Origin of the sequence: Pseudomonas sp. GM18, assembly GCF_000282195.1 — a bacterium.
GTDB lineage: Bacteria > Pseudomonadota > Gammaproteobacteria > Pseudomonadales > Pseudomonadaceae > Aquipseudomonas.
Map to the genome: position 1 here is coordinate 115,344 of NZ_AKJT01000022.1, position 57,671 is coordinate 173,014.

At 59.9% G+C, this 57,671-nt stretch carries 52 protein-coding genes (2 of these 52 cut by a window edge); 39 read left to right on the plus strand and 13 right to left on the minus strand.

The genetic code is table 11. From position 1 onward, the window contains the following. Positions 1–1,422, minus strand: the 5' portion of a protein-coding gene (locus PMI21_RS24115) for an alanine/glycine:cation symporter family protein (protein WP_007934487.1). Its footprint begins 30 nt before the window's first position; the window shows 1,422 of its 1,452 coding nt (coding positions 1–1,422); its start codon is at positions 1,420–1,422; the stop codon falls past the left edge of the window. Between the two features lie 489 nt (positions 1,423–1,911). Then, the gene (aspA, locus tag PMI21_RS24110; protein WP_007934488.1) at positions 1,912–3,336 is read right to left on the minus strand and encodes an aspartate ammonia-lyase; all 1,425 of its coding nucleotides are present in this window, start codon (positions 3,334–3,336) and stop codon (positions 1,912–1,914) included. A gap of 180 nt (positions 3,337–3,516) precedes the next feature. Here aspA and PMI21_RS24105 point away from each other — a divergent pair, with 180 nt between their 5' ends. The 5 genes from PMI21_RS24105 (at position 3,517) to PMI21_RS24085 (ending at position 7,218) form a co-directional block, all read left to right on the plus strand. Next, positions 3,517–4,431: a LysR substrate-binding domain-containing protein gene (locus PMI21_RS24105; RefSeq protein WP_007934490.1), complete on the plus strand. Its 915-nt coding sequence runs from the start codon at positions 3,517–3,519 to the stop codon at positions 4,429–4,431. A gap of 224 nt (positions 4,432–4,655) precedes the next feature. Beyond that, on the plus strand, positions 4,656–5,147 hold the full coding sequence (gene purE, locus PMI21_RS24100) for a 5-(carboxyamino)imidazole ribonucleotide mutase (protein ID WP_003196369.1): 492 nt from the start codon (positions 4,656–4,658) through the stop codon (positions 5,145–5,147). Between the two features lie 11 nt (positions 5,148–5,158). Then, entirely contained in the window at positions 5,159–6,241 is a 1,083-nt protein-coding gene (locus PMI21_RS24095) for a 5-(carboxyamino)imidazole ribonucleotide synthase (protein WP_007934491.1), read from the plus strand. Positions 6,242–6,347: 106 nt separating this feature from the next. After that, the gene (locus PMI21_RS24090; protein ID WP_007934492.1) at positions 6,348–6,593 is read left to right on the plus strand and encodes a GlsB/YeaQ/YmgE family stress response membrane protein; all 246 of its coding nucleotides are present in this window, start codon (positions 6,348–6,350) and stop codon (positions 6,591–6,593) included. An 88-nt stretch (positions 6,594–6,681) separates the two neighbouring features. Then, positions 6,682–7,218 carry a DUF3299 domain-containing protein gene (locus PMI21_RS24085; RefSeq protein ID WP_032835091.1) on the plus strand — a complete coding sequence of 179 codons (537 nt, stop codon included), beginning with the start codon at positions 6,682–6,684 and terminating at the stop codon, positions 7,216–7,218. An 87-nt stretch (positions 7,219–7,305) separates the two neighbouring features. Here PMI21_RS24085 and PMI21_RS24080 read toward each other — a convergent pair whose 3' ends face one another. After that, positions 7,306–8,205 (minus strand): D-hexose-6-phosphate mutarotase, encoded by a 900-nt coding sequence (locus PMI21_RS24080; protein WP_007934494.1) that lies wholly within the window; start codon positions 8,203–8,205, stop codon positions 7,306–7,308. Between the two features lie 73 nt (positions 8,206–8,278). Further along, positions 8,279–8,683: an acyl-CoA thioesterase gene (locus PMI21_RS24075; RefSeq protein WP_007896491.1), complete on the minus strand. Its 405-nt coding sequence runs from the start codon at positions 8,681–8,683 to the stop codon at positions 8,279–8,281. Between the two features lie 507 nt (positions 8,684–9,190). Between PMI21_RS24075 and PMI21_RS24070 the strand changes: the two genes are divergently transcribed. From PMI21_RS24070 to PMI21_RS24035, 8 genes are all read left to right on the plus strand, one after another. Continuing rightward, positions 9,191–10,489: an MFS transporter gene (locus PMI21_RS24070; protein WP_007934497.1), complete on the plus strand. Its 1,299-nt coding sequence runs from the start codon at positions 9,191–9,193 to the stop codon at positions 10,487–10,489. A gap of 234 nt (positions 10,490–10,723) precedes the next feature. Next, complete coding sequence (locus PMI21_RS24065) at positions 10,724–11,725, plus strand: phosphate ABC transporter substrate-binding protein PstS (protein WP_007934498.1); 1,002 nt, start codon at positions 10,724–10,726, stop codon at positions 11,723–11,725. Positions 11,726–12,203: 478 nt separating this feature from the next. Next, positions 12,204–14,237: an ABC transporter permease subunit gene (locus tag PMI21_RS24060; RefSeq protein ID WP_177318272.1), complete on the plus strand. Its 2,034-nt coding sequence runs from the start codon at positions 12,204–12,206 to the stop codon at positions 14,235–14,237. 15 nt (positions 14,238–14,252) lie between these two features. After that, positions 14,253–15,923: a phosphate ABC transporter permease PstA gene (pstA, locus tag PMI21_RS24055; protein WP_007934502.1), complete on the plus strand. Its 1,671-nt coding sequence runs from the start codon at positions 14,253–14,255 to the stop codon at positions 15,921–15,923. 158 nt (positions 15,924–16,081) lie between these two features. Further along, positions 16,082–16,915: a phosphate ABC transporter ATP-binding protein PstB gene (gene pstB, locus PMI21_RS24050; RefSeq protein WP_007934504.1), complete on the plus strand. Its 834-nt coding sequence runs from the start codon at positions 16,082–16,084 to the stop codon at positions 16,913–16,915. A 71-nt stretch (positions 16,916–16,986) separates the two neighbouring features. After that, positions 16,987–17,748, plus strand: coding sequence for a phosphate signaling complex protein PhoU (phoU, locus tag PMI21_RS24045; RefSeq protein WP_007934507.1), 762 nt, complete (start codon positions 16,987–16,989; stop codon positions 17,746–17,748). Between the two features lie 180 nt (positions 17,749–17,928). Then, positions 17,929–18,879, plus strand: coding sequence for a response regulator (locus PMI21_RS24040; protein WP_007934509.1), 951 nt, complete (start codon positions 17,929–17,931; stop codon positions 18,877–18,879). Positions 18,880–19,083: 204 nt separating this feature from the next. Then, positions 19,084–19,980, plus strand: coding sequence for a peptidoglycan DD-metalloendopeptidase family protein (locus PMI21_RS24035; protein ID WP_007934510.1), 897 nt, complete (start codon positions 19,084–19,086; stop codon positions 19,978–19,980). A 34-nt stretch (positions 19,981–20,014) separates the two neighbouring features. Here the strand turns inward: PMI21_RS24035 and PMI21_RS24030 are convergent, their stop codons facing one another. From PMI21_RS24030 to phoB, 3 genes are all read right to left on the minus strand, one after another. Continuing rightward, entirely contained in the window at positions 20,015–21,355 is a 1,341-nt protein-coding gene (locus tag PMI21_RS24030; protein ID WP_007934513.1) for a hemolysin family protein, read from the minus strand. 123 nt (positions 21,356–21,478) lie between these two features. Continuing rightward, positions 21,479–22,765 (minus strand): phosphate regulon sensor histidine kinase PhoR, encoded by a 1,287-nt coding sequence (phoR, locus tag PMI21_RS24025; protein WP_238541198.1) that lies wholly within the window; start codon positions 22,763–22,765, stop codon positions 21,479–21,481. Between the two features lie 75 nt (positions 22,766–22,840). Next, entirely contained in the window at positions 22,841–23,530 is a 690-nt protein-coding gene (gene phoB / locus PMI21_RS24020; protein ID WP_003229608.1) for a phosphate regulon transcriptional regulator PhoB, read from the minus strand. 152 nt (positions 23,531–23,682) lie between these two features. On the opposite strand from phoB, the gene PMI21_RS24015 reads away from it, so the two are divergent. Beyond that, a complete protein-coding gene (locus PMI21_RS24015) occupies positions 23,683–24,066 on the plus strand; it encodes a COG4315 family predicted lipoprotein (RefSeq protein ID WP_007934516.1) in 384 nt (127 codons plus the stop codon). Between the two features lie 96 nt (positions 24,067–24,162). Here the strand turns inward: PMI21_RS24015 and ubiA are convergent, their stop codons facing one another. Both ubiA and PMI21_RS24005 read right to left on the minus strand, forming a co-directional pair. Continuing rightward, positions 24,163–25,053, minus strand: a complete 891-nt coding sequence (gene ubiA / locus PMI21_RS24010) for a 4-hydroxybenzoate octaprenyltransferase (RefSeq protein WP_007934517.1) — start codon at positions 25,051–25,053, stop codon at positions 24,163–24,165. Then, positions 25,053–25,616 carry a chorismate--pyruvate lyase family protein gene (locus tag PMI21_RS24005; protein ID WP_007934518.1) on the minus strand — a complete coding sequence of 188 codons (564 nt, stop codon included), beginning with the start codon at positions 25,614–25,616 and terminating at the stop codon, positions 25,053–25,055. The genes ubiA and PMI21_RS24005 overlap by 1 nt, the downstream gene beginning before the upstream one ends. A 200-nt stretch (positions 25,617–25,816) precedes the next feature. Between PMI21_RS24005 and PMI21_RS24000 the strand changes: the two genes are divergently transcribed. From PMI21_RS24000 to PMI21_RS23990, 3 genes are all read left to right on the plus strand, one after another. Continuing rightward, entirely contained in the window at positions 25,817–25,984 is a 168-nt protein-coding gene (locus tag PMI21_RS24000) for a rubredoxin (RefSeq protein ID WP_007896465.1), read from the plus strand. 19 nt (positions 25,985–26,003) lie between these two features. Beyond that, a complete protein-coding gene (locus PMI21_RS23995; RefSeq protein ID WP_007934519.1) occupies positions 26,004–27,152 on the plus strand; it encodes an NAD(P)/FAD-dependent oxidoreductase in 1,149 nt (382 codons plus the stop codon). A gap of 192 nt (positions 27,153–27,344) precedes the next feature. Next, positions 27,345–27,620 (plus strand): HU family DNA-binding protein, encoded by a 276-nt coding sequence (locus PMI21_RS23990; RefSeq protein WP_003213368.1) that lies wholly within the window; start codon positions 27,345–27,347, stop codon positions 27,618–27,620. Positions 27,621–27,708: 88 nt separating this feature from the next. Here the strand turns inward: PMI21_RS23990 and PMI21_RS23985 are convergent, their stop codons facing one another. From PMI21_RS23985 to tssI, 4 genes are all read right to left on the minus strand, one after another. After that, positions 27,709–28,104 carry a DUF6124 family protein gene (locus PMI21_RS23985; RefSeq protein ID WP_007934520.1) on the minus strand — a complete coding sequence of 132 codons (396 nt, stop codon included), beginning with the start codon at positions 28,102–28,104 and terminating at the stop codon, positions 27,709–27,711. Positions 28,105–28,490: 386 nt separating this feature from the next. Further along, positions 28,491–29,195 (minus strand): DUF2931 family protein, encoded by a 705-nt coding sequence (locus PMI21_RS23980; RefSeq protein WP_007934521.1) that lies wholly within the window; start codon positions 29,193–29,195, stop codon positions 28,491–28,493. After that, on the minus strand, positions 29,182–29,832 hold the full coding sequence (locus PMI21_RS23975; RefSeq protein WP_007934522.1) for a DUF2931 family protein: 651 nt from the start codon (positions 29,830–29,832) through the stop codon (positions 29,182–29,184). Before PMI21_RS23975 ends, PMI21_RS23980 begins: the two co-directional genes overlap by 14 nt. Further along, positions 29,825–33,256, minus strand: a complete 3,432-nt coding sequence (tssI, locus tag PMI21_RS23970; RefSeq protein WP_007934523.1) for a type VI secretion system tip protein TssI/VgrG — start codon at positions 33,254–33,256, stop codon at positions 29,825–29,827. The genes PMI21_RS23975 and tssI overlap by 8 nt, the downstream gene beginning before the upstream one ends. A gap of 845 nt (positions 33,257–34,101) precedes the next feature. Between tssI and tssA the strand changes: the two genes are divergently transcribed. The 22 genes from tssA to PMI21_RS23860 form a co-directional block, all read left to right on the plus strand. Next, positions 34,102–35,658, plus strand: coding sequence for a type VI secretion system protein TssA (gene tssA, locus PMI21_RS23965; protein WP_007934524.1), 1,557 nt, complete (start codon positions 34,102–34,104; stop codon positions 35,656–35,658). Positions 35,659–35,690: 32 nt separating this feature from the next. Next, positions 35,691–36,194: a type VI secretion system contractile sheath small subunit gene (gene tssB / locus PMI21_RS23960; protein ID WP_007934526.1), complete on the plus strand. Its 504-nt coding sequence runs from the start codon at positions 35,691–35,693 to the stop codon at positions 36,192–36,194. Between the two features lie 28 nt (positions 36,195–36,222). After that, positions 36,223–37,698 carry a type VI secretion system contractile sheath large subunit gene (gene tssC / locus PMI21_RS23955; protein ID WP_007934527.1) on the plus strand — a complete coding sequence of 492 codons (1,476 nt, stop codon included), beginning with the start codon at positions 36,223–36,225 and terminating at the stop codon, positions 37,696–37,698. A gap of 12 nt (positions 37,699–37,710) precedes the next feature. Then, positions 37,711–38,118 carry a type VI secretion system baseplate subunit TssE gene (tssE, locus tag PMI21_RS23950; RefSeq protein ID WP_007934529.1) on the plus strand — a complete coding sequence of 136 codons (408 nt, stop codon included), beginning with the start codon at positions 37,711–37,713 and terminating at the stop codon, positions 38,116–38,118. Between the two features lie 34 nt (positions 38,119–38,152). Next, a complete protein-coding gene (locus PMI21_RS23945; RefSeq protein ID WP_238541194.1) occupies positions 38,153–38,530 on the plus strand; it encodes a hypothetical protein in 378 nt (125 codons plus the stop codon). 43 nt (positions 38,531–38,573) lie between these two features. Continuing rightward, entirely contained in the window at positions 38,574–39,077 is a 504-nt protein-coding gene (locus PMI21_RS23940; RefSeq protein ID WP_007934534.1) for a PAAR domain-containing protein, read from the plus strand. 4 nt (positions 39,078–39,081) lie between these two features. Continuing rightward, positions 39,082–39,933, plus strand: coding sequence for a hypothetical protein (locus PMI21_RS23935; RefSeq protein WP_007934536.1), 852 nt, complete (start codon positions 39,082–39,084; stop codon positions 39,931–39,933). A 2-nt stretch (positions 39,934–39,935) separates the two neighbouring features. Further along, positions 39,936–40,301, plus strand: coding sequence for a hypothetical protein (locus tag PMI21_RS23930; protein WP_238541195.1), 366 nt, complete (start codon positions 39,936–39,938; stop codon positions 40,299–40,301). 94 nt (positions 40,302–40,395) lie between these two features. Beyond that, the gene (locus PMI21_RS23925; RefSeq protein WP_033063809.1) at positions 40,396–40,851 is read left to right on the plus strand and encodes a hypothetical protein; all 456 of its coding nucleotides are present in this window, start codon (positions 40,396–40,398) and stop codon (positions 40,849–40,851) included. 24 nt (positions 40,852–40,875) lie between these two features. Continuing rightward, complete coding sequence (gene tssF, locus PMI21_RS23920) at positions 40,876–42,663, plus strand: type VI secretion system baseplate subunit TssF (protein ID WP_007934543.1); 1,788 nt, start codon at positions 40,876–40,878, stop codon at positions 42,661–42,663. Next, complete coding sequence (gene tssG, locus PMI21_RS23915) at positions 42,627–43,634, plus strand: type VI secretion system baseplate subunit TssG (protein ID WP_007934545.1); 1,008 nt, start codon at positions 42,627–42,629, stop codon at positions 43,632–43,634. Before tssF ends, tssG begins: the two co-directional genes overlap by 37 nt. Positions 43,635–43,647: 13 nt before the next feature. Continuing rightward, the gene (gene tssH / locus PMI21_RS23910) at positions 43,648–46,296 is read left to right on the plus strand and encodes a type VI secretion system ATPase TssH (protein WP_007934547.1); all 2,649 of its coding nucleotides are present in this window, start codon (positions 43,648–43,650) and stop codon (positions 46,294–46,296) included. Between the two features lie 10 nt (positions 46,297–46,306). Next, positions 46,307–47,824: a sigma-54 interaction domain-containing protein gene (locus PMI21_RS23905; RefSeq protein ID WP_007934548.1), complete on the plus strand. Its 1,518-nt coding sequence runs from the start codon at positions 46,307–46,309 to the stop codon at positions 47,822–47,824. A gap of 93 nt (positions 47,825–47,917) precedes the next feature. Then, the gene (locus PMI21_RS23900; RefSeq protein ID WP_007894589.1) at positions 47,918–48,058 is read left to right on the plus strand and encodes a hypothetical protein; all 141 of its coding nucleotides are present in this window, start codon (positions 47,918–47,920) and stop codon (positions 48,056–48,058) included. Between the two features lie 17 nt (positions 48,059–48,075). Then, on the plus strand, positions 48,076–49,272 hold the full coding sequence (tagH, locus tag PMI21_RS23895; protein WP_007934549.1) for a type VI secretion system-associated FHA domain protein TagH: 1,197 nt from the start codon (positions 48,076–48,078) through the stop codon (positions 49,270–49,272). Positions 49,273–49,277: 5 nt separating this feature from the next. Next, positions 49,278–49,778, plus strand: coding sequence for a type VI secretion system lipoprotein TssJ (gene tssJ, locus PMI21_RS23890; protein WP_007934550.1), 501 nt, complete (start codon positions 49,278–49,280; stop codon positions 49,776–49,778). Positions 49,779–49,780: 2 nt separating this feature from the next. Continuing rightward, positions 49,781–51,112, plus strand: coding sequence for a type VI secretion system baseplate subunit TssK (gene tssK, locus PMI21_RS23885; protein ID WP_007934551.1), 1,332 nt, complete (start codon positions 49,781–49,783; stop codon positions 51,110–51,112). Between the two features lie 5 nt (positions 51,113–51,117). Next, positions 51,118–51,993, plus strand: a complete 876-nt coding sequence (icmH, locus tag PMI21_RS23880) for a type IVB secretion system protein IcmH/DotU (protein WP_007934552.1) — start codon at positions 51,118–51,120, stop codon at positions 51,991–51,993. A 13-nt stretch (positions 51,994–52,006) separates the two neighbouring features. Beyond that, positions 52,007–55,546: a type VI secretion system membrane subunit TssM gene (gene tssM / locus PMI21_RS23875; RefSeq protein WP_007934554.1), complete on the plus strand. Its 3,540-nt coding sequence runs from the start codon at positions 52,007–52,009 to the stop codon at positions 55,544–55,546. Beyond that, complete coding sequence (locus tag PMI21_RS23870) at positions 55,546–56,274, plus strand: PP2C family protein-serine/threonine phosphatase (protein WP_007934555.1); 729 nt, start codon at positions 55,546–55,548, stop codon at positions 56,272–56,274. Before tssM ends, PMI21_RS23870 begins: the two co-directional genes overlap by 1 nt. Then, entirely contained in the window at positions 56,271–57,302 is a 1,032-nt protein-coding gene (locus tag PMI21_RS23865) for a serine/threonine-protein kinase (RefSeq protein ID WP_007934556.1), read from the plus strand. Before PMI21_RS23870 ends, PMI21_RS23865 begins: the two co-directional genes overlap by 4 nt. 28 nt (positions 57,303–57,330) lie before the next feature. Beyond that, positions 57,331–57,671: the 5' end (the start) of a type VI secretion system Vgr family protein gene (locus tag PMI21_RS23860; RefSeq protein ID WP_007934557.1), read on the plus strand. It continues 1,696 nt past the right edge of the window; 341 of the gene's 2,037 nt are visible here — the first part of the coding sequence; its start codon is at positions 57,331–57,333; its stop codon lies beyond the right edge, outside the window.

Below are 57,671 nucleotides of genomic sequence, written 5' to 3' on the forward strand. Positions count from 1 at the left end.
CTGGGCCTGTGGCTGAGGGGTGACGGCTGGCGGATTGGCCGGCCAGGCTTTCAGGTCCAGGTCCAGATCCGCGAATTTGCTCGAATCGAACACCGGGGTCTTGATGCCGGCGGCACGTTGGTCATCGTAGTCACGCAGAATGCGCATGCCGACCTTGAACAGCAGGAACAGCGCGATCAGGTTGACGAACGCCAGCAGGGTCATGGTGATGTCGGCGAACGCGAACACCGTGCCCAGGTTCTCGATGGCACCCCAGAAGATCAACGCCAATACCAGTGCGCGGTAGCCGATCAGCGCCTTGCGGTTTTCACCGACCAGGAAGCGCAGATTGTTCTCGCCCAGGTAGTAGTTGTAGAGGATCGAGGTGAACACGAACAACGCCAGGGCCACGGAGATGAACATCCGGCCCCAGTCACCGACCACGGCAGCCAGGGAGTTCTGGGTCAGGGCAATGCCGTCGCCTTCGAAGCCCGGGGTGTAGAAGCCCGACAGCAGGATCAGCAATGCAGTGCAGGTGCAGATCACGAAGGTATCGAGGAACACGCTGAACGCCTGAACCACGCCTTGCGCAACCGGGTGCTCGACCGCGGCCACGGCGGCTACGTTCGGCGCACTGCCCAGGCCTGCTTCGTTGGCGAACACGCCACGCTTCACGCCCATGACGATGGCGCTGCCGATCAGGCCGCCGAACGCCTGGTCCAGACCGAAGGCGCTTTTTACGATGGTCATCAACATGCCCGGAACGTGGTCGAACTGCAGCACGATCACGTAGATGGTCACGCCGATGTACACCAGGGTTTTCACCGGTACCAGCAGGTCAGCGACCTTGGCGATCCGCTTGATACCGCCGATGAACACCAGACCGAGCAATACCGCCAGGGCCAGCCCGGTGTAAGTGGTGTCGAGGCCGAAGGCGTTGTTCAGCGAGTGGGTCACGGCGTGGGATTGCAGACCGTTGAAGGCGAAGCCGAAAGTGATCAGCAGCAGGAACGCCATGATCATGCCCAGCCAGCGTTTCTGCAGACCGTGCTGGATGTAGTAGGACGGGCCTCCACGGAACTGGCCTTCGGAGTCGCAGCGCTTGTAGAGCTGGCCGAGGGAGCATTCGAAGAAGCTGCTGGACATGCCGACCAGCGCAGTCACCCACATCCAGAACACCGCACCGGGGCCACCGAGGGTTACGGCGATACCGACACCGGCGATGTTGCCCGCACCGACGCGGCCGGCAAGGCTGAGCATCAGGGCCTGGAACGAGCTGAGTTGACCGGCGCTGCTGCGCAGGCTGTCGCGGAACACCGCGAACATGTGGAAGAAGTGGCGCAGTTGGACGAAACGCGAGCGGATCGTGAAGTAGCTACCGAGCCCGACAATGAGCGCGATCAGTACTTTCCCTGAGAGGAAGTCGTTGATGACTTCGAGCATGGATTATTCCTCGCTATTTTTTGTGTGTGCGAATACTGGGTGGTCGACACATTGCGTTACACCGGATTGTGCGTGGCACAACAGGTGGGTCGAAGGTTCGTCCCTGTTCCATTTCGCGGGTTGTTATTAGTTCGGGGTTCGCATGGGTTTGGGCCTCGTTATCGACGACCGCTCATGCGAAGAGGGCCGGCACTATACATAGGAGAGTGCCGTCCGTCTGCACAGTTGTGGTGCAAGCGACGAAACGAAAGCGCTGCAAAATCAAAAAATCGCAGCCTTCGGCAGCCTCTACGGGTCTCTGTCAAACCCGGTAGGAGCTGCCGAAGGCTGCGATCTTTGCGGCACTGAAAACATTCAACATGTTCGTAAAATCCGCAAAAGTGTTGAAAAAAAAGGGCTTGAGGGAGTAAATCCCCAAGCCCTCAAAAGGTGAGAGGTGTCTAGTCCCTCGACCTGGTGAGCGTGCTCTTCAAAAGAGCCTGCGTTTGGTTAAGCCTTCAAAGGCACCAGACGCGGAGCAATCATGTTTTCCGGGCGCAGGATGTCGGCGAGCATTTCTTCGTCGAGCAAGCGTTCTTCGCGCACCAGTTCCAGCACGCCGCGGCCGCTTTCGAGGGCAACACGGGCAATGCGGGTGGCGTTTTCATAGCCGATGTACGGGTTCAGCGCGGTAACCAGACCGATCGAGTGTTCGACCAGTTCACGGCAGCGCTCTTCGTTGGCGGTGATGCCGACGATGCAGTGCTCGCGCAGCATGTCCATGGCACGTTGCAGTAGGCGGATCGAGTCGAAGATCTTGAAGGCGATCAGCGGCTCCATCACGTTCAGCTGCAGCTGGCCGCCTTCGGCCGCGATGGTCAGGGCCAGGTCGTTGCCGATGATCTGGAACGCCACCTGGTTCACGGCTTCAGGGATAACCGGGTTGACCTTGCCTGGCATGATCGAGCTGCCTGGCTGACGCGCCGGCAGGTTGATTTCGTTGATGCCGGTGCGTGGGCCGCTGGACAGCAGGCGCAGGTCGTTGCAGATCTTCGACAGCTTGACCGCGGTGCGCTTGAGCATGCCGGAGAACAGCACGAAGGCGCCCATGTCGGAGGTGGCTTCGATCAGGTCGGCGGCTGGCACCAGCGGTTGACCGCTGATCAGGGCCAGACGCTGAACGGCCAGGGCCTGGTAACGCGGGTCGGCGTTGATGCCGGTACCAATCGCGGTGCCGCCCAGGTTCACTTCGGTCAGCAGCTCGGGTGCCAGGGATTTCAGACGCGCCAGGTCTTCGCTCAGGGTGGTGGCGAAGGCGCGGAATTCTTGCCCCAGGGTCATCGGCACGGCGTCTTGCAACTGGGTACGACCCATCTTCAGAACGTGGCTGAATTCTTCACCTTTGGCGGCGAACGACTGGATCAGGCTGTCGAGGCTGGCCAGCAGCGCGTCGTGACCCAACAGCAGACCCAGACGGATCGCGGTTGGGTAGGCGTCGTTGGTCGACTGCGCCATGTTCACGTCGTTGTTCGGGTGCAGGTACTGGTATTCGCCCTTGCTGTGGCCCATGGCCTCCAGCGCGATGTTGGCGATGACTTCGTTGGCATTCATGTTGGTTGAAGTGCCAGCGCCGCCTTGAATCATGTCCACCACGAACTCTTCGTGGAAATCGCCGCGGATCAATCGGGCACAGGCTTCGCTGATGGCAGCGTGCTTGGCTTCGCTCAGGTGACCCAGCTCGCGGTTGGCGTCAGCGGCGGCCTGTTTGACCATCGCCAGACCGACAACCAGTTTCGGGTAATGCGAAATCGGAACACCGGAGAGACGGAAGTTATTCACCGCTCGCAGGGTCTGGATGCCGTAATACGCTTGAGCAGGTACTTCGAGTACGCCAAGCAGGTCTTTTTCTGTGCGGAAAGATGCAGCGGAGGACATGATAGAAATCATCTCGATATGGACCCGGTCTGTGCCGGAACACTGCAAATCCTAGGCTTGTGAAGAATTTTGGGCCAATGCTGTTAAACACTGGCCTATGCATATTCGGCATAATGCCCGTGTGACGCCGCGTGCGCGGCGAACGTGTGACCTAAATTGGTGCATGTCCGGGAGGGCGTGATGAATCTGGAAAGCAAATGGCTTGAGGACTTCAGTGCCTTGGCCGCCACCCGTAGCTTCTCCCAGGCGGCTGAACGCCGCTTCGTGACCCAGCCTGCTTTCAGCCGGCGGATCCGCAGCCTCGAAGCCGCGCTGGGACTGACCCTGGTCAATCGCTCTCGCACCCCGGTCGAGCTGACGGCAGCGGGGCAACTGTTTCTCGTCACCGCACGAACCGTGGTCGAACAGCTGGGTGAAGTGTTGCGTCATCTTCATCACCTGGAAGGCGGGCAGGGCGAGGTGATCCAGGTCGCCGCCGCCCACTCCCTGGCGCTGGGTTTCTTTCCGCGCTGGATCGCACAATTGCGCAATGAAGGGCTGAACATTGCCACGCGGCTGGTGGCCACCAACGTTGGCGATGCGGTGCATGCGCTGCGTGAAGGCGGGTGTGATCTGATGCTGGCGTTCTATGATCCGGACTCCGCGATGCAAATGGACCCGGAAATTTTCCCGTCACTGCATCTGGGGGACACTGAAATGCTCCCGGTGTGTGCGGCCGATGCCGATGGAAAACCATTGTTCGACCTGGAAGGCGAGACCAGCGTGCCTTTGCTGGCCTACAGCGCCGGGGCATTTCTCGGGCGCTCGGTGAACATGCTGTTGCGCCAGCGTGCCCTGAGGTTCACCACTATTTATGAGACCGCCATGGCCGACAGCCTGAAAAGCATGGCGCTGGAAGGCCTGGGCATCGCCTGGGTGCCGCGCTTGAGCGTGCGCGCCGAATTGGCTCGCGGCGAGTTGGTCATCTGCGGTGGCCCGCAATGGCATGTGCCGCTGGAGATTCGGCTGTATCGCTGCGCGCTGGTGCGCAAGGCGAATGTGCGGTTGCTCTGGCGCAAGCTGGAAGGCGGCGCAGCGCAAAACCCGGCAGGTTAATGATTTTTTGTAGGAGCCAGGCTGACCCTGAAGTCAATAAAACCGGCACTTTGCGCCGTATGACAGATGGTCGTATAGGGGGCTGTTTATCTGCTTCATTGAGGTATACTGCGCGGCCTTCGGCCGGTTTGACTGGCCATAATTCGTACAATCAAGCCACGCATTTTGCGTGGCTTGTTGTTTTTTGACGCGCCTGCGGGCGCCCAGAGAGAAGAGGCACGACGATGAGCGCACTGGTTGGCGTGATCATGGGCTCCAAGTCCGATTGGTCCACCCTTAGCCACACCGCCGATATGCTGGAAAAGCTCGGCATCCCTTACGAGGTGAAAGTGGTCTCTGCCCACCGCACCCCGGACCTGCTGTTCCAGTATGCCGAAGAGGCTGAAGCCCGTGGTATCGAGGTGATCATCGCCGGTGCCGGTGGCGCGGCCCACCTGCCAGGCATGTGTGCGGCCAAGACCCACCTGCCGGTGCTGGGCGTGCCAGTGCAGTCGTCGATGCTCTCGGGCGTCGATTCGCTGCTTTCTATCGTGCAGATGCCCGCGGGCATTCCGGTCGCCACCCTGGCCATCGGCAAGGCTGGCGCGATCAACGCAGCCCTGCTCTCGGCGAGTATCCTGGGCGCCAAGCATCCGCAGTTTCATACCGTGTTGAAAAAATTCCGCGCTGAGCAGACAGACAGCGTCCTGGACAATCCAGACCCACGCATCGCCTGAGGTTGTTGACGATGAAGATCGGTGTAATCGGTGGCGGCCAGTTGGGCCGCATGTTGGCGCTGGCGGGCACTCCGCTGGGCATGAACTTCGCTTTCCTGGACCCGGCGCCGGATGCTTGCGCAGCCGCGTTGGGCGAACACCTGCGGGCCGATTACGGCGATCAGGATCACCTGCGTCAGCTGGCCGATGAAGTCGATCTGGTGACCTTCGAGTTCGAAAGCGTCCCGGCCGAAACCGTGGCCTTCCTCTCGCAATTCGTGCCGGTGTACCCGAGCGCCGAAGCGCTGCGCATCGCCCGCGATCGCTGGTTCGAAAAGAGCATGTTCAAGGACCTGGGGATTCCGACTCCTGCGTTCGCCGACATCCAGTCCCAAGCCGACCTGGACGCCGCCGTGGCGTCCATCGGTTTGCCGGCCGTGCTGAAAACCCGCACCCTGGGTTACGACGGCAAGGGCCAGAAAGTCCTGCGCAAGCCTGAAGACGTGGTCGGCACCTTCGCCGAACTGGGCAGCGTCGCCTGCCTGCTGGAAGGTTTTGTGCCGTTCACCGGCGAAGTCTCGCTGATCGCCGTGCGTGCTCGCGATGGCGAAACGAAGTTCTATCCACTGGTGCACAACACCCACGACAGCGGCATCCTCAAGCTGTCCGTGGCCAGCACCGATCACCCGTTGCAAGCCTTGGCTGAAGACTACTCCAGCCGGGTACTCAAGCAACTGGATTACGTCGGCGTGATGGCGTTCGAGTTCTTCGAAGTCGACGGTGGCCTCAAGGCCAACGAGATCGCCCCGCGTGTGCACAACTCCGGGCACTGGACCACCGAAGGTGCCGAGTGCAGCCAGTTCGAAAACCACCTGCGAGCCGTTGCCGGTCTGCCGCTGGGTTCGACGGCCAAGGTCGGCGAGAGCGCGATGCTCAACTTCATCGGTAAAGTACCGGACACCGAGAAAGTCCTGGCCATTGCCGATTGCCATCTGCATCACTACGGCAAGGCCTTCAAGGTTGGCCGCAAGGTTGGTCACGCCAACCTGCGTTGTGCCGACCGGGCGACGCTTGCCGCGCAGATCCTCAAGGTCGAAGCGCTGATTGCCGAATAGTTTCATGTGGCGGCGGCGGAACCTTCAGCGTCCGCCGCTCTCTGATGGCAAGATGCCAAAGCCTGACTAGGCTTTGGCATAGCCAACTTAATCAGAGGGAAATGCCATGGGAATTATCGGAACCATCTTTATCGGCTTGATCGTCGGCCTGCTGGCTCGGTTTCTGAAACCGGGCGATGACAGCATGGGCTGGATCATGACCATCCTGCTCGGTATCGGCGGTTCGCTGGCGGCCACTTACGGCGGCCAGGCCCTGGGCATCTACCATGCGGGTCAGGGCGCAGGTTTCATTGGTGCGCTGGTGGGCGCGGTGATATTGCTGGTGATCTACGGCCTGATCAAAAAGAACTGATTCAAGCGACAAAGCCCTCTCTGCGCCAACACCGGAGAGGGCTAGAATGCTTGGCGTTCCACCGTCCTTTCCTTTGCCGAGCACCTTCATGCGCCGTCTTCTGTTGACTCTTCTCTTCCTGGGCAGTGGTTTGGCCCATGCCGGCGAACTGCCGGAAACCGACTGGCTCGAACTGATGCCCAAGTCGGACCAGAAGGCCCTCGAGGCCATGCCCGAAATCGATCACAACTCACCGGAAGCCAATGGCACCTTTACCCAAAAGGGTGGCATGAAGCAGAGCAAGGGCTTGCCGGCGGTGATGTATTCGACCAAGACCGTGCCGTCGATGAACGACAAGCACATCCGCATCGGCGGTTATCCGGTACCACTGGAATCCGATGCCAAGGGCCGCAGCACGCTGTTCTTCCTCGTGCCGTACCCGGGCGCGTGCATCCACGTGCCACCACCGCCGCCTAACCAACTGGTGCTGGTGCGTTATCCCAAAGGCTTGAAACTGAATGATATCTACACGCCGCTGTGGGTGACCGGCACGCTGAAGATCGAGAAGGTCAACAACGACCTGGCGGATGCGGCGTATGCGCTGGATGCGGCGCAGGTACGAGTGGTCAAGGAGTCGGATTTGTAAGCACGGTTAGCGCAAAAAAGATCGCAGCCTGCGGCAGCTCCTATGCTGATTTATATAGGAGTTGCCGCAGGCTGCGATCTTTTGATCTTAAAGCGGTTTGCTGGCGATGCTCACGCCCAAGGTATGGCTGGCACCCGGCGCCAGCGTCACCACATCATCCATCACATTCGCCGTTTCAATGCACAACATGCGCTGCCAGCCATCGTCAGCCATGTCGCTGAACGCCGCGGAGCGGTCGATCCACGGGTTCCAGATCACCGCTGAACGCGAACCGCTGCTGGTCAGTTCGATGCGTCGTTCCCAATGCGGGTCAACGATGCTCAGCGTCGGCGGGGTATTCAGATAAATGCGGTCGGTCTCACCGGTAAAACGCAGATCACCGGTCTGAGTGACGGTTTTCCAGTCGTCCAGCGTCTCGATGTAACTCAAGCCATCCAGCCCTTCAACGTGCACGTTGCGCACATCGCTGACTGCGAAATAGCTGTGCAGCGCCTGGCTGATCGTGACGGGTTCAGCGCCGTTGTTTTCGCTCGTCAAACTGATGTGCAACTGCTCATCCAGACGAATGCTCAGCTTCAAGCCCACCTGATGCGGCCAGCCTGGAAGGCCGCCTTCGGGGTAGGGCAGGACGAACTCCACCTTCAGGCTTTCGCCCTCGGTTTCGATGCTGCCCAGTTCCCAGTCCATCGTTCGCACCAGCCCGTGAGCGGTCGGCGGCTCCTGGCTGACGCGCATGGCCTGGACACTCTGCGGGTTGCGCGACAGATTGCCGAACCACGGCCAGCACACCGGCACGCCGGCACGAATAGCTTTGCCAGTCTTGAACACTGCCTCGTCGTTGAGCCAGATCAGCGGCGGTTGGCCGGCCAGTTGATAACTGAGGATGTGCGCGCCTTGCTGGGCCACCAGCAATTCGGCCTGACCGTGGCGGATACGCCAGCAGTTCAGTTCATCCAGTTTCACGGCTTCGACGGTGGGCGTGCTCATGGGGCGACTCTCAATCAGGAACAATGACTGCTATGGACCGCAAAACGGTCACCGCGTTTAACGAACGCCTTGTTTAACGAGCTCTGGGCGGAACCGAACGAGTGCGGCCGCTGCCGTCGATGGCGACGAACACAAATACGGCTTCGGTGACTTTACGCCATTCGCTGGACAGCGGATCGTCGCTCCAGACTTCAACCATCATCTGAATCGAGCTGCGACCGATTTCCAGGGCCTGGGTATAGAAGGAGAGCTGAGCGCCCACCGCCACCGGCACCAGAAACGCCATGCGATCGATCGCAACGGTGGCCACGCGACCACCGGCAACCTTGCTGGCCATTGCGGTGCCGGCCAAATCCATCTGCGCCACCAGCCAGCCGCCGAAAATATCGCCAAAGCCGTTGGTTTCACGCGGAAGCGCGGTAATTTGCAGGGCCAGGTCGCCTTGCGGGATTGGATCTTCTTGTTCGAGCTCTATCATGCCGGGGGTGCCTCTGACCCGTGACTCTCATTGGTACTTCAGGTGAATAGCCGTCTTACGGCTCCGCACGCAAAGTGCCTGCGCTCGGTCATGCTGCGTTAAAAACAGGCTCGGACGCTCATTTACTGCAGTAAACTCCGCGTCCTCGCCTGTTTTTGCCTTGCCTGACCTTCGCTCGGCGACTTTGCGCACTGGAGCCTTGGAAAAACGATTCAGCCTCGAACATACTACGTTCGTCACGTTTTTCGTAAGGCGCCTAAAGGGAAACTCTGCGAAATCGGCTGACAGATGCCAACGACGGTTTCGCACAGCCACCCCTTACAAACCGTTGCAACGTTGTGAGTATATCGGTCGATAGACTCCGAGACGACCGTCCGGTTCTCATTTCGACCGTCAAATACGCGCCTCTATGTGCTTTTTCGAACAATTTGCTATCGTGCCGAACCTGCCCAAGCCTCCGCCAGCGTTGTTGAGGTTGCAGATCCGACTATAAGAGAAGCCCTTGCCATGACCACAGCGCCCTCGAGCATCGCGCAACCAGCCCAACCCGCACGTCCGCTGACCCGCAACGACTACAAGACTTTGTCGCTGTCTGCCTTGGGCGGTGCGCTGGAGTTTTACGACTTCATCATCTTTGTGTTCTTCGCCACAGTGGTCGGCAAACTGTTCTTCCCCGCCGACATGCCCGAGTGGCTGCGCCTGATGCAGACATTCGGCATTTTCGCCGCCGGTTACCTGGCCCGGCCGCTGGGCGGCATCGTCATGGCGCATTTCGGTGACCTGCTGGGACGCAAGAAGATGTTCACCCTGAGCATTTTCATGATGGCGGTGCCGACCCTGATCATGGGCTTGCTGCCGACTTATGCGCAGATAGGCATGTGGGCGCCGATCCTGTTGCTGCTGATGCGGGTGATCCAGGGCGCAGCGATTGGCGGCGAAGTGCCGGGAGCGTGGGTATTCGTTTCCGAACACGTACCGCAACGGCACATCGGTTATGCCTGCGGCACGCTGACCAGCGGTCTGACTGCCGGTATTCTGTTGGGCTCGTTGGTCGCCACCGCGATCAACAGCATCTATACGCCGGTGGAAGTGTCAGATTACGCCTGGCGGATCCCGTTCCTGCTGGGGGGCGTGTTTGGCCTGTTCTCGGTCTACCTGCGCCGCTGGCTGCACGAAACCCCGGTGTTTGCCGAACTGCAATTGCGTAAAGCCCTGGCCGAAGAAGTGCCGCTGCGCGCCGTGCTGCGTGACCATCGCGGTGCGATTCTGACTTCCATGCTGCTGACCTGGTTGCTGTCTGCCGGGATCATCGTGGTCATCCTCATGACCCCGACTGTACTGCAGACCGTTTACCACTTCGCGCCGACTACCGCGTTGCAGGCCAACAGCCTGGCCATCGTGTTCCTGAGCCTGGGCTGTGTGGCCTCCGGTGCATTGGCCGATCGCTTCGGCGCCGGTCGGGTGTTCGTATTCGGTAGCGCGTTGCTGCTGCTGACCTCGTGGACCTTCTATCACAGCCTGTTCAATCACCCCGACTGGCTGTTCCCGATGTACGCCCTGACCGGTTTGCTGGTCGGCACCATTGGTGCGGTGCCGTACGTGATGGTCAAAGCCTTCCCTGCGGTGGTGCGCTTCAGCGGCCTGTCGTTTTCCTACAACCTGGCCTACGCCATCTTCGGCGGCCTGACCCCTATGGTCGTCACCCTGCTGCTCAAGGAAAGCCCGATGGGGCCGGCCTATTACGTAGCGATTATTTGTGGGGTCGGGATTCTGGTGGGGGCGTATCTCTGGAGGAAAGGTCGCTAACCTTGTAACCGATCATTCCCACGCTTTGCGTGGGAATGCCGCCATGGACGCTCTGCGTCCGCTTTTGAATGGGACGCAGAGCGTCCCGAGATGCATTCCCACGCAGAGCGTGGGAACGATCTAAAAACCAAATACTGGCCTTTCATCCAATTGTCATATTTCAGCCATAGAGTGTTCACACGGCCTGCTGATACTTGGCCCCGACTTAACACACCTATCTGCTAGGAGTAAGGCATGAAACTGAAGCGTTTGATGGCGGCAATGACTTTTGTCGCTGCTGGCGTTGCGACTGCCAACGCGGTTGCCGCTGTTGACCCTGCTATCCCGAGCTACACCAAGACCACTGGTGTGTCGGGCAACCTGTCCAGCGTCGGCTCCGATACCCTGGCCAACCTCATGACCCTGTGGGCTGAGAACTACAAAAAAGAATACCCGAACGTAAACATCCAGATTCAGGCCGCTGGCTCCGCCACCGCGCCACCTGCGCTGACTGAAGGCACCTCCAACCTGGGCCCGATGAGCCGCAAGATGAAGGACACCGAACTGGCAGCCTTCGAGCAGAAGTACGGCTACAAGCCAACCGCTATCCCGGTGGCCGTGGACGCCCTGGCTGTATTCGTACACAAGGACAACCCGATCCAGCACCTGACCATGGAACAGGTTGACGCGATCTTCTCGTCCACCCGTCTGTGCGGCGCCAAAACTGACGTGAAAACCTGGGGCGACCTGGGTGTGACCGGTGACCTGGCCAACAAGCCAGTACAACTGTTCGGTCGTAACTCGGTATCCGGCACTTATGGCTACTTCAAAGAAGAAGCCCTGTGCAAAGGCGACTACAAGCCAAACGTCAACGAACAACCAGGCTCGGCTTCGGTCGTGCAGTCGATCAGTTCCTCGCTGAACGGCATCGGTTACTCGGGCATCGGCTACAAGACCGCCAGCGTGAAGACCGTGGCCCTGTCCAAGAAAGGCAGCACTGAATTCATCGAAGACACCGAAGAAAACGCCCTGAACGGTAAATACCCGCTGTCGCGTTTCCTCTACGTATACGTCAACAAGGCCCCGAACAAGCCTCTGGCCCCGCTGGAAGCCGAGTTCGTGAAACTGGTTCTGTCCAAACAGGGCCAGGAGGTTGTAGTGAAAGACGGCTACATCCCACTGCCAGCCAAGGTTGCTGCAAAAGCACTGGCTGACCTGGGTCTGGCGGAAGGCGGCGCTGAAGTCGCAAAAAAGTAAAACCCTAGGTCCGGGGTGAACCCGGACCTGTAGGAGCTGTCGAGTGAAACGAGGCTGCGATCTTTTGATCTGGCTTCCAACTGCAAGATCAAAAGATCGCAGCCTCGGTTTCCTCGACAGCTCCTACGCCCTCCAAATTTCCGATCCACTGCCAGTTTCCACCGGCGGCGGATTTGTTGCGTCACTGCATTGTCATCTTTCTGTCATACAGGATCGCTAGGGTGTGCGCATGAATGATCTGGCCAACTCCACCATGACTACAAATCCCCCCAAGCGAATTGACTTCAATACGCCTGAGCTGCACCGCAAGCGCCGTATTCGTGCGCTGAAAGATCGCCTGACACGCTGGTACGTCCTCGTCGGCGGCCTCGCCGTGCTGGGCGCGATCACCTTGATCTTCTTCTTCCTCGGTTATGTTGTCGCGCCGCTGTTCCAGGGGGCCGACCTGACCGCCAAAGACGCCATCACGCCCGCCTGGATGCAAGACGCCGGCAAGCCGCTGATGATCTCCCTTGAAGAACAGAATCAGGTCGCCATGCGGGTTTCCGACAAGGGCCAGGCGTTGTTCTTTGATATCGACAGCGGCGCCGAGCTGCGCCGGGTCGACCTGCCGATTCCGGCCGGCACCAGCGTGACCTCCATCGGTGAAGATCAGCCCGGCCATCCATTGGTCGCAGTGGGGTTGTCCAACGGTCAGGTCCTGGTGTTCCGCCACACCTATAAAGTCAGCTACCCGGACGGCAAGAAAACCATCTCGCCGGCCATCGAATACCCGTACGGTGAAACGCCAATCGTGCTGAACGAAGCGGGCGGCGCGCTGGAGCACGTCAGCCTCAACGCCACCGATTCGACCCTGCTGCTGGCCGGCTCCACCGGTGCGCAACTGCATGTCATCTCGCTGAGCAGCGAAGAAAACATGATGACCGGCGAAGTCACCAACGAGCAGAAGCGCATTGACCTGCCACAAATGACCGAGCCGGTGAAGAACATCTTCGTCGACCCGCGTCAGCAGTGGCTGTACGTGGTCAACGGTCGCGCTCAAGCCGATGTGTTCAGCCTGCGCGACAAGAGTCTCAACGGTCGCTACAAATTGCTCGAAAACGCCGATGCCGAGATTACCGCCAGCACCCAGTTGGTGGGCGGTATCTCATTGATCCTCGGCGACTCCAAGGGCGGTCTCGCCCAGTGGTTCATGGCTCGTGATCACGATGGCGAACTGCGCCTGAAGCAAATCCGCACGTTCCAGATGGGCGCTGCGCCGATTGTTGAAATCACCGCCGAAGAACGTCGCAAAGGCTTCGTTGCCCTTGATGCATCCGGCAAGCTCGGCGTGTTCCACAGCACCGCGCACCGCACGTTGCTGGTGGATCAGGTGGTCGAGGGCCAAGGCCTGTTCGGCCTGTCGCCACGGGCCAACCGCGTGATCGTGGAGCAGGGTGGCAAGCTGCAACCGTTGCTGCTCGACAACCCGCACCCGGAAGTTTCCTGGAGCGCATTGTGGAGCAAGGTCTGGTACGAGAACTACGACGAGCCTAAATACGTCTGGCAATCGACTGCCGCCAACACCGACTTCGAACCCAAGCTGAGTCTCTCGCCGCTGACCTTCGGTACCCTGAAAGCTGCGTTCTACGCCATGCTGCTGGCCGCGCCGCTGGCTGTCGCTGCTGCGATCTACACCGCGTATTTCATGGCCCCGGGCATGCGTCGCAAGGTCAAGCCGGTGATCGAACTGATGGAAGCGATGCCGACGGTGATCCTCGGCTTCTTCGCCGGCCTGTTCCTCGCACCGTATGTAGAAGGGCATTTGCCGGGCATCTTCAGCCTGCTGATGCTCCTGCCGATCGGCATTCTGGTGGCGGGTTTCGTCTTCAGCCGCCTGCCTGAGTCCATCCGCCTGAAAGTGCCGGACGGCTGGGAAAGCGCGATCCTGATTCCAGTGATCCTGTTCGTGGGCTGGCTGTCGCTGTACATGAGCCCGTACATGGAAACCTGGTTCTTCGGCGGCGACATGCGCATGTGGATCTCCCACGACCTGGGCATCACCTACGACCAGCGCAACGCTCTGGTGGTCGGCCTGGCCATGGGTTTCGCGGTCATCCCGAACATCTACTCCATTGCCGAAGACGCCGTGTTCAGCGTGCCGCGCGGCCTGACCCTCGGTTCCCTGGCCCTCGGCGCCACGCCGTGGCAGACCATGACTCGCGTGGTGATCCTTACCGCCAGCCCGGGCATCTTCTCGGCGCTGATGATCGGCATGGGCCGCGCAGTCGGTGAAACCATGATCGTGCTGATGGCCACCGGTAACACCCCGGTCATGGAAATGAACCTGTTCGAAGGCCTGCGCACATTGGCAGCCAACGTCGCAGTGGAAATGCCCGAATCGGAAGTCGGCGGCAGCCACTACCGCGTGCTGTTCCTCTCGGCGCTGGTGCTGCTGCTGTTCACCTTCATCATGAACACCCTCGCGGAACTGATTCGTCAGCGTCTGCGCAAGAAATACTCGTCGCTTTAAGAAAGGTAGAAGTCTGTGAAACAGAACTCCCTGAATGGATGGTTCAAGAGCGGCGCCCCCGGCGTCTGGATCAGCGGTGGCGCGGTGTCCATTGCGGTCATCATGACCATTGGCCTGCTGGCGGTGATTGCCGTGCGCGGTCTGGGTCACTTCTGGCCGGCGGACCTGGTCCACGCCAGTTATGACGTGCCGGGCCAGGCCAATCACCTGGTCATCGGCGAAGTGGTGCAGAAGGAAGAAGTGCCACGCGAGCGCCTGAAAACCGCTGGCCTGCCGGTGCCCGATCAGGGCCCGGAGTTCATGACCCGCGAGCTGATCAAGGTCGGCAACCGCGATCTGAACGGTACTGACTTCACCTGGATTGTCGGCGAGTGGCTGACTAACCAGAAAACCCCGCCAGAGCTGATGACCATCGAGCGTCGCGAGTGGGGCAACTTCTACGGCTACCTGGTCAACGTCAAACAGGATGGCAAGGTCATCGCTGAAGGCGAGGCCGCATGGCCTGAGTTGCAGGCCCGTGTCGATCGCGTCAACCAGCTGGCCGGGCAGCTCAAGAGCCTGGAAAAAACCGACATCGGCGCGATCAACGCAGGCCTTGAACGTGTGCGCCTGCACGGTCGCAAACTGGAACTGGCCGGCCGTCTCGACGCTGCGGCGCAAGCGGACCTGGAGTCCGAGCGCGCTGAGTTGAATGCCCGTTATCAGGAAATCGAAGCGCGCCTGAACGACCTGCACGCGCAGTTCAACCGCGACAGCCTGACGGCTCGTGACGCGAACGGTAAAGAGGTCGAGATCGGCATCGGTAAAGTGGTTCACGCCTATCAACCGAACGCCATGAGCACCTTCACCAAGATCGGTTTCTACTTCAGCAAGGTCTGGGAATTCCTCAGCGACGACCCGCGTGAAGCCAACACCGAAGGCGGGATTTTCCCGGCGATTTTCGGCACCGTGATGATGACCCTGATCATGGCAATGATCGTGACGCCATTCGGCGTGCTGGCGGCGGTGTACCTGCGTGAATACGCCAAGCAGAACACCCTGACCCGAGTGATCCGCATTGCGGTGAACAACCTGGCGGGTGTTCCGGCGATCGTTTACGGCGTGTTCGGCCTGGGCTTCTTCGTCTATGTACTGGGCGGCTCGGTCGACCGGTTGTTCTTCCCTGAAGCACTGCCGGCGCCGACCTTCGGTACGCCGGGCCTGCTCTGGGCCTCGCTGACCCTGGCGTTGCTGGCGGTGCCGGTGGTGATCGTGGCCACCGAAGAAGGCCTGGCGCGGATTCCTCGTACCGTGCGCGAAGGCTCGTTGGCCCTCGGCGCGACCAAGGCCGAAACCTTGTGGAAAATCGTGCTGCCGATGGCCAGCCCGGCCATGATGACCGGCATGATCCTCGCCGTGGCCCGCGCCGCCGGTGAAGTGGCGCCGCTGATGCTGGTGGGTGTGGTGAAACTGGCACCGTCGCTGCCGCTGGATGGCAACTACCCGTACCTGCACCTGGACCAGAAAATCATGCACCTGGGCTTCCACATTTATGACGTCGGCTTCCAGAGCCCGAACGTCGAAGCCGCTCGGCCGCTGGTGTACGCCACGGCGCTGCTGCTGGTGCTGGTGATCGCGACATTGAACCTGTCGGCCGTTTATATCCGTAACCACCTGCGCGAGAAGTACAAGGCGCTGGATAGCTGATTACTGCCGCTCTCTGTAGGAGCCAGGCTTGCCGGCGAACGTGATTTCAAGGACGCCTTCGCCGGCAAGCCTGGCTCCTACAGAACGGCGATACCGCTGGCCCATCTTGTGAGGCCAGCGGCTCACTGAACCGAATTTGTTAGCACAGGGAGCCTCCCATGCAGCACGAAGCACACACTCACGGCATCAACATGTCGGCCTTGGGCCGCGACAAACAGAGCCTGAGTCTCGAACAGGAAACCGTGGCCATCGAAGTGCCGGGGTTGAGCCTGTTCTACGGCGAAAAACAAGCGCTGTACGACGTCAGCATGAACATCCCGAAACAGCGCGTGACTGCCTTCATCGGCCCGTCCGGCTGCGGCAAGTCCACGCTGCTGCGCACTTTCAACCGCATGAACGACTTGGTGGACGGCTGCCGCGTCGAAGGCGCGATCAACCTCTACGGCAACAACATCTACCGCAAGGGCGAGGACGTGGCTGAGCTGCGTCGCCGGGTCGGCATGGTGTTCCAGAAGCCCAACCCATTCCCGAAAACCATCTATGAAAACGTGGTTTACGGCCTGCGCATCCAAGGCATCAACAAGAAGCGCATCCTCGACGAAGCCGTCGAGTGGGCGTTGAAAGGCGCGGCGCTGTGGGATGAAGTCAAGGATCGTCTGCACGAATCAGCACTCGGTCTGTCCGGCGGTCAGCAGCAACGTCTGGTGATTGCCCGCACCATCGCCGTGGAGCCGGAAGTGCTGCTGCTCGACGAACCGTGCTCGGCACTCGACCCGATCTCCACACTGAAAGTCGAAGAGCTGATCTACGAACTGAAATCCAAGTTCACCATTGTTATCGTGACCCACAACATGCAACAGGCCGCGCGGGTTTCCGACTACACGGCGTTCATGTATATGGGCAAACTGGTGGAGTTCGGCGACACCGACACCCTGTTCACCAATCCGGCGAAGAAGCAGACCGAAGACTACATCACCGGTCGTTACGGCTAGTAAGCGGTTGTTGCTTAATGAACTGACGCTGCGGTCCACCGCACCTTACCGGACGCTCCAAGGACGCCAACATGATTAGTAAAGAAGGCCTTACCCATCACATCTCCCAGCAGTTCAACGCTGAGCTCGAGGAAGTGCGCAGCCACCTCCTGGCCATGGGCGGGCTGGTCGAGAAGCAGGTCAACGACGCGGTCACCGCGCTGATCGAGGCCGACTCCGGCCTGGCCCAGCAAGTGCGCGAGGTCGACGACCAGATCAACCAGATGGAACGCAACATCGACGAAGAATGCCTGCGCATTCTGGCCCGTCGTCAGCCGGCGGCGTCGGACTTGCGTCTGATCATCAGCATCTCCAAATCGGTGATCGATCTCGAGCGTATCGGCGACGAAGCCACCAAGATCGCCCGTCGCGCCATTCAGTTGTGCGAAGAGGGCGAAGCGCCGCGCGGTTACGTCGAGGTTCGCCACATCGGCGACCAGGTGCGCAACATGGTCCGCGATGCACTGGACGCGTTTGCTCGCTTTGACGCCGACCTGGCGCTGTCGGTGGCGCAGTACGACAAGATCATCGATCGCGAATACAAGACTGCGCTACGCGAACTGGCCACTTACATGATGGAAGATCCGCGCTCTATCTCGCGGGTCTTGAGTATTATCTGGGTGCTGCGTTCCCTTGAACGAATCGGCGACCACGCGCGCAATATCTCGGAACTGGTGATTTACCTGGTGCGCGGCACCGACGTGCGTCACCTGGGCCTCAAGCGCATGAAGGAAGAAGTGGAAGGCACAAGTGCCGAAACCGCTAATGTTCCAGACAAAGCTGACGATAAGTAGGGTTGCCCCTAGGAAAGCGCCCGGCCCTTTGGCCGGGCTTTTTTTTTGTGTGGCTTTCGAATTGAAAAACCGAATAGAAAAGCAGCACCCGCGAACGAAAAGTCCCGGCGTGACTGAAGAGTTTTGGCAAAGTGCCATCAGCCAGCGTTATGCTTGCCGGGATTTTTAAAGGGGTGTTGGATGAGCAAGATCAGTGTGTTGGTCGTGGACGATGCGTCGTTCATTCGTGACCTGGTGAAAAAGTGCCTGCGCAACTACTTCCCCGGGATCCGGACCGAAGATGCAGTCAACGGTAAAAAGGCCCAGGCCATGCTGGCCAAGGAAGCGTTCGACCTGGTCCTGTGTGACTGGGAAATGCCGGAAATGTCTGGCCTTGAGCTGCTGACCTGGTGCCGCGAGCAGGACAACCTCAAAACCATGCCGTTCATCATGGTGACCAGCCGTGGCGACAAAGAGAACGTGGTCCAGGCGATCCAGGCCGGCGTTTCCGGCTACGTCAGCAAGCCATTCACCAACGAGCAGCTGCTGACCAAGGTCAAGCAGGCGCTGAACAAGATCGGCAAGCTCGATACTTTGATGAACAGCGCGCCGACCAAAATGAACTCGGCGTTCGGCAACGATTCCCTGAGCGCATTGACTGGCGGCAAAGCGGCGGTGGTCGCACCCTCGGCTGCAGTGGTCAACCCGTTCGCCAAACCTGCCGCCGCCGCGCCAGCCCCGGCTGCCGCGCCGTCTCGCGGCCTGCTCAACAACCCACCGGTCAAGGCGCCTGCCGCTGCCTCCGCATCAGCTGGCGGTCGTGGCCAAGGCCAACTGCGCCTGTCGAGCGGCACTCAGCAATGCGTGATCAAGGCCTTGAGCATCAAGGAAGCGCTGCTGGTGGTGAAACGCACCGACACCTTGCCGCAAGTCCTCGACAACGCCGTGCTCGACCTGGAGCAGGGCGATAACGCCGAAATTGCCCGTCTTAACGGCTACCTGCACGCCATCGTCGCCCACGAGCCGAAGCCGGACAGTGAGTGGCTGCAACTGACCTTCCGCTTTGTCGACCAGGATGCACAGAAGCTCGACTACATCTCCCGCCTGATCGCCCGTGGCACTGCGCAGAAGCACTTCGTACCGGGCGCTTGATATCGCGTCGCCTGTGATCGTTCCCACGCTCTGCGTGGGAATGCCTCCCCGGACGCTCCGCGTCCGCTTCGGATGGGACGCAGAGCGTCCCTTGCTGCATTCCCACGCAGAGCGTGAGAACGATCATTTGAAACATCTGTCGACTACGCAGGTCAATTTCTGCTGCTAGGCTCCTTCCCAGGCCTACTCAACAGAATTTTGCCCATGCTCGCGCGCCTACTGTTTTTCTGTGGTCTTTTCATGGCCTCCACCTCGGCTGTGGCCATGACGATCTACAGGTCCACTGATGCCAGTGGCGTGGTCTCTTACAGTGACCGCCCCACCAAAGGCGCGAAGGTGTTCGTTTTTCGCGACCGAATGGTCGAACACCTTGAGCGGCAGGTGTACCTCGACGTCAAGAGGATGAATGGCATCGACAGCGTGTTCGTGCGCAACGACCTGTATGCGCCGGTCGAGATCGAGTTGAGTTTCGACGGGCTGCAGAACGTCAGCGGTGCGCCGAGCCGACCGATCCGTCGGGTGATGCCGGCGCGCAGTAACCTTCGCCTGGCCCTGCTCACGCCGACGAAGGCCGGAAGGCCGATTGTGTATACCCCAAGGTTCGAATATTCCCTGGGCGACCCCTCAGGGGCTGCCATGGCCTATCGATATCCGTTGCCCTGGCGTGGTGGGCCGTTTCGGTTGACCCAGGGCGCCAATGGTCAATACAGCCATTACGGGCCGAAGAACCGTTATGCGATGGACATCGCCATGCCCGAAGGCACGCCGATCATCGCGGCGCGCGGCGGGGTGGTGGTGAAGACCGAGAATGGCCAGACCGGGCGCGGCAACGATCCGTCGGGCAATTTCGTGCGGGTATTGCACGATGACGGGACCATGGGCGTGTACCTGCACCTCAAGAAAGGTTCGGTCTGCGTACGGGAAGGTCAGCGGGTGGTGGTGGGCAGTGCGCTGGCGCTGTCGGGCAACACCGGCAACAGCAGCGGCCCGCACCTGCACTTCGTGGTGCAGCGCAATACCGGGTTGGGGCTGGTGTCGATTCCGTACCAGTTCAATCAACCGGTGGGGGCGTTGCCCAACTTTGCGTTGGGCAAGAAGTGAAGGCCACAAGGCCCGCTCACCACCGAAAGCACGCTTAATCGAGCATCAACACCTTGGCCAATATGATCTTCGGCCCTTTCATCTTTTTGATGATGATCCGCAAACCTTCGACTTCCAGCACTTCTTCCTCTTCCGGTACCCGTTTCAGGGTTTCGTAGACCAGCCCGGCGAGGGTTTCGGCTTCGATGTGGTCCAGGTCGATGCCCAGCAGGCGTTCCACCTTGAACAGCGGCGTATCGCCCCGCACCAGCAGCTTGCCCGGCTGATACGCAAGGATTCCGCGTTCAGCCTTGCGGTGTTCGTCCTGAATGTCGCCCACCAGCACTTCCAGCACGTCTTCCATGGTCAGGTAGCCGATGATGTTACCGTCGGCTTCCTCGACCACGGCGAAGTGCGAGCCGCCCTTGCGGAACTGTTCCAGCAGTTGCGACAGCGGCATGTGCCGCGACACGCGCTCCAGCGGCCGGGTCAGTTCGGCGAGGTTGAACGACTCGGGAATGTGATCCAGGGCAGCCAGTTCCAGCAGCAGATCCTTGATGTGCAGCAGGCCGACGAACTCCTGGCGCTCGCTGTCGTACACCGGGTAGCGGCTGAACTTGTGACGACGGAACAACGCCAGGATTTCCTTGAGCGGAGCGTTGAACTCAAGCGTGACCAGGTCTTCCCGGGAGTTGGCCCAGTCGACCACTTCCAGTTCGCCCATTTCCACCGCCGAGGCCAGTACGCGCATGCCTTGGTCGCTCGGGTCCTGGCCACGGCTGGAGTGCAGGATCAGTTTCAGTTCTTCACGGCTGTAATGGTGCTCGTGGTGCGGGCCGGGTTCACCTTGCCCGGCGATGCGCAGGATCTGGTTGGCGCTGGCGTTGAGCAGGTAGATGGCCGGGTACATGGCCCAGTAGAACAAGTACAGCGGCACCGCCGTCCACAGCGACAGCAACTCGGGTTTGCGGATGGCCCAGGATTTCGGCGCCAGTTCACCGACCACGATGTGCAGGTACGAAATGATGAAGAACGCCGTGAAGAACGAAACCGCCTTGACCACTTCAGCGGAATCCACGCCCACGGCACTCAGCACAGGCTCCAGGAGGTGCGCGAACGCCGGTTCGCCGACCCAACCCAGGCCGAGAGAGGCGAGGGTGATACCCAATTGGCACGCTGACAGGTAAGCATCGAGCTGACTGTGCACGGTGCGCAGGATGTGCCCGCGCCAGCCGTGCTGTTCAGCGATGGCTTCGACTCGGGTCGAGCGCAATTTGACCATGGCAAACTCTGCCGCAACGAAAAAGCCGTTGAGCAAAACCAGGATCAGAGCAAAAAGAATCATGCCGAAGTCGGCGAATATTGTTGCGAGGGTCAAGCCAGGGGAAGGGTCCATGATGGAGTTTTGCGGGTTCCGTGTATTCAAAAGGAAAGAAAAAAGTGCGCCTGAAGGGCAGGCGCAAGTCAGCCAATGTAGCGGCTGACTGGTCGATTGCCTAGTGGTGAGTGCTGGCCGGTATCAGTCGGCGGCGCTGATAACGCGGGATTTGGTGACCTGGGCCGGCGCAAAATGGCAGGTAAACGTACTGCCATGCCCCGGCACACTGCTGATTTCCATGCGTGCCCGGTGGCGCAGCAACACGTGCTTGACGATGGCCAGGCCCAGCCCGGTGCCGCCGGTGTTGGAATTGCGGCTGGAATCGACGCGATAGAAGCGTTCGGTCAGGCGCGGCAGGTGTTTGCTGTCGATGCCGATCCCCGAATCCTGCACGCTCAGGTGTGCGCCTTGCTCGTCACCCCACCAGCGAATGCGGATATTGCCCTCGGCCGGGGTGTATTTCACCGCGTTGAACACCAGATTGGAAAACGCACTGCGCAGTTCGGCTTCGCTGCCCTTGAGCAGAATCGTCGGGTCGGCTTCCAGGGTGATGCGCTGATTTTTCTGACCCGACAGCTGCTGAGCATCGCTCTTGATCGATTGCAGCAGGCTGTCGATGGACACCGGCTGGTTGTCCGACGGGTAATCGGTGGCTTCCAGTTTGGCCAGCAGCAGCAAATCGTTAAGCAAAGTCTGCATGCGCCCGCCTTGCTGCTGCATTTGCTGCAGGGCACGGGTCCAGCGCGGATTCACTTCCTCGACGTTATCGAGCAGGGTTTCCAGGTAGCCGCAAATCACCGTCAGGGGTGTACGCAGCTCGTGGGACACGTTGGCGATGAAGTCTTTGCGCATCTGCTCCAGCTGATGGATACGCGTCACGTCGCGCACCAGCATCAAGTGCTCGTTGTTGCCGTAGCGGGTGATGTACAGCTGAATGCGCAGGCGATCGTTGATCGGCGACGGAATTTCCAACGGCTCGGCGTAGCTGTCCTGCTCGAAGTATTCCTTGAAGCGTGGATGGCGCACCAGGTTGGTCACGGGCTGGCCGCTGTCCTGAGGGGTCTTGAGACCCAGCAGGGTTTCAGCCGCGCGGTTCCACCACTCAAGGTTACCGTCGCTGTCGAGCATGATCACTGCGTCTTTCAGCGCGGCGGTGGATTCCTGGACCCGGTCGATCACCGCTTGCAGGCGCCCGCGTACCCGTTGGTCGCGGCGTTGCAGGTGATAGATGCTGTCGAACACTTCGCCCCACAGGCCATAGCCGTCGGGCGGTGCTTCATCGGGTTGGTGCAGGCGCAGCCATTCGTGCAGGCGCAGCAGCTGTTTGAGGGTCCAGGCCAGGTAAACACCCAGGCCCACGGCGAGGCTCCAGCCGTAGTAGCCGGAGATCAGGCCGATCACCAAACAGGCGGTGACCAGCAACAGCATGTGGCGAATCAGGGTGCCATGCCAGTTTTGGTTCACGGAAAATATGCGTCCTTGTCAGCAAGTCTGGCGGTCGGCTCAGGCCTTGGTGGAAAACCGGTAGCCGGTGCCGCGCACGGTTTGTACCAGATTTTCGTAGGCATCGCCGAGGGCTTTGCGCAGGCGACGGATGTGCACGTCGACGGTACGCTCTTCGACGTAGACATTGCCGCCCCAGACCTGATCCAGCAACTGGCCGCGGGTGTAGGCACGTTCCTGGTGGGTCATGAAGAATTGCAGCAAGCGGTACTCGGTCGGGCCCATCTCGGCGGGTCTGCCGTCGATGGTCACGCGGTGGCTGATCGGGTCCAGCAGCAGGCCGCCGACTTCGATCGGTGCTTCGCCATCGGTCGGGCCGGCGCGGCGCAGCACGGCTTTGAGGCGCGCAACCAGCTCACGGGGGGAAAACGGTTTGGTGATGTAGTCGTCGGCGCCGACTTCCAGGCCCTGGATCTTGTTGTCCTCTTCGCCCTTGGCGGTGAGCATGATGATCGGGATATCCCCGGTCAGCTCATCGCGCTTGAGGCGGCGGGCCAACTCGATGCCGGAGGTGCCGGGCAGCATCCAGTCGAGCAGAATCAGGTCCGGTTTGCGGTCGACGATAATGGCATGGGCCTGCTGGGAATTCTCCGCCTCCAGGCAGTCATAGCCGGCCATTTCCAACGCAACGGCGATCATTTCGCGAATGGGCGCTTCGTCGTCGACGATCAGAATGCTCCTGCCAACCATGCCTTAATCCTCTTGTCATTTAACTGTCTTGCGCCGCATTAGATAACGGAATTATTGCAGTCGTGTGACAGTATTTTAGCTGCCCTGCGATTGTCGCGATCCTGAACTAAGCTCTAATTCCGAATCCTGACAACCACAAAAGGAAGGTTTCCATGAATCACATTGTTCAATCCTGGAAGGTCCTGCTGGTCACTGCTGCGCTAACGCTGCCGTCCCTGGCCTTCGCGGCAGAACCGGCCATGATGAAAGGCGGCATGATGGTCGATCAGAAGGGCATGACCTTGTATACCTTTGACAAGGACAAGGATGGCAAGTCGATGTGCATGGGTGACTGTACGAAGAATTGGCCGCCGATGATGGCTCCGGCGGGTGCCAAGGCCGAAGGTGAATGGACGATCATCAAGCGTGATGACGGCATGATGCAGTGGGCTTACGACGGCAAGCCGATGTACACCTACATGATGGACAAAAAACCGGGAGACATGAAAGGCGACGGCATGATGAAAATGTGGCACGTGATTGGCGAACACAAGTAAGTGATTTGCCGCTTTGTAAACAGTCTGCGGTAACTCCTGCGGGATGAATGCCATTCCCGTGTAGGAGCTGCCGCAGGCTGCGATCTTTTCGAATCTTCAACGCAACGCGTAATCCAGCACAATCCCCACAAAGATCGCCAACCCCGCCCAGTGGTTGTGCAAAAACGCCTGGAAGCAGCGCATCCGGTCCTTGCCGCGGGTGTACCAGAACTCCCAGGCAAAACAGCCCGCCGCCACCAGCAACCCAAGGTGGAACCAGCCGCCTAGATGGAATTTCGAACCTGCCAGCAACAGGCAACCCAGCGCCAGGCCTTGCAAGGTCAGAATAATGGCCCTGTCGGCGTCGCCAAACAGAATCGCGGTGGATTTCACCCCGATCTTCAGGTCGTCATCGCGGTCGGTCATGGCGTAATAGGTGTCGTAGCCCACGGTCCACAGCAAGTTGGCGATCCACAGCAACCAGGCTGTCGCCGGCAACTCACCGGTCTCGGCGGTGAACGCCATCGGCATGCCCCAGGAGAACGCCGCGCCCAGTACCACTTGCGGGTAATAGGTGTAGCGCTTCATGAACGGATAACTGGATGCCAGGGCCAAACCGCCCAGTGACAACCAGACAGTCGCCGCGTTGGTGCACAGCACCAGCAAAAAGCTCACGCCCATCAGCACCGCGAAGAACACCAGGGCTTCTTTTGAACTGATCTTGCCGCTCACCAGCGGCCGTTGCTCGGTGCGTTTCACATGGCCATCGACCTTACGGTCCGCCCAATCGTTGATCACGCAACCGCCGGCACGGGTCAACACCACGCCGAGCACGAAAATTACGATATTGGCCAGTGACGGCGAACCTTCACCAGCAATCCACAGTGCCCACAACGTCGGCCACAGCAGCAGGTAAATGCCGATCGGCTTGTCCATGCGGGTCAGCTGAATGAAATCCCAGGCCCGAGGATTCACGCGGTTCAGGGACTTGAGCAGGTTCTGGTACATCAGCAGTTCTCCGGATGCGCGCGGGCGGCGCTCCACAGGGTCGGCAGGAAAATCTCGGCCACCAGCACGCTCAGAGCGCCACGGTCGAAACGCGAGCGCCGGCCCCACAGTTCAGGCGCCTGAGCCTCCATCGGCAACCACGCTTGAGGATAGTGACAAACCTCGATGGCCCGGCGCTGAAATGCCTGATCGCAAAACAGCAATTCACCCAGGGAGCGGCTGCCCAACTCGTCCATGTGCAATCCGTCGCCCTGCAACGCGCTACGCGCCGCCACGCTGCGGGCAAACACCCAGGCTTCACCGTGGCCGCGCAGATACACCTCGCGCACCCAGCCTTCGCTGCCTTCGGCCAGCTCCAGCGCGGCACATTCGTCGGCGCGCAGCGATTGCCAGCCTTCGAACAGCGGCGTGACGCTGAAACCGTCATTCGACAGGCGGGTCAGGCGCCGGGTCAGCGACCCTTCATCGAACAACCAATCGAGCGTAGACGTGTCGGGGAGGGGCGTCAGTTGGCTTTGTGGGAGCCAGAGCGGCGTCGGGGAGGGGGCTTTTGAGTGCGGCACAGTGAGTCATTATTGGCAGCAAATGAGGCGGCGAGCTTACCATGTCAGGCGGCGATTTTGATTGATCCGGCCTGCCGTTGCGCCGAACAGGCTTGCATCTGCCGGGCCCGATCAGTACAAAACGCCCTGAGCCGTACGGCAACGCTTCACCCATCGACCGTTCGCGCCGGCAAAAGCCTGAATCCCGAGGAAGTACCTGAATGAAAAAGTGGCAATGTGTGGTCTGCGGCCTGATCTATAACGAAGCCGAGGGCTGGCCGGACGACGGTATTGCGGCGGGCACACCGTGGCAGGACGTGCCGGAAGACTGGCTGTGCCCGGACTGCGGCGTGGGCAAAATGGATTTCGAAATGATTGAAATCAACTAAGACAAGCAAGGAGCAAGGAATGAACGCACCTGTCGTGATCGTAGGCACTGGGCTGGCTGGCTACAACCTGGCCCGGGAGTTTCGCAAACTCGATGGCGAAACCCCGCTGCTGTTGATTACCGCAGATGACGGACGCTCCTACTCCAAGCCGATGCTTTCCACCGGCTTCGGCAAGAATAAAGACGCCGATGGCCTGAGCATGGCCGAACCGGGTGCCATGGCCGAGCAGTTGAAGGCCGAAGTGCGCACTCACACGCGCATCAGCGGCATCGATCCGGGCCATAAGCGCCTGTGGATCGGCGAAGAATCGGTGATCTACCGTGACTTGATCCTGGCTTGGGGAGCGGAAACCGTGCGGGTGCCGATTGAAGGCGACGCGGCCGATGCCGTTTTCCCGATCAACGACCTTGAAGACTACGCACGTTTTCGTGCAGCCGCGGCCGGCAAGCGTCGGGTGTTGCTGCTGGGTGCCGGTTTGATCGGCTGCGAATTCGCCAACGACCTGATTCTCGGTGGCTACGAAGTGCAACTGGTTGCCCCCTGCGAACAAGTCATGCCAACCTTGCTCCACCCGGCGGCGGCCGCTGCGGTCCAGGCCGGCCTGGAAAGCCTGGGCGCGCGCTTCCACCTCGGGCCGGTGCTCAACCGCTTGCAGCGAGTAGCTGACGGCCTGGAAGCGCATCTGTCTGACGGCCAGGTCATCCCTTGCGACGTAGTGGTGTCGGCCATCGGTCTGCGTCCGCGCATCGACCTGGCGGCCGCTGCCGGGGTGCAGGTCAATCGTGGCGTGGTGGTCGACCGCCACCTGAAAACCTCTCACGCCAACATCTACGCCCTGGGCGATTGCGCCGAGGTCGACGGGCTGAATCTGTTGTACGTCATGCCCCTCATGAGCTGTGCGAGAGCGCTGGCCCAGACCCTCGCCGGAAACCCTACGGCGGTGAGTTATGGCCCGATGCCGATCACCGTGAAAACCCCGGTCTGCCCATTGGTGGTTTCGCCGCCGCCACGGGGCGCGGAGGGCGTCTGGACGGTCGAAGGGCAGGGCGCGGACATCAAAGTGCTATGCCGCGACAGCGCCGGTAAATTGCTGGGCTATGCCCTGACCGGCGCGGCGGTGATGGAAAAACTCGCCCTGAACAAAGAACTTCCGGCTCTGTTGGCGTAAATGCCGGTCGTTCTGTCGGAATCACCCCGTTTTTGCCCCCACAAAGGTCGCGGGGAGACTGGCGCCGCTCTTGCGCGCATGCCATCCTCATTCCCGTCTGCCGCAGAGTAGAGCACCTGCGGCGCCTTGGGCGCTGTTCCAACGAGAACAGCACGGACATAACAACAAAAAACCGTCAAAGGGGCTTCACTCATGCGTAAACCAGAACTCGCCGCTGCTATCGCGGAAAAAGCAGATCTCACCAAAGAACAGGCCAACCGCGTTCTCAACGCCGTTCTCGAAGAAATCACCGGCGCTCTGCATCGCAAGGATAGCGTCACGCTGGTGGGCTTCGGCACCTTCCTGCAACGCCATCGCGGTGCCCGCACCGGCAAAAACCCGCAAACCGGTGAGCCGGTAAAAATCAAGGCCAGCAACACTGTTGCGTTCAAGCCAGGCAAGTCGTTGAAAGACAGCGTTAATCCTTAATACACACCGACTTCCCGCCTGGCGGGTGAGCGGGATAAAAAATGGGCATGCCAATGAGATTGGGTGCCCATTTTTTCTGTCTGGCGGATCAGCCGACTCGGCTTTGTTTCCTGGCGAGAATCGCTGCTATTTCCGGCTCATTCAGGTGATCCAGCGCTCGCTCTACCAACAAATGCACTCCGTCGGCCAGGCGGCTGAGCGCCAGGACTACAGAGCGGCGTGAACCGTCCACATCGTCGGCGAGGTCAACGGCGATGGCGCTGATGGACAGTAGATCTTCTGAGGCGTTGGCAAGGAGGGCTTCAGTGTTGATGCCCGGGCAGACGCTGAAGAGTTGGCCATTGCGTTTCGGTGGTTTTGGTTCGGCTGGCGGGAAGTGATGGGCGAGGGCGCGCTCGGCGGCATCGTTGAGTTTTTTTGAATCGGGGCTTTCGTATGGGGAGACCGGATCGGTGTCCGGTGGGTTAGGTGTGACCTTGAACATGATCTTCAATTCCTTGAGTGATGCTGACACCACTTCGCCGACTAAACGAAGGGGTGGCGGCTGTACGCAGGTTAGTCGGACCGGGGAATTGAAGAAGCCGGCGCACCCGAAGGTGCCCTACGCACAGCCACCATCAAATGCAGATAGGAAATACCTGTCTGACGGATACTTGTGCAACTTCAATTACCAGCGAGCGACTAAACCCGATCACTGATGGGCAGTGACGGGAATCAAGTTACCGACCGGCCCCAAGGCGCACAAGCCGGCGGATTCTGGCGTACCCGTAAGCAACGACGCAAGGTTTTGTAGCTTGCAGGACGTAACCTTGAGGGTGGTTAAACAAGTGTTGTCGGGCAGTGTTTAACTACCGGGAGTGTTGTCATGCCTTACCAACTTCCGTAGGGAATTCCGAACTTTTCTATGTAAGTTCTGGATGTCTCAGACAAGGGCCGGTGCTTGCCACCGGATTTTCCTTCATAGGGACCTCTTGGGTTAATGGTTCCTTCGACTCGAGCAATTTCGACCGACTTCAGACAAGGACCGCCCAGCCAGACCTTGGCAATACCGCCTGGCGCCAAGCCAATCCCAATGTCGTCGCGGTAGTCGGTGATCCATTTACCATCAGCTCTGCAGAAGGTTTTTTCAGGTTTGCGCATGATATCCCTTGCTGATTCGGGGATGACGATATAAGCCTCGTAAGTTTGCGGCTCTGCCAGCGATTGCCAGCGCACGTAGATCAACCGTGGTAGATCGGCCCCCGTGACATGGCGTCCCTTCCCTCCACCGTTACTGCTGACCCATCCTTTGGCAATGCCCTGATTATTCGCTGGCTTTGGCACAGAGGCGATACCTCCTCCCGCACCTCGGAATACTCGCTCCTGTATATCCACCACGTCTGCAGTTTCAATCCAGACCTCCATATAAGCTGGTGCTGAAAAGCCCAGGAACCAAGGTAATTTCTTGTCCGATTGCGCGAAGCTTTGCGAGCAGAAAGCCAACAGCAACCCAACCAGCAGGCCGGCGTATTTTTTGATTGGTTTGGCCGATTTAATGCTTGGCGAGGCCGCGAGGTAGTTGTTACCAAGAGCCATAAGGAATCCCGAACTTCTCGATATAGGCTTTGGATGCTTCTGACAGAGGACGATGTTTGCCGCCGGATTTGCCTTCATAAGGGCCTTTCGGGTTGATTGTTCCGAGCACCCGCGCAATCTCGACTGACTTCAGGCACGGGCCGCCGAGCCAGACTTTGGCAATGCCGCCGGGCGCCAGACCAATCCCGATATTGGCTCGGTAGTCGGTGATCCACTTGCCGTCTGCCTTGCAGAAGGTTTTTTCAGGTTTGCGCATGATTGCCCGTGCTGATTCGGGGATGACGATGTAGGCCTCATAGGTTTGCGGTTCTGCCAGCGATTGCCAACGCACATAAATCAGACGGGGCAGATCGGCACCAATGACGTCACGCCCGGCACCCCTACCGGGGCTTTTGGGCCAGCCGGCGGGCTTCCCCTTGTTGTCGCTGGGGGTTAGAACCGATGCGATCCCGGAGCCGGCTCGACGAAAGACGCGCTCCCGGATATCCACAACGTCCGCTGTTTCAATCCAGACTTCCATGTAATCCGGAGCTCCGAAGCCCAACGACCAAGTTTCGTCGTAGCTTGATTGTGCGAAGCTTTGTGTGCTCGCGACCAACAGCAATCCTAAAAGTAGACCAGTGACGCAGTTACTCATGCGGATGTACCACTCGTTGGTTTTTTTTGGCTGGTCGATTGATAAAAACAATGTCCATGTCGCTGCTGTTAAAACCTTTGGCCGCGTTCCAGTTAGCGGAGATGTGGATGTAGCGACTGCGTAACAGTGCTCTTTCTTCAACCGTCAGTCCTTCGGTCTTTGTGTCGCCAAAGGCATAAGCCTGTAGCTTTTTGTGGATGGGTTCCAAATCGGAAGGTAGGGCTAGTTTCGGGTCATTGGCATCGATAAGGTCAAACGGAACATCGTGTCTAACTGCCAACTCACGCATGATCCGTAAATACACCAGCGACAGTTCGCCGCGCACCGGGCGTTCAATAGCAGCCGCCGCAAAAACCTTCTTTTGTGGGTCGGTATTGGACTCACCTTGCCCTTTTGATTGGGGCAACGGTCTTTCCCAAAGCGCCACTTTGAGTTCGTTGCCCGGACCGTCGAAGTCGATTACGCCTTTTTCATACCAGGCAAAGACTTCCTTTTCGGCGGATAGGAAAGCTGCACTCCGATTCGGTGCCATGCTCTGGCTCACGGTGCTTGTAACGGGTTTACCGAGCAGGAGTTTTTCCTTAGCTCTTGGCAGGTAGCCGCCGCCGAGATCCGAGTGCACACCGGGCAAAATCAGGTCTGCGTCACCGAGGCTATTGAGGGCGAAGTTTTCACGGACTTCATCTCGAGCGACCAGATGCACGACCTTATTGGCACAGTCATCGGGGAGTTTGAGATTGACATAGGGGTTTCTGCTGTTGGCGCCACTGAAGTCGAACAATCCAGGGTTGGCGATAGCCGCCACAGTATCGAACAGGCCAATGAAGTTGATGGTGACATCAGTTTTGAGGCGCCAGTTGAATTTGCTGGACAAGACGGGGGAGCCGGTCGGCAGTGATTTCGCAAGAATGTTGTGCTCGCCCTGGAGCACTTCGTTTGCAAAGTGCCGCGCGGCTGCCGCACCTCGGCTGAAGCCGAAAATATCGAATTCAATCCGATCAATTTTCACCCCTGGGTTCTTTTCATCCAGTCGGCGTATCTGTTCCATGATCAGCGTTGGACTCTGCTCGACTCGGGCCACCACCCCTGTCTCGCCCAGTCCCGTTGCTTGGGAGTAAAGTGAGTCTTCACCACCGCTCGTGGTCCCGATGCCATCAACATAAATGGCGATCGAGGTCTTCGTTGCTTTTGGCAGCAGCGTTTCGTCCACTCGGTCTTCATAGAGTTTGTAAAGCCGCACAATATTGCTCACATCATTCCCATAACTATTGTCCGGCGAGCTCCCATTACCGTCGTACCCATAAGCAGCGCAATGCTTTTGTATTTCCTCGGCGGCTTCTGCGAGGTTGGCATCCGGTGCATAGCACGCCGCTACGGTTTCGCTGTTGGCTTTGTTGTTGCCGGTCCCATCAAAAAACACCCCGATCCGCAAAGTAATCCCTTCTTCTTCAACCTCTTCCTCTTCTTCTTCCAACTCATCCTCTTCCAATGGCGCAGGCGCGACAGACGCCAATAACCCCGCGACTGTCCCCGGCAACAACGCATGCGCCGCCATCCCCGCCACCGGCGAACCACCGTCCTCAATCTCGCTACTGCTGAAAACCCCGTCAGCATCGATCACGATATGGTGACCACCCGCCTTCAACGTAATGCTGGCTCCCCCGTCCAGCACAAGACTGGCCCCAGCCTTGATATGAACGTGCTCGCCAGTCTCAACCACCAGCGTTTCGCCGATCCGGGTGTGGCTGCTTCCGTCGACTTTCAGATAGTCGCTGGCCTTCAACTGAACCTTACGATCCGCCGTAACAGTGCGATGTTCTTCAGCGCCGAGCACCGCGATGCTGTTGCCCTTGATGGTTTCCCGGCGCTCATTGCCCACGTCCAATCGGCTGTCGTTCTCGACCTTCTGCGTCATATCCCGCTCGGCACGCAGGTAGATCAACTCCTGCCCGGCGCGGTCTTCAATCGACAATTCGTTGTAACCGCCCGTGCTGGGGGAGCTGTGGCTTCGAAGTACGGTTTTGGTTTTGTTCTCGGGTAAGGGGTAGGGCGCCGGCGTAACCTTGTTGATCAGGCAGCCGGTTATCAACGGATTATCGGGATTGCCTTCGAGGTAGGTGACGAGCACTTCCATGCCGATGCGCGGAATGGTCACCGCGCCGAAATGGTCCCCCGCCCAACTGGATGCCACCCGCAGCCAGCAACTGCTGTTTTCATTGTTGCGCTCAGCCCGGTCCCAATGAAATTCGACTTTGACGCGACCATATCCATCGCAGTAGATCTCTTCACCGGCAGGCCCGGTGACGCGGGCGGTCTGGCAGACCAGCGTCGGTCTTGGTGCAGGCATCGGTGGCCGATAAAACACGTCCCAGGGAATCGCGCTGAAGCGGTTGCGATAGCCCTGGGTAAAACCGTCCTCAGGTTTGGCGGCGCTGGTAACTGACTCTTCAAGCACCTGAGGTTGTTTTCCAGAATGGGTGACACTGAGCAGCAGCCATAGATCGTTATACGTTGCGCGCGGGTGTTCGGTGAGGCTGAAGAAGTGGCCGCTGCGCAGAGATGGCTGGTCGCTTTCGCCCTCCGCCAACTGGTAGTCGGTACGGTGTCGTTCCAGCGCTTGTTGGGCGAGCTGTTTACCGCGCTTCTCGCTCTCGAAAAACAGCGGGTAGCGATAGTCTTCAAGCTCAGGGCTGAACTCGGCGGTGAAACGGCTTTCGACCAAGATGTCCGGGTGTTTCAGGTCATAGTGCCGGCGAGTGACCGTGCTGGGTCGGGTGCTGAACCCCAGGGAAAACTGGCTGACCACCGGGTGCTCCGCGACCATGCCCGAATCTTGCTGATAAGGGGTTTCGCCCTGCTTGGGGAAGGCGGTCTGGTCGTCGGTGAACACCAACAGATGGCCGTCCCGGGAATGCTCGTGATGCCAGGCGATGCCGTCCTCGGCGCACAGCCGCTGGATGAACGCGTAATCACTTTCACCGTATTGAGTACAGTAATCGCGCTCGGGGCTTGTCCTGACGTGGAAGGTGAAAGCATCGGCGTGGATGCCATGCCTCTTGAGGACCTTGGCGATGATGTGCGGCACCGTCTGGCCTTGGAAAATCCTTTGATCGTGGCTGAACTGCAAGTAGTGCAGCGCCGGTACCAGGGTCAGGCGATAGCGGGTCAGGCGTTTACCGATTTCTCCCGCGAACACCTCCTCGATACGACCATGGATACCTTCGCCGTTCAGGCCGAATTGGAGAAATGCAGGCTGGCTGAGCAGACTCTCCAGATCGAAATCGGGGTATTCGCTGACCAGGTCGACGTGAATTGAGTACAAGGCGCTGATGGTTTCAGTGCCATCAAAGGCCAGCACTTTAAAATCGTTGCGAACCGTTGGGATCACAAGGGTGAAGTGGGCAGCATTGGCTGGGGCGAACATGCGCTTATCCTTTTGCTTTTCCGTGGCTCGTCCATAAGCCGAATAAGAAAACAGAGTGCGATGCCCAAGCCATATCTGGCCTGAGCAAACGCAAACTGCCAAGCACGCTAGCAAGAGGGCTAAAGATTGAATGTCGGACGCCTCCAGAAAACACGTCAGAGTTTTCCGCGTTTCATAATGTTGCGTCAGCGATCAGGAATGGGAGGGAAACTGGATGGTCTGCGTTTTGGGAATCAAGCCTGTCGTTCGGGATTTAATTCGTACTACTTCATTTATAGGCGGCGTTTTGTGACTCAACGCTTGGTAGCCGTTCTTAATCGCCGTCAGTAATGGACTGGTTTATGTATTCCGTAATGCATGGCCACGTTTGGGGATTGGGTTGAAGTATAAGATGCCATCATTTTGATGGCACTTTTATTAATTCTTCGCTACCTCTTTTCGTTTTTTCATAGATGACAGCAACATTTAGGAGGATTCCTACATTCATCCACATTTAATGTTGGCATGCTCCACACCTGCCACAGGGAGGAAGTCATCCATGATTAAACGAAATTTCGCCGACTGCTCTAGCCCTTGGGTTTCGAGGCGAGTCCGGAGCTATTCAGCATTGTTCAGATTTAGGGGAATCCCCTGTCTGATATAAGGAAATCTCCTACGAGAAACAGAGAACACTTCGTCTTGTTGTTTAATTGGATGCTTGCTAGTGGCCATCATTGTGATTACGATGCGCGCACTTGAAAGAGCACGAACTCAATTGGATGAGACTCATCGCAGCTCTTTGATACTGTCCGGCGCCATTGCAACTGCAATGGCCGTATGACCGTTATCCTAATTAAAGGCCATGGATGTCCTACTCAAGCAAACTTTCTGCCCATTACCTTGAACTCGCAAAGGCCTCTGTTTCCCAAGAGAGTTTCGCGGGCGAGGATGTTCGCTTTTCGAGCGAATACGAGGCATTGGAAAGCGAGCTGGCCAAAGCCCAGTCCATGCACGAAAGCGGTCAGATCGACTGGCTGAAAATCCGCGAAAACAGTGAAAACCTGCTGCGCACTCAATCCAAGGATTTGCGTGTTGGCGCCTGGCTGACCTGGGCGTTGTACCAGCGTGAATCTTTCCAGGGGCTGCTGGCCGGCCTCGGTTTGCTGCACCACCTCTGTGAAAACCATTGGGCCGAGGTTCACCCGAACAAGGCCCGCACCCGCTCCGCCGCCATCAGCTGGTTGGTGCCGCGTCTTGAACAGGTGCTGAACGAAAACGTTGCGATCAAAGAGCAGCTGCCGCTGTTCCGTCGGCTGGTCGAGCATCTGGAAGGCCTCGACGCCGCGTGCACCGAGCACTTGGGCGATGACGCGCCATTGCTGCTGCCGATCTCCCGCCGCTTGAAAAACATGGTTCAGCGCGCCGCCGACAACCAGCCGGAGCCCGGTGTGGTGGGCGCCGCAGTGGCCCAGGTCAAGCAGGCCGCGACCCAGCTGTTCACCCCCGGCGCGCCGATCGACAACGAGAAAGAAGCCCACAAGGCCCTGCGTGCCCAGCAGGAAAGCGCCCGTCCGTTGTGCGCCTGGTGGCTCAAGCAGAAAGCCACCGACCTGCGCGCCCTGCGCCTCAATCGTACGCTGCTGTGGCTGCCCATCGACGCGGTGCCCGAGCGCAATGCCGAACAGATCACCGTCCTGCGTGGCGTGCCGGCAGACAAACTCAAGTCCTATCAGGACCGCTTCGACCAAGGGAAATACGCTGATCTGCTGGTAGAGCTGGAGGCGAGCCTGGCGAAGGCGCCGTTCTGGTTCGATGGCCAGCGAATGGTCTGGGAATGCCTTCAGGGGCTGAACGCCGAGATGGCAATGCGCGAAGTGGAAATCCACTTCGCGCTTTTGGTTCAGCGCCTGCCCGGCATCATCGAGTTGCGCTTCCACGACGGCGCACCGTTCGCCGACCCGGCCACCCGCGCCTGGATCAGCGCCCACGTCATGCCGCACCTGCAAAGCGCCAGTGCGCCGCGCAAGGTCGAAGTTGCCGATAACCAGCCGGCCTGGGAACTGGCCCTGGAAGAAGTCATGCCGATTCTGCGCAAGGACGGCCTCAAGGCCGCCGTGCAGATCCTCAAGCAGGGCCTGCAAAGCGCCCACGGCGGGCGGGTTCGGTTCTTCTGGCAGTTCGCCCTCGCGCGGCTGTGCTTCATGGCCAAGAAATACGAACTGGCCAAGACCCAACTCGAAACCCTCGACCAAACATTACAGGACTCAGGCCTGCACGCCTGGGAGCCCGATCTTGCGCTGGAAGTGCTGCATTTGCTGCATAGCTGCTGCGAGTTGTTACCGCAGAACCATGCAGTGCGTGAACGCAAGGAAGAGATTTATCGCAGGCTGTGCCACCTCGATCTCGAAGTGGTACTCGAATAGGCCCCAGGGCCACAACCGCAAGGAGAAAAGCCATGGCCAAAGAAGGCTCGGTAGCCCCCAAGGAACGCATCAACGTCACCTTCAAACCCGCCACCGGCGGTGCTCAGGAAGAGATTGAACTGCCGTTGAAACTACTGGCAATCGGTGACTACACCCACCGCAAGGACGAACGTAAAGTCGAAGATCGCAAGCCGATCAGCATCGACAAAATGACCTTCGACGAAGTGCTGGCCAAGCAAGAGCTGAGCCTGACGCTGAGCGTGCCGAACCGTCTTCAGGAAGAAAGCGACACTGAAGAACTGGCCGTGCAACTGCGCGTCAACTCGATGAAGGACTTCAACCCGGCATCCTTGGTCGAGCAAGTGCCTGAGCTGAAAAAACTGATGGAACTGCGCGACGCGCTGGTGGCCCTCAAAGGCCCGCTGGGTAACGCGCCTGCGTTCCGCAAAGCCATCGAAGGCGTGCTCGCCGACGACGAATCCCGCGGTCGCGTACTGGGTGAGCTGGGCCTGAACGCCGCAGCCCAGGACGCTTGAGTCCCCATCAGCCAAGGAAGCCAACACAATGAGCACTAGCGCAGCACAGCAAAAGAGCAACGAGAGCGGCGAATACAGCATTCTCGACAGCATCATCGCCGAAACCCGCCTGACCCCGGACGACGAAGCCTACGACATCGCCAAACGCGGTGTGTCGGCGTTCATCGAAGAGCTGCTCAAGCCGCAGAACAACGGTGAGCCGGTCAAGAAGGCCATGGTCGACCGCATGATCGCCGAGATCGATGCCAAGCTCAGCCGCCAGATGGACGAAATCCTGCACCACCCGGACTTCCAGTCCCTGGAATCGTCGTGGCGTGGCCTGCAGTTGCTGGTCGATCGCACCAACTTCCGCGAAAACATCAAGATCGAAATCCTCAACGTCTCCAAGGACGACCTGCTGGATGACTTCGAAGATTCGCCGGAAGTAATGCAATCGGGCCTGTACAAGCACATCTACACCGCTGAATACGGTCAGTTCGGTGGTCAGCCGGTTGGCGCGATCATCGCCAACTACTACATGTCCCCAAGCTCGCCGGACGTGAAACTGATGCAGTACGTGTCCAGCGTAGCCTGCATGTCCCACGCGCCGTTCATCGCGGCTGCCGGCCCGAAATTCTTCGGCCTGGAAAGCTTCACCGGCCTGCCGGACCTGAAAGATCTGAAAGATCACTTCGAAGGCCCGCAATTCGCCAAATGGCAGAGCTTCCGCCAGTCGGAAGACTCCCGTTACGTTGGCCTGACTGTGCCGCGTTTCCTGCTGCGTAATCCGTACGACCCGGAAGAAAACCCGGTCAAGTCGTTCGTGTACAAAGAAACCGTCGCCAACAGCCACGAGCACTACCTGTGGGGCAACACGGCCTACGCGTTCGGCACCAAGCTGACCGACAGCTTCGCCAAATTCCGCTGGTGTCCGAACATCATCGGCCCGCAGAGCGGTGGCGCGGTTGAAGACCTGCCGTTGCACCACTTCGAAAGCATGGGCGAAATCGAGACCAAGATTCCTACCGAGGTTCTGGTTAGCGACCGTCGTGAATACGAACTGGCCGAGGAAGGTTTCATCTCCCTGACCATGCGCAAAGGCTCCGACAACGCGGCGTTCTTCTCCGCGAGCTCGGTGCAGAAGCCGAAGTTCTTCGGCATCAGCGCTGAAGGCAAGGCTGCAGAGCTGAACTACAAGCTCGGCACCCAACTGCCGTACATGATGATCGTCAACCGCCTGGCTCACTACTTGAAAGTGCTGCAGCGCGAGCAACTCGGTTCGTGGAAAGAACGTACCGACCTCGAGCTGGAACTCAACAAGTGGATCCGCCAGTACGTGGCCGACCAGGAAAACCCGAGCGCCGAAGTTCGTGGCCGTCGTCCACTGCGCGCAGCCCAAATCATCGTCAGCGATGTTGAAGGCGAGCCGGGCTGGTACCGCGTCAGCCTGAACGTGCGCCCGCACTTCAAGTACATGGGTGCCGATTTCACCCTGTCACTGGTTGGCAAGCTGGACAAAGAGTAAGCGGAGCGACTCATGACTGGATACGGCAGCCTTTTCGAACGCCTGGGTGGCGACGCGGACAAACGCGTCGGCTGGAGCCGCGAGGTTTCCGCCATGGCGTCGGTGGCTGCCCATCTGGCCAAGATGCTCAGCACCCGTGCGGGCAGCGTGCAAACGCTGTCCGATTACGGGCTACCCGATCTCAATGACATGCGCCTGAGCCTGCACGACTCCCTGAGTCAGGCCCGCCTGGCCATCGAAAGCTTCATCGAAGCCTACGAACCGCGCCTGAGCAACGTGCGTGTCATCTCCCTGCCGCGTGACAACGATCAGCTTCGCCTGTCCTTCAGCATCGAAGGCCTGCTGGAAGTTGATGGTTTCAAGCGCCAGGTCAGTTTCGCCGCGCGCCTGGATGGCAGCGGTCAAGTAAAGGTCAACTAGGGATATGCGATTGAGGGTTCTAAGTACGTTGGCAATGATCGTGCGTCGCGCTTTGCTGCTGATCGCCCTGACTGCCGCTGCCCTGGTGTTGGCTGCCTGCTACATGAAAGTGACGGCTTCAAGGCTCGCTCACGTGTACTCCACAGTCTGGAACGAGTCCGGGACTTGTTACATCAACTCCTACATTCCGCAGTATTCGGCTCTGGGTATTCCCGGAAAGATCTTCCGTCTTTTCACCAGTGAAGCCTTTTTCAGGGTGTACGCAAAAGACGGCACGTTGTTGAAGTCGTCTGAATGGTTGATTTGGCAGAACGAATTCACGACGGATGAACGGGCTCAATGGGTGAACGCTCATGCGATCTATCCGACAGCGACGGGTTACGAGGGCTGGAAAATTCCAGTGTGTGGTTGAGCAATGAACAGTCATCAAGCCAAGGTCAATTAAGGAGAGCCCAATGTCAGGAAAACCCGCAGCACGCGTATCCGATCCCACCGCTTGCCCGCTCCCCGGCCATGGCACCAACCCGATCGCCGCCGGTTCCGGCGACGTGTTCTTCGACGGCCTCGCGGCCGCCCGCCAAGGCGATGCCTCGGCGTGTGGTGGTGCGATGGTTGGCGATTTAGCAACGACCGTTTTGATCAACGGTAAACCGGCGGCCACCGTCGACTCAGTCGGCACTCATGGCAATAAGGTTACCGCCGGGTCTTCGACTGTGATTATCGGAAACTCGCATTCGCCGGTGCCTTTTGTGCCGCCGTTACCTGTGATTATTCCCGGAATATTCAATCGTGTTTTTGCCTTCAAAACTGCCAGTGGACAAATGGTCGAGGGGCTGAACTATAGAATAGTTTCCGAAAGTGGAATCGAGAAGTTTGGTACTGCGGTAACCGGAACGTCCGCCTGTTTCTCAACGGGACAGAAACCTGAGCCTGTCTCGATTTTTGTAACATCGGAGTAATATTTTGGAAACGATTGTTGAAGTTGGCGGCGTGCCTTATACCTTCGTTACCGAAGACGGTGTTACTGCGTTAAGGCTTGATGACAAAACGACGGCCAGCAACGAAACGGATCTAGGAGTTTTGAGCCTCCCTGAGATTTGGTTGGTGACTCGTTCTAATGGCGTACCTCTATTCGCTGTAAAACCAGATATCTGTGATAAGCCTTTTCGCATCCTGAGCGCTGAAAAGTTATACGCTGAAAAGATTCAGTGGTTTGAACCGCTGGCCGACTTCTATCGCGAGCGGTTATGGGTAAACCCCAAAAGCAGTGTAGAAGGGTCGGAAGTGTACGACGCTTATCGACAACATACATGGCAATCAATTATTGATTTTGCAATCGTAGACAGGCCATCGATTGTTTACTATAGAAATCTTCCGGGAGACTGGAAGAAACAACCTGAAGGTGGGGCGAAGTATCTTCTTTGTCTCGTTGAAGGTGATCCTTACTGGACAGATGGACTGGGACAAATTCCATTCGCAGTGGATACCTTCCGTAAGTATTGGGAGGAAACCCGCGAGGTTGATTCCGCAATCAGGAAGACTGGCCAGACCGGCCTTGACTGGGCAGACGGAACGCTCGGCGGCAGCGACGATGGCAGCAAGAATGTCTATGACAACTTCATAATTATCAGGGCCTGTTTGTGGGCTTCCGAGAACTTTGAGCTGGTGCTCGAGAAAAGAGCCATGAGCGGTCAAAGATTCGGGATTGGCGGTGCGACAATCGCAAGCACAGTGTTCAAGCCAGCCTCTAATGTACGGTTCAAGACGTCGATTGACGCTGGCCTGTTGGCAAAATATAAAACATGGGAAGCGTGATTGTGAAAGTTCTCGTTGGTGCCGTTATTTATTTGCTCGTTGGCGTCTTGTATTTTTATGTGCACGATATTGGTGTTGTTTATTACAAGTCGCATGTGGGCTTTACAGACAGGGGGGTCGCAATAGGTGGTACCGCAGAGCTGACATTTTATTTTTTTATTCTGATCAATTTTATCGTTTTCTTTATTCCTAAGGTTTTGTTGAAGTTGCTGGTGATAGCAGGAATGCTGGGTGTTGTGTTGTTTTATTTCTTACCAGACAACCCGGTGCGAGCATTTGCCTATGGTGGTCTTACTACCAGTATGAGTGTATTGGCGCTTGTGCTGCGCTTGAAGATTGAGCGGTGGCGCTCTCGAAGTTTTGTTTAAACGGGCCGTAACATGAACGGAATTGATTTCGCTCTTGCCTGGCGACGGTATTGCCGGTTGGCCCTGCTGGGGCTCCAGGGATGGTGGTTCACTCATGATCGACGTATCAGGCGAGATGCGCATGCTTAGCCGCGCGCAGCTGGGTTTCTTCATGGCTGCCTTGTGGTGGCCATTGCTGGCGGTACTGGCGATTTCTTCCTATGCCCTGTGGATTGGCGAGTATTCAACGTTCGATTCATCCCAGACCTATTGGCAGTACCTGTTGTGGTGGGGCATTCCTGGGCTATTGGCGTTTTCGCTGTGGATGTCCCGAGGCGCCAAGAACCGAAACGAGCAACAAGCGCTTCGGATGGTTTGGCTCGCGCCTTTGAAATTCATCCCCTTTTACGCCGTGCCATGGATGATTTATGGCCTGGGGTGTGTGGTCGCCGGGCCGTGTGCTGAGGCTTACATGGCGTACGGTTGGATCATGCTGGTGCCTTACCTCCTGATTGCCGGTTACGTCTGTGCCGGTCTGACAGTCGCGCTCTACAGGACAGTTTTTTCATGAGTTCCACTACCAGGCAGGTAACCCGTGTCCTTTAACCACTACTACCAAAGCGAACTCACCGCACTTCGCCAGTTAGGTCGTCGTTTCGCCGAGCGTAGCCCGGCATTGGCGCCTTTTCTCGGTCAGGCCGGGCGGGATCCGGATGTGGAGCGGTTGCTGGAGGGCTTTGCCTTTCTGACCGGTCGCCTGCGCCAGAAGCTCGACGACGAGTTGCCGGAGCTCAGCCATTCGCTGATGCAGCTGCTGTGGCCGAACTACATGCGGCCGCTGCCGGCGTTCAGCATTTTGCAGTTCGACCCGTTGAAGCGTTCCGGGCCGGCGTTGAGGGTCGAGCGTGATACGCCGGTCGAGAGTGTGCCGGTCGATGACGTGCGCTGCCGTTTCCGTACGTGCTACCCGACCGAGGTGTTGCCGCTGGATCTGGCTGCGCTGAATTACTCGGTGAAGGGTGACGGTTCGCTGTTGAGCCTGCGCCTGGAGATGAGCGCGGATGGTCACCTCGGCGAGCTCGAGCTGAGCCGTCTGCGTCTGCACTTCGCCGGTGAGCGCTACATCAGCCAGATGCTTTACCTGAGCCTGTTGCGCAACCTCGAAGGCATTGAGCTGATCCCGCTGGACGGCGCCGGCAAGCCCATCAACGGCGTAAGCGGTCAACCGATGGCGTTCAAGATGCCCGGCGACCGCGTGCAGCCGGTGGGTTTTGCCGAAGAAGAAGCGTTGATCCCGTATCCGCTGAACACCTTCCGCGGCTATCGCTACCTGCAGGAATATTTCGCCTTCCAGGACAAATTCCTCTTCGTTGATATCAACGGTCTGGACCTGCTCAAGGCGCTGCCGGAAGACACCCTCAAGCAGATGCGCGGCCTGGAATTGCGCTTCGATATTCGCAAGAGCGGCATCATGCGGATGCGTCCGACCCTGGATAACGTGAAGCTCTACTGCACGCCGATCGTCAACCTGTTCGAACACGATGCGCTGCCGATTCGCCTCGACGGCAAACAGGACGAATACCTGCTGTTACCGGCCGAATACGACCTGGAAAACTGCGGTGTGTTCTCGGTGGAAACTGTCACTGGCTGGAAGCCCGGGGGTCTCGGTTATCAGGAATACGTGCCGTTCGAATCCTTCGAGCACGACCCGAGTTTCGACGTGCCCAACAGCCGTCCGCATTACAGCATCCGCCAGCGTTCGTCCTTGCTGCACGACGGCCTCGACACCTACCTGAGCTTCGGCATCCGCCACACCGAAGCCCACGAAACCCTGTCGATCGAGCTGATGTGCACCAACCAGAACCTGCCGCGCAAGCTCAAGCTCGGTGACATCTGCATGGCCTGTGAAGAGACGCCGGAGTTTTTGAGCTTCCGCAATATCACCCCGGCCACCTCGAGTTTCGCGCCGCCGCTGAACCGCGACTTCCTCTGGAAGCTGATCAGCAACATGTCGCTTAACTACCTGTCGCTGGCCGACGTCAACGCGTTGAAGGTGATTCTCGAAACCTACGACCTGCCGCGCTACTACGACCAACACGCAGAAAAAGTCAGCAAACGCCTGCTGGGCGGGCTCAAGTCGATCAAGCACCAGCATGTCGACAGATTGCACCGAGGGTTGCCGGTTCGCGGGTTGCGCACCGAGCTGACCATCGACCCGGAAGGGTATATCGGCGAGGGCGACCTGTTCGTGTTCGCTTCGGTTCTTAACGAGTTTTTCGCGCTTTACGCCAGTCTCAATTCGTACCACGAGCTGCGGGTAAAAAGCACACAGGGAGAGGTGTACCAATGGACACCACGTATGGGCCTGCAGCCCCTGCTTTAAGCGGGCTGACCCGGGTAATACGCGAGTACTCGCTGTTTCAGGCCGTGCTGCTGGTGATTGACCGGCTGCGCGATGCGCACCCGTACCTGAGCGAAGACGACCTGTACGACCAGCTGGAATTCCAGGCCAACCCGAGCCTGGGTTTCCCTGGCAGTGACGTCGATCGCGTGGAGTTTTTCGAAGAGCACGGGCAGATGCGCGCGCGCCTGCGTTTCAACCTGATCGGCCTGGTCGGTTCCGGTTCGCCGCTGCCTGCGTTTTACGGCGAGCAGGCCCTGGGCGACAGCGAAGACGGCAACCCGACCCGTAATTTCCTCGACCTGTTCCACCATCGCCTGCAACGGCTGATGCTGCCGATCTGGCGCAAATACCGCTACCGCGCCAGTTTCCAGAGCGGCGCGCTCGACCCGTTTTCGGCGCAGCTGTTTGCCCTGATCGGCCTCGGTGGCGAAGAGATCCGCAAGGCCCAGGAACTGAACTGGAAACGCCTGCTGCCGTACCTCGGCCTGCTCAGCTTGCGGGCGCACTCGGCGGCGTTGATCGAAGCGGTGTTGCGTTACTACTTCAAGCACGCCGAGTTGACCATCGAGCAGTGCATCGAGCGCCGCGTCGAAATCCTCGACGAGCAGCGCAATCGCCTCGGTCGCGCCAACAGCATGCTCGGCGAAGACCTGGTGCTGGGCGAGCACGTGCGCGACCGCAGCGGCAAATTCCGCATTCACATCCGCGAGCTCGACTGGCAACGCTTCCACGAATTCCTGCCGATCGGTTTCGGCTACCAGCCACTGTGCGCGCTGGTGCGGTTCACCCTGCGTGACCCGCTCGATTACGACATTCGCCTGGTGCTGCGCCAGGAAGAAATCCGCGAACTGCGCATCGGTGAGCAGAACGCCTGTCGCCTGGGGTGGACCAGTTGGCTGGGCCGCGAAAAAGCGGACGGCGTGGTGACCCTGGGCAGCAAAATTCATTAAGGACAGATGACACATGATCAACGTAGACCTGCAACAACTTATCCAGGCGCTGGACGCCGAAACCCGTCGTGACCTGGAAAGTTCTGCCGAACGCTGCGTCGCCCGTGGCGGCAGCAAGATCCTCGTCGAAGACTTGCTGCTGGGCCTGCTGGAGCGCCCGCAAGGCCTGCTCGCACGGGCGTTGCAGGACGCTGAAGTGGACGCCGGCGAGCTGAGCGCCGCGCTGCAGTCGCGGGTCGAGCACAGCGCCTCGCGCAACCCGGTGTTCGCCCCGGAACTGGTGCAGTGGCTGCAAGATGCCTTGCTGGTGGCCAACCTCGAACTGGGCCAGAGCCAGGTCGAGCAGGCCGCGTTGATCCTCGCGCTGCTGCGCAACCCGATGCGCTATGCCGGCAGCCGTTATCAGTCGTTGCTGGCCAAGCTGAACATCGAGCGCCTGAAAGAATTCGCCCTGTCGCAGAAAGAACAACCGGCCACCGGCAAACCGGCGGTGCCCGGCGAATCGCTGCTGGAGCGCTTCACCCACAACCTGACCCAACAGGCCCGCGATGGCAAACTCGACCCGGTGCTGTGCCGCGATGGCGCGATCCGCCAGATGGTCGACATCCTCGCCCGTCGCCGCAAGAACAACCCGATCGTGGTCGGTGAAGCCGGCGTCGGTAAAACCGCGATCGTCGAAGGCCTGGCCTCGCGCATCGCAGCCGGTGAAGTGCCGCAAGTCTTGAAAGGCGTTGAGCTGCTGTCGCTGGACATGGGCCTGTTGCAGGCCGGCGCCAGCGTCAAAGGCGAGTTCGAACGTCGCCTCAAAGGCGTGATCGACGAAGTCAAAGCCTCGCCGAAACCGATCATCCTGTTCATCGACGAAGCCCACACCCTGATCGGCGCGGGCGGCAATGCCGGCGGTTCCGACGCGGCCAACCTGTTGAAACCGGCCCTGGCCCGTGGCGAGTTGCGCACCATCGCCGCCACCACCTGGGCGGAGTACAAAAAATACTTCGAGAAAGACCCGGCCCTGGCCCGTCGTTTCCAGCCGGTGCAATTGCATGAACCGACCGTCAGCGAAGCGGTGACCATCCTGCGTGGCCTGGCTCAGGTCTACGAGAAGAGCCACGGTATCTACCTGCGCGATGACGCGGTGGTTGCCGCGGCTGAGTTGTCCGCCCGTTACCTGGCGGGTCGTCAGCTGCCGGACAAGGCCGTCGACGTGCTCGACACCGCCTGCGCCCGGGTGCGCATCAGCCTCGCCGCCGCCCCGGAAAGCCTGGAACGCCTGCGTGGCGAACTGGCCGAAGGTGGCCGTCAGCGTCAGGCCCTGCGTCGTGACGCCGAAGCCGGTCTGCTGATCGATCACGAAGCGCTGGACGCTCTGGAAGATCGCCTGGCTGATGCCGAAGATGAAAAGGTCGCTCTGGAAACGCTGTGGATCGAGCAGAAAGACCTGGCCGAGCGCCTGCTGGACCTGCGTCAGCAACTGGCCAAGGCCCGCGAGGCCGCCGCCGTCGAACCGATCATCACGGTTGAAGAAGACGCCGAAGGCACCGTGATCGAAACGCTGTCGGTGGACGAAGCGCAAAGCGTTGAAACCCTGGAAGCCGCGCTCAACGAAACTCACAAAGCCCTGACAGAGCTTCAGGTCAAAGAACGTCTGGTGAGCTTCGAAGTCTGCCCGCGTCTGGTGGCCGAAGTGATCAGCGCCTGGACCGGTGTGCCATTGGCGCAACTGGCCCGCGAACACAACGCCAAGGTCGCAAGCTTCGCCACCGACCTGCGCACCCGTATTCGTGGTCAGGAGCAAGCGGTTCATGCCCTCGACCGTTCGATGCGCGCCACTGCCGCTGGCCTGAACAAGCCGGATGCGCCGGTCGGCGTGTTCCTGCTGGTCGGCCCGAGCGGCGTCGGCAAGACCGAAACCGCGCTGGCCCTCGCCGATTTGCTGTACGGCGGTGATCGTTTCATCACCACCATCAACATGTCCGAGTTCCAGGAGAAGCACACCGTGTCGCGTCTGATCGGTGCGCCGCCGGGCTACGTCGGTTACGGCGAAGGCGGCATGCTCACCGAAGCCGTGCGGCAGAAACCGTACTCGGTGGTGCTGCTCGATGAAGTCGAAAAAGCCGACCCGGACGTGCTCAACCTGTTCTACCAAATCTTCGACAAAGGCGTGGCCAACGACGGGGAAGGGCGCGAGATCGACTTCCGCAACACGCTGATCCTGATGACCTCGAACCTGGGCAGCGACCGCATCAGCGAACTCTGCGAAGACGGCGCGCGGCCGACCGCCGAAGTCCTCGAAGAAACCATTCGCCCGGTGCTCAGCAAACACTTCAAACCAGCGTTGCTGGCGCGCATGCGCGTGGTGCCTTACTACCCGGTGGGCGGTCCGGTGCTGCGCGAGCTGATCGAAATCAAACTCGGCCGTTTGGGCGAGCGCCTGAACCGTCGTCAGCTGGATTTCACGTATTGCCAGAACCTCGTCGATCACCTGGCCGAACGCTGCACCCAAAGCGACAGCGGCGCGCGCCTGATCGACCACTTGCTCGACCTGCATGTGCTGCCGCTGGTGGCCGACCGCTTGCTCGATGCGATGGCCACCGGTGAAAGCCTCAAGCGCGTGCATGCGACGCTCGACGGCAACGCCAGCGTGACGTGCGAGTTCGCCTGAGGTGGGTGTGATGTTCACTCAAGTGCCGCAACCGCTGGTCTATGCCGAAGCCTTGCTGGCGCAGTTCGCCAGCCTGTCGCGGGCGGCGGACAGCACTGTGCTGCTGGGTGACTTCGTGCGCGGCCTGGCCGAACTCAGCGGTTGCGAGCTGACGCAGTTGTACCTGCTGGACGCGACCCACACCTGCCTGGGGATGAACGCCGAGTGCCTGAACGGCGTTCTGCAACCCCGGGAAGGGACGAGCCTGCCGGCGGATTACAACGGTGAACAACTGCTGCAGTTCGCCCTGTGCCAGAACCGCGTGGTGTGCCTCAGCGAGCTGAGCGGCAGCCTGCACGAAACCAGTTTCCTGCCGCCCCAGGCCACGCCCTGGCAGTCGCTGCTGTGCGTGCCGCTGGTCAATCAGCAGAAGGCTGTCGAAGGTTTGCTGCTGTGCGCCAGTCGCCGGGAAATCGACCTGCAAGGCTTTGCCGATTCTCTCGGTCAACTGGGCTCGTTCGTGCTCGGTCAACTGCACTTGCTGCAGCGTTTGCGTCAGCCGACCGGTGATACACGCCCGGCACCGCTCAACGTCCCGAGCGCCAGCGGTTATGGACTGATCGGCAAGAGCACGGCCATGCGCCAGACCTATTCGCTGATCAGTAAAGTCCTGCACAGCCCGTACACCGTGCTGCTGCGCGGCGAGACCGGCACCGGCAAGGAAGTGGTCGCGCGGGCGATTCACGACTGCGGCCCGCGCCGGTCCCAGGCGTTCATCGTGCAGAACTGCGCGGCGTTCCCCGAGAACCTGCTGGAAAGCGAGCTGTTCGGCTACCGCAAAGGCGCCTTCACCGGTGCCGATCGCGACCGTGCCGGGCTGTTCGACGCGGCCAACGGCGGCACCTTGTTGCTCGATGAAATCGGCGACATGCCGCTGTCGCTGCAAGCCAAGTTGCTGCGGGTATTGCAGGAAGGCGAGATCCGTCCGCTGGGTTCCAACGACACCCACAAAATCGACGTGCGCATCATCGCCGCGACGCACCGCGATTTGTCGGTGCTGGTCAGCGAAGGCAAGTTCCGCGAGGATTTGTACTACCGCCTCGCGCAATTCCCGATCGAGCTGCCGGCGTTGCGTCAGCGCGAAGGCGACATCCTCGACCTGGCGCGGCACTTCGCCGACAAGGCTTGCGCGTTTCTGCAGCGGGATGCGGTGCGTTGGTCTGACGCGGCGCTGGATCACCTGTCCGGTTATACCTTCCCCGGCAACGTTCGCGAACTCAAGGGTTTGGTCGAGCGCGCAGTACTGCTGTGCGAGGGCGGCGAGTTGCTGGCCGAGCATTTTTCCCTGCGCATGGAAGCCATGCCGGAAGACAGCAGCCTGAACCTGCGCGAACGCCTGGAGCAGGTCGAACGCAGTCTGCTGCTCGACTGCCTGCGCAAAAACGACGGTAACCAGACCCTCGCCGCCCGCGAGCTCGGGCTGCCACGGCGCACGCTGCTGTACCGCCTCGGGCGCCTGAACATCAATTTGGGTGACTTTGATGGGTAGGCAAAAGACCTTCGAATTCGCCTCATTTGCTTCTAACAGCGCCGCCCGAAAGGGTCGGCGCTTTGTGCTTTGTCTACCTCTGGAGACCCTCTGATGCCTGTTCGTCACTGGCAAGCCGTCCTGCTGACCCTCGTCGTTCTATGCGGCCTCGGCGGCTGTAGCGGCAATTACAAATACAACGACAACACCTATCGCCCATTGGGTGATCCGCAGGCGGTCAATCGCGGCAAGTGACCGCAAGGAGCATCATCATGGAACTGGTTTTCGAAATGCTGAACACCAAGCAGTTCGTGCCCACGGATTTGTGCCAGAAGACCTTCAAACAGGCCGGTGGCGTGATCGGCCGGGGCGAGGATTGCGACTGGATCATCCCCGACCGCAAGCGTCACCTGTCCAACCACCACGCGGTGATCAGCTACCGCGAAGGCACGTTTTTCCTGACCGATACCAGCAGCAACGGTATCCAGGACAGCGAAAGCGGCGCGCGCCTGCGCAAGGGCGAGCCGATGCGCATTGAGCACGGCAGCGTGTATGTGCTGGGTGACTTCGAGATCCGTGCGCGGCTGGTGCGCGACCCGGCCACGTTCGACGTCGAAGTCGGCCGTCCGCAGGCCGCGGGCAGCATCATCCCGGACGACGCGTTTCTCGACCTCGATCCGCTCAATGCCCTCGACCAGCAAGAGCGCGTGTACTCGGAAATCGACGAACTGATCGCCCCGCGTGCGGTGCCTGAGGACACCCGTCAGCGCGCCGACTATGCGCGCATCGACATGGAAAGCCTGATGGTGCCGGAGCTGATCGCCGCCCCGGCAGAACCTGCGCCAGCTCCGCCGCCGAAAGCGGTGGAGCGTCAGAGCGAAGGTTTCTGGGAGCACTTCGGCGCGGCATTGGGCGTGGACCTCAAAGGTCTCGACCACGACGCGCGCGAAGCCCTGGCCCTGAATGCTGCGCGCCTGCTCAAGCAGAGCGTCGGCGGTTTGCAGCAGAGCCTGCGTACCCGCAGCGAGCTGAAGAACGAACTGCGCCTGGCCCAGACCACCGTGCAAGGCACCCAGAAGAACCCGTTGAAATTCGCCGTCGATGCCGGTGAAGCGCTGGGCATTCTGTTGCAGGGCTCCAAGCCGGGTCAGTTGCCGGCCGAGCAAGCGATCTCCCGTGCGTTCCGCGATTTGCAGGCGCATCAGGTGGCCTTGCTGACCGCCAGCCGCGCCGCCGTTCGCGGCACCCTGGAGCACTTCTCGCCGCAGCAGCTGACCCTGCGTTTCGAGCGCGACAACAAGCCGTTGCTCGCCACCTCCGGCAGCCGCTGGAGAGCTTACGGGCGTTATCACCAGGTTCTGCGTCAGGACGATGACTGGAGCGAGCGTCTGCTGGCCCGCGACTTCGCCCAGGCCTACGAAGAACAGATCCGCCTGATTTCCACCCTACACACCGACCACCAAGGATGATGCGCATGTCTCGCTGCTCGACCGCTTTTTTCAAGACGCTGACTGCGCTCGCTGCCTTGGTGCTGCTGGCCGGTTGCTCGTCGCTGTCGCCGTATTCCACCGTGACCAAACTCAACCTAAAGCTGACCGCCAGCGATCAGTTGAACCCGGACCTCAACGGGCGTCCGTCGCCGATCGTCGTGCGGCTGTTCGAGCTCAAGCACCCGGTGGCCTTCGAGAACGCGGATTTCTTCAGCCTCTACGAACGCGCCAAGGAGTCCCTGGCCCCGGACCTGGTGGCCAGCGAAGAGCTGGAACTGCGCCCGGGTGAAACCGTCGAGCTCAAGCTCAGTGTGGAAGAGGGCAGCCGTTACGTCGGCGTGCTCGCCGCCTACCGCGACCTGCCGGAAACCAAATGGCGCTACACCGTGCAAGTCACTCCGGTGCAAGTCACCGCGGCTGACCTGACCCTCGATCAGGCCGGCATCCGCAACACCCACGAAACGCTTGCCAAGGCGGATGACTGAACATGAATGCCCATAAAGTCATTTGGCAGGAAGGCATGCTGCTGCGTCCGCAGCACTTCCAGCACAACGATCGTTACTACGACCACCAGATGAAGACCCGCACCCAGTTGCTGGGCAGCTACACCTGGGGCTTCCTCAATCTGGAAATCGACTTGCAGTTCCTCAACATGGGCAAACTGGTGATCAGCCAGGCCTCGGGGATTCTGCCGGACGGCAGCCTGTTCGAACTGGGCGGCAACACCGAGCCGCTGGCCCTGGACGTGCCGCCGAACACCGGCAACACGCCGATCTATCTGGCGCTGCCATTGGTGACCGGTAACCACATCGAAGCCCGCCGCCCGGAGCAATCCGATGTGCTGGCGCGCTACACCGCGTACGAAGCGGAAGTCGCCGACTCCAACGCCGGTGACGACTCCGCCAGCCAGGTCAGCTGCGCCCGTCCGGACTTCCGCCTGTTGCTCGGTGAGCAGCAGAACGACCAGGCCTACGTGAAGCTGAAGATCTGCGAAGTGCTCGACACCACGCCCGACGGCGTGATCAGCCTCGACCCGGATTTCGTGCCGACCTACATTCAGGCGCATTCGTCCAGCTACCTGCTGTCGTGCCTCAAGGAGGTGATCAGCATGCTCGGCCACCGGGGCGACACTATCGCCGAGCGGATCCGCTCCAACGGTAAGGTCGGCGGCGCGGAAGTCGGCGACTTCATGATGCTGCAACTGATCAACCGTACCGAAATGCTGCTGCGCCATTACCTGGGCCTGGAACAGGTTCACCCGGAAGAGTTGTACCGCACGCTGCTGACCATGCTCGGCGATCTGGCGACGTTTTCCAGCGACAGCAAACGCCCGCGTCTGGACAGCCGTTACCAGCACAGCGATCAGGGCGCGAGCTTCCGCAAACTGATGGAAGCGATTCGTCAGGTGCTGTCGATGGTGCTCGAGCAGCACGCCATCGAACTGGTGCTGCAAGCGCGTCAGTACGGGATCATCGTGTCGCCGTTGCACGACCACAAACTGCTGGGCTCGGCCTCGTTCGTGCTCGCGGCCAGTGCCAACTGCGACTCCGAAGAACTGCGCCATCGCTTGCCGGCGCACCTCAAGGTCGGCCCGGTGGAGCGTATCCGCCAACTGGTCAACCTGCACCTGCCGGGCATCAAGGTCAAACCGTTGCCGGTGGCCCCACGGCAGATCGCGTTCCACTCCAACAAAACCTATTTCATCCTCGAACTCAGTTCCGAAGACCTGGCGCAACTCGAGCGCTCCGGCGGCTTCGCGTTCCACGTGTCCGGCGAATTCGCCGAGCTTGAACTGAAATTCTGGGCCATCAGGAACTGACCGACATGATCAAGGACATGGAACACAACCAGGACGACAAAACCGTCCTGCTCGACCGCCAGGGCCACGGCCCGGCATCGAGTCCGCTGACTGACTTCGCGGCACCGCCGCGTTTTGAACAGTTGGAAGAACGGATGATCTACGCCGCGCGTCTGCGCCCGGCCGAAGCGTTCAACATCAGCCTCAATTCGCTGGTGGCGGCGGCGTCCGAACTGCTGTCGGAAGTGGTGCGGCTCAAGCACAGCGACACCCGCGAAGACCTGTACGCGCTCAACGAGCGGCTGACCGCCGGTCTGAAGCTGTTTGAAGTGCGGGCGCTGCACAACGGCGCCGAAAGCAGCCAGGTGATGGCCGCCCGTTACGTGCTCTGCACCGTGGTCGACGAAGCTGTCGTGACCACGCCGTGGGGCAACGAAAGCGAGTGGTCGCAGATGAGCCTGCTCAGCAGCTTCCACAACGAAACCTTCGGTGGCGAGAAGTTCTTCCAGCTGCTGGATCGCCTGTCGAAAAACCCGGTCAAGCACCTGCCGATGCTGGAGCTGATGTACCTGTGCCTGTCCCTCGGCTTCGAAGGCAAGTACCGGGTGCAAGCGCGCGGGATGCTCGAACTCGAAGGCATCCGCGACGCCTTGTATCGGCAGATTCGTCAACTGCGCGGCGACGTGCCTCGCGAGTTGTCGCCGCATTGGGAAGGCTTGAACGATCAGCGTCGCAGCCTGGTGCGCATCGTGCCAGCGTGGATGGTGGTGCTGTTCACCGTGGTCTGCCTGGTGGTGATGTATTCGGGCTTCGCCTGGGTTCTGGGCGAACAACGCGAGACCGTTCTGCAACCTTATCAGCAGCTTGATCCGGCCACGGTTCAGCCGCAGTCGCAGCCGTAAACAGGGACGTGTGATGAAAAAGTTTTTCAAGAAAGTCGGCGCATTCCTGCGCCAGACCTGGGTCTGGACCCTGCTGCTGGTGCTGTTCGTCGCGCTGCTGGTGTGGTTCGTCGGGCCGCTGCTGGCGGTCAATGACTACAAGTTCTGGGAAGGTTCGACCTCCCGTTTGCTGACCATCAGTGTGCTGTTCCTGATCTGGGGCCTGACCATGGTCTTCGTCAGCTGGCGCGCCGGTGTGCGCAAAAAAGCTGTGGAAGCCACCGAAGATGGCCAGGACCGCATTCGCCGTGAAGAGCTGATCGACGAAGAAGAGAAAGAGTTGAAAGTGCGTTTCAAGGACGCCCTGAAAACCCTGAAGACGTCGAGCCTGTATCGCGGTCGCAGCGAACGCTGGCGCAGTGATTTGCCGTGGTACTTGCTGATCGGCCCGCAGGGCAGCGGCAAGACCAGCCTGCTGGACTTCTCGGGCCTGGAGTTTCCGATCAACAAGATCGACCGCAAACTCACCCGCGATACCCTCGGCACGCGGCACTGCGACTGGTACTTCGCCGACCACGGCGTATTGATCGACACCGCCGGGCGTTATCTGACCCAGCCGGATGCCGAAGTCGATGGCAGCGCCTGGAGCACCTTGCTTGACCTGCTGCGCAAGCGTCGCCGCAACCGTCCATTGAACGGCGTGTTGGTGACCATTCCGGTGGAAACCCTGCTGGGCGGCAGCGAGCAGGACCTCGAAACCCTGGCCCGCCAGGTGCGTGCGCGTCTGCAAGACGTGCATCAGAAACTGCACGTCGATGTGCCGATTTATCTGGTGTTGAGCAAGGCCGATCGCCTGCTCGGTTTCGACGAGTTCTTCGATCAACTGACCCGCGAAGAAAGCGATCAGGTCCTCGGCACCAGCTTCCGCAAAGAGCAGAGCGGCACCGATGTGGCCGTGCTGCGCGCCGAGTTCGAAGAGCTGCTGCGTCGCCTCAACAGCCAGGTGATCATGCGCATGCACCAGGAGCGCGACACCCAGCGCCGTGGCCGCATCCTCGACTTCCCGCATCAACTGGGGCAGATCGGCGAGCGCCTGTGCTTGTTCGTCGACCTGGCGTTCACCGGCAACCGCTACCAGCGTGTCAGCCAGTTGCGCGGTTTCTACCTGACCAGCGCACCGCACCTGACTCAAGAGATGGACCAGACCACCGCCGGCATCGGCGCCAGTCTGGGCATGAGCGCCGGCATGCTGCCGACCCTGCGCAGCGGCCGTTCGCGGTTCATTCACCATTTGCTCAGCCGGGTAATTTTCCCCGAGGCCGATCTGGCCGGTCTGGACAAGCGCGAGCGCAGCCGCATCCATTGGGGCCAACGTGCCCTGTATGTGGGCGCGCTGGCGGCATTGGGGCTGTTCGGCATGCTCTGGGCGGGCGGTTTCTCGGCCAACTATGAGCGTCTGGAAAACCTGCGTTCCCTGGCACAAAACTGGACTCAACAACGCTCGGCCCTGACTGCGCGTGATGACTCCATGGCGGTGCTCAAGACCCTCGACACCAGCTACGCGGCGACGCAGGTGTTCCCGAACAAAGGCGACGTGTCGTACCACGAACGTGGTGGCCTGTACCAAGGCGAAGACGCCAATCCGGTGGTCAAGAGTGCCTATGAGCGTGAGCTTGAAGCGCAATTGCTGCCACGGGTTGCGACGCTGCTGGAAGGGCAGATCCGCGCCAACATGAAGGACCGCGAACGCCTGCTCAACAGCTTGCGCGCGTACCTGATGCTGAACATGAAAGATCGCCGCGATGCGGCATGGCTCAAGGATTGGGTCGCCACTGACTGGTCCCTGCGCTACGCCGGCAACACCGCCGTGCAGAACGGCTTGAACACCCACTTCGAGCGTTTGCTCAAGCAGCCGTTTATCTATCCGCTCAACGATCAACTGGTGGCGCAGGCGCGTCAGGTGCTGCGCAGCGAGTCGCTGGCCAACGTGGTTTACCGGATGCTGCGCGAGCAGGCTCGCAACCTGCCGGAATACCGCTTGAGCCAACATATCGGCCCGCAGGGTTCGTTGTTTGTCGGCACCGATTACGTGATTCCGGGGTTCTACACCCAGCAAGGCTATCAGCAGTATTTCTCGGTCCAGGGTTCGGCGCTAGTCACCGATATCCTGCGTGACAACTGGGTGCTGGGTGAAGGCTCGGGCATCAGCGGCATGGACTTGCGTCGCTTGATGGTTGAACTGGAGCAATTGTACTTCCGCGACTACGCCAACTTCTGGAGCGAAGCCGTGGGCCAGGTGGCACTGCCCGCGATCAGCGATTTCAGTGAGGGTGCCGAGCAACTGGCGGGCCTGACGTCGGCCAACTCCCCGGTGCTGCAACTGCTGGTGGAAGTGCGCGAGAACACCCGGTTCCCGGTGGAAGCCGAACCGGTTGATGAAGCTGCGGATGCCGCTGCAAAACTGGGCGAGCAGAAGGGCAAGCTCGGCAAGTTGGGCAAACTGGCGTCGGCCGCAGCGGATGCAGCGTCTGACATGGCCGCGACCAAAAACCTGCCAGACACCGCGAAGAAATCCCTGCAACGTCGCTTCGAACCGCTGCACCGCTTGCTGGATGACAACAACGGCCCGGCCGCTGATTTGACTCCGGCCCTGCAAGCACTCAACGACCTGCAAATGCAAATGGCAAGCCTGGCCCGCGCCAGCGCGCCGGAGCAGGCCGCGTTCGAAATGGCCAAGACCCGCATGAGCGGCCAGCGTGATGCGCTGAGCAATCTGCGCAATGCGTCGAACCGTCTGCCGCGTCCGGTGAGTGTGTGGTTCAACGTACTGGCCGAAGACACCTGGCGTCTGGTGCTCAACGATTCCTACCAGTACCTGAACCAGCGTTATCAGAGCGAGCTGTACAGCTTCTACGGCAAGGCGATCAACAAGCGTTACCCGTTCAGCGCCCACAGCACCAGCGACGTCGCGATCAGCGACTTCCGCGAGTTCTTCAAGGCCCAGGGCATCGCCGATCGGTTCTTTGATACCTACATGCGTCCATTCGTCAGTGGCGATCCGGGCAACTACCGCCTGCGCAGCATCGACGGTCACAGCATGCCGATCTCCAAGGTCTACCTCGACCAGATGGCCGCGGCACAAGTGATCCGCCAGAGCTTCTTCGCCATCAACCCGGCCGAGCCGCAAGTGCAGTTCAAACTGGAGCCGTACACCCTCGACCCGGCGGTCAGCCGTTCCGAGTTCAAGTTTGGCGACAAGACCATTGAATACCGTCACGGCCCGATCGTGCCGGTGTCGTTCAAATGGCCGACCGACGCTGAAGACGGTCGCACCAGCCTGGTCCTCGACAAAATGGCCGGCCGCCCGATCGGTATCGAGAAGAACACCGGCCCATGGTCGCTGTTCCGTCTGTTCGACCTGATGCAGACCGAGTACCTGACCGGTCGCGACGTGCTGGTGCTCAAGGCTGACGTGGGTGGCCTGCGCGCCAACTACTTGCTGTCGAGCCAGCGCACGCCTAACCCGTTCGACATGGGCGTGCTGCGTACCTTCCGTATGCCGGTGCAGCTCTGATGCTGGTTGCCAGTCCCTGGCGCAGCGCTGCGCGTACCGATCCGGGCAAGGTTCGGGCGCGCAACGAAGATGCTTTTCTCGACTGTCCACAGCAGGGGCTGTGGGTGGTCGCGGACGGCATGGGCGGTCATCAGGGTGGCGACATCGCCAGCCAGTTGATCGTCGCCAGCCTGGCGGAATTGCCGGTGCAGGACGACTTCGACGAACGACTCAAAGGCATACGCCAGTGCCTGCACTGGCTCAACCGCCGCTTGGGTCAGGAGTTGACCGTCACCGCCGGGCGTCACGACAGCATCATGGGCAGCACCGTGGTGGCGCTGCTGGTGGAAGGCAATCGTGCGGCCTGCATCTGGGCCGGCGACAGCCGTTGCTACCTGTGGCGCGGCCAGCGCTTGTATCAGCTGTCCAAGGACCATTCGCTGCAACAACAACTGATCGACGAACAAAACATGAGCGTCGAGCAAGCCAAGGCCCATCCTGCCGCCCACGCCCTGACCCGCGCGGTCGGGGCCAGCGAGCAGCTGACCCTGGATGTGCTCGAACTCGAGGTCTATCCCGGCGATGCGTTTCTGTTGTGCAGCGACGGTTTGTATCAAGGGCTCAGCAGCGATGCCCTGGGCAACGCCCTGAGCCTGACCGCGCCGCACGTTGCGCTGGAGCGTCTGTTCGACGGTGCTCTGCGTGGCTCGGCCCGGGATAACCTGACTGCCGTGGTGATCCGCCAATGACTGAACTCATGCCACCGATCGACGACCTGCTGGTGACCGAGGAAGAAGCCAATAACCTGACTTACTTCGCCTTCGCCACGCCGCTAAACGGAAAGCCGCTAAACGGAAAACCGCATCAGGCCGAGCCTGCGCTGGCGCCGACCAAGGCCAGTATCGGTGAACTGCCCGACGTGCTGGCAGGCCGTTACCGCATCGAGCGCCTGCTCGGTGCCGGTGGCATGGGAGCGGTTTACCGTGCACGGGATCTGCTGCGCGAACAGTTTGGCGATCCCGACCCTTACATTGCGCTGAAAATCCTCAGCGAAGAATTTGCCGAATCGCCGGACGCCAGTGCCTTGCTCTACAGCGAGTTCACCCTGACCCGACGACTGCGCCACGACAACGTGCTGCGTTTGCACACCTTTGAAGTGGACACCGACTGCCAGCGTGCCTTCATCACCATGGAACTCATGCGTGGGCTGACCCTGGACAAATTACTCTGCGAGCGGCCCCTGGGCCTGCCGTGGAAAGAACTGCGCGACATCGCGCTGCCGCTGCTCGACGCGTTGGCCTACACCCACGCTCGTGGCGTGCTGCACGGTGACATGAAGCCGAGCAACGTCATGCTCAGTGAAGAAGGCGTGCGCCTGTTCGACTTCGGCCTCGGCCAGGCAGAAGAGGGCATCTTGCCCGGCCTGCCACACCTGAGCCGCGATCGTTTCAACGCCTGGACCCCCGGCTACGCCGCCCCCGAACTGCTCGAAGGCCAGCCACTCTCGGCCAGCGCGGACGTGTACGGCGTGGCCTGCGTGCTCTACGAATTGGCGGGCGGCAAACACCCGTTCCGCCGCTTGCCGTCGACCGAGGCCCGCGACGGCCACCTCGACCGCGAGCTGCACGCACCTCGAAATTTACCCAAACACTGCTGGCCAGCCCTGCGAACAGCGCTGGCTTTCGATGCGGCCAAGCGCACCATCACCGCCGCCCAATTGCGTGACGCCATGGGCGCCACTTCGTCTTTGCTGCAACGCCTGCGACTGCGGGCGTAACGGATGACTACCGAACAGGGAGCATGCAATGTTCAACTCAGCTAACGAAACGCACTTCAGCCTCACAGTCGAAGACTACGCCGGCGACCTGCAAGTGCTGTCGTTCACCGGCACCGAAGGCATCAGCCAGCCGTATCGTTTCGACCTGGAACTGGTCAGCGAAAACCCGGATCTGGACCTGGAAAAGCTCCTGCACAAACAGGCGTTCCTCGCATTCGACCCGAAAGGCAGCGGCATCCACGGCCAGATCTACCGCGTCGCCCAAGGCGATGCCGGCAAGCGCCTGACCCGCTACAAAGTCTCCCTGGTGCCGCACCTGCAATACCTGCATCACCGCACCAACCAGCGCATCTACCAGCAGATGTCTGC

What these genes read in the sequence shown, in the direction of transcription:
- PMI21_RS23985 (WP_007934520.1), bottom strand. Translation starts at nt 28,104, where the DNA reads ATGTTCAAGGTCACACCTAACCCACCGGACACCGATCCGGTCTCCCCA.
- pstB (WP_007934504.1), top strand. Translation starts at nt 16,082, where the DNA reads ATGCAGCACGAAGCACACACTCACGGCATCAACATGTCGGCCTTGGGC.
- PMI21_RS24000 (WP_007896465.1), top strand. Translation starts at nt 25,817, where the DNA reads ATGAAAAAGTGGCAATGTGTGGTCTGCGGCCTGATCTATAACGAAGCC.
- PMI21_RS24070 (WP_007934497.1), top strand. Translation starts at nt 9,191, where the DNA reads ATGACCACAGCGCCCTCGAGCATCGCGCAACCAGCCCAACCCGCACGT.
- tagH (WP_007934549.1), top strand. Translation starts at nt 48,076, where the DNA reads ATGGAACTGGTTTTCGAAATGCTGAACACCAAGCAGTTCGTGCCCACG.
- PMI21_RS23925 (WP_033063809.1), top strand. Translation starts at nt 40,396, where the DNA reads ATGATCGACGTATCAGGCGAGATGCGCATGCTTAGCCGCGCGCAGCTG.
- PMI21_RS24090 (WP_007934492.1), top strand. Translation starts at nt 6,348, where the DNA reads ATGGGAATTATCGGAACCATCTTTATCGGCTTGATCGTCGGCCTGCTG.
- PMI21_RS24080 (WP_007934494.1), bottom strand. Translation starts at nt 8,205, where the DNA reads ATGAGCACGCCCACCGTCGAAGCCGTGAAACTGGATGAACTGAACTGC.
- tssK (WP_007934551.1), top strand. Translation starts at nt 49,781, where the DNA reads ATGAATGCCCATAAAGTCATTTGGCAGGAAGGCATGCTGCTGCGTCCG.
- aspA (WP_007934488.1), bottom strand. Translation starts at nt 3,336, where the DNA reads ATGTCCTCCGCTGCATCTTTCCGCACAGAAAAAGACCTGCTTGGCGTA.
- PMI21_RS23980 (WP_007934521.1), bottom strand. Translation starts at nt 29,195, where the DNA reads ATGGCTCTTGGTAACAACTACCTCGCGGCCTCGCCAAGCATTAAATCG.
- PMI21_RS23990 (WP_003213368.1), top strand. Translation starts at nt 27,345, where the DNA reads ATGCGTAAACCAGAACTCGCCGCTGCTATCGCGGAAAAAGCAGATCTC.
- PMI21_RS23865 (WP_007934556.1), top strand. Translation starts at nt 56,271, where the DNA reads ATGACTGAACTCATGCCACCGATCGACGACCTGCTGGTGACCGAGGAA.
- ubiA (WP_007934517.1), bottom strand. Translation starts at nt 25,053, where the DNA reads ATGTACCAGAACCTGCTCAAGTCCCTGAACCGCGTGAATCCTCGGGCC.
- PMI21_RS23945 (WP_238541194.1), top strand. Translation starts at nt 38,153, where the DNA reads ATGATCGTGCGTCGCGCTTTGCTGCTGATCGCCCTGACTGCCGCTGCC.
- icmH (WP_007934552.1), top strand. Translation starts at nt 51,118, where the DNA reads ATGATCAAGGACATGGAACACAACCAGGACGACAAAACCGTCCTGCTC.
- PMI21_RS24105 (WP_007934490.1), top strand. Translation starts at nt 3,517, where the DNA reads ATGAATCTGGAAAGCAAATGGCTTGAGGACTTCAGTGCCTTGGCCGCC.
- tssA (WP_007934524.1), top strand. Translation starts at nt 34,102, where the DNA reads ATGTCCTACTCAAGCAAACTTTCTGCCCATTACCTTGAACTCGCAAAG.
- purE (WP_003196369.1), top strand. Translation starts at nt 4,656, where the DNA reads ATGAGCGCACTGGTTGGCGTGATCATGGGCTCCAAGTCCGATTGGTCC.
- tssC (WP_007934527.1), top strand. Translation starts at nt 36,223, where the DNA reads ATGAGCACTAGCGCAGCACAGCAAAAGAGCAACGAGAGCGGCGAATAC.
- PMI21_RS23995 (WP_007934519.1), top strand. Translation starts at nt 26,004, where the DNA reads ATGAACGCACCTGTCGTGATCGTAGGCACTGGGCTGGCTGGCTACAAC.
- PMI21_RS23870 (WP_007934555.1), top strand. Translation starts at nt 55,546, where the DNA reads ATGCTGGTTGCCAGTCCCTGGCGCAGCGCTGCGCGTACCGATCCGGGC.
- tssM (WP_007934554.1), top strand. Translation starts at nt 52,007, where the DNA reads ATGAAAAAGTTTTTCAAGAAAGTCGGCGCATTCCTGCGCCAGACCTGG.
- phoU (WP_007934507.1), top strand. Translation starts at nt 16,987, where the DNA reads ATGATTAGTAAAGAAGGCCTTACCCATCACATCTCCCAGCAGTTCAAC.
- PMI21_RS23940 (WP_007934534.1), top strand. Translation starts at nt 38,574, where the DNA reads ATGTCAGGAAAACCCGCAGCACGCGTATCCGATCCCACCGCTTGCCCG.
- phoB (WP_003229608.1), bottom strand. Translation starts at nt 23,530, where the DNA reads ATGGTTGGCAGGAGCATTCTGATCGTCGACGACGAAGCGCCCATTCGC.
- phoR (WP_238541198.1), bottom strand. Translation starts at nt 22,765, where the DNA reads ATGCTGTTGCTGGTCACCGCCTGTTTGGTGATCGGCCTGATCTCCGGC.
- tssI (WP_007934523.1), bottom strand. Translation starts at nt 33,256, where the DNA reads ATGTTCGCCCCAGCCAATGCTGCCCACTTCACCCTTGTGATCCCAACG.
- PMI21_RS24015 (WP_007934516.1), top strand. Translation starts at nt 23,683, where the DNA reads ATGAATCACATTGTTCAATCCTGGAAGGTCCTGCTGGTCACTGCTGCG.
- PMI21_RS24035 (WP_007934510.1), top strand. Translation starts at nt 19,084, where the DNA reads ATGCTCGCGCGCCTACTGTTTTTCTGTGGTCTTTTCATGGCCTCCACC.
- PMI21_RS24075 (WP_007896491.1), bottom strand. Translation starts at nt 8,683, where the DNA reads ATGATAGAGCTCGAACAAGAAGATCCAATCCCGCAAGGCGACCTGGCC.
- PMI21_RS23900 (WP_007894589.1), top strand. Translation starts at nt 47,918, where the DNA reads ATGCCTGTTCGTCACTGGCAAGCCGTCCTGCTGACCCTCGTCGTTCTA.
- tssJ (WP_007934550.1), top strand. Translation starts at nt 49,278, where the DNA reads ATGTCTCGCTGCTCGACCGCTTTTTTCAAGACGCTGACTGCGCTCGCT.
- PMI21_RS24085 (WP_032835091.1), top strand. Translation starts at nt 6,682, where the DNA reads ATGCGCCGTCTTCTGTTGACTCTTCTCTTCCTGGGCAGTGGTTTGGCC.
- PMI21_RS23975 (WP_007934522.1), bottom strand. Translation starts at nt 29,832, where the DNA reads ATGAGTAACTGCGTCACTGGTCTACTTTTAGGATTGCTGTTGGTCGCG.
- tssG (WP_007934545.1), top strand. Translation starts at nt 42,627, where the DNA reads ATGGACACCACGTATGGGCCTGCAGCCCCTGCTTTAAGCGGGCTGACC.
- tssB (WP_007934526.1), top strand. Translation starts at nt 35,691, where the DNA reads ATGGCCAAAGAAGGCTCGGTAGCCCCCAAGGAACGCATCAACGTCACC.
- PMI21_RS24040 (WP_007934509.1), top strand. Translation starts at nt 17,929, where the DNA reads ATGAGCAAGATCAGTGTGTTGGTCGTGGACGATGCGTCGTTCATTCGT.
- PMI21_RS24030 (WP_007934513.1), bottom strand. Translation starts at nt 21,355, where the DNA reads ATGGACCCTTCCCCTGGCTTGACCCTCGCAACAATATTCGCCGACTTC.
- PMI21_RS23905 (WP_007934548.1), top strand. Translation starts at nt 46,307, where the DNA reads ATGTTCACTCAAGTGCCGCAACCGCTGGTCTATGCCGAAGCCTTGCTG.
- PMI21_RS24065 (WP_007934498.1), top strand. Translation starts at nt 10,724, where the DNA reads ATGAAACTGAAGCGTTTGATGGCGGCAATGACTTTTGTCGCTGCTGGC.
- tssH (WP_007934547.1), top strand. Translation starts at nt 43,648, where the DNA reads ATGATCAACGTAGACCTGCAACAACTTATCCAGGCGCTGGACGCCGAA.
- PMI21_RS24095 (WP_007934491.1), top strand. Translation starts at nt 5,159, where the DNA reads ATGAAGATCGGTGTAATCGGTGGCGGCCAGTTGGGCCGCATGTTGGCG.
- tssE (WP_007934529.1), top strand. Translation starts at nt 37,711, where the DNA reads ATGACTGGATACGGCAGCCTTTTCGAACGCCTGGGTGGCGACGCGGAC.
- PMI21_RS24060 (WP_177318272.1), top strand. Translation starts at nt 12,204, where the DNA reads ATGCAAGACGCCGGCAAGCCGCTGATGATCTCCCTTGAAGAACAGAAT.